Below are 57,671 nucleotides of genomic sequence, written 5' to 3' on the forward strand. Positions count from 1 at the left end.
TTTACGAACCTTGTTTGCCTTCTCTGCGATACCGATCGCGCCCTCAGCAGCAGCGAAGGATTCGTGTCCTGCGAGGAAGCAGAAGCAGTCGGTCTCTTCCTCAAGGAGCATCTTACCGAGGTTACCATGTCCCAGACCTACTTTTCGCTGGTCAGCAACGGAACCTGGGATACAGAAAGCCTGAAGACCTTCACCGATCGCAGCAGCAGCGTCTGCGGCACGGCGGCAGCCTTTCTTGATCGCGATCGCAGCGCCTACCGTGTAAGCCCAGCATGCGTTCTCAAAGCAGATCGGCTGGATCATCTTTACCTGATCATATACGTTAAGGCCAGCATCCTTTGTGATCTTCTCAGCTTCTTCGATGGATGCGATGCCATAGCTGTTTAATACGGAATTGATCTTGTCAATTCTTCTCTCATAGGATTCAAATAATGCCATTTTATTCTCCTTCTTCCATTAAACCTCACGGAAATGTCACGTCAGTTATTCTTTGTGAAAACGGGAAACGCGAACTCCGCGCTGCTCCGTTTGCGTAGCGTAAAATTTCCCACAAGGCGTGAAATTTTACTTTACTCCTGACGCGGATCAATGATCTTCACTGCATCTGCTACGCGGCCGTACTGTCCTTTTGCCTTCTCGTAAGCAGTTGTCGGATCGTCGCCTTTTTTGATGAAGTCAGTCATCTTGCCAAGATTTACGAACTGGTAGCCGATGATCTGGTCCTCAGCGTCAAGAGCGATACCGGTTACATAGCCTTCAGCCATCTCAAGATAACGCGGTCCCTTCTTTAAAGTACCGTACATGGTACCAACCTGGGAACGGAGACCTTTACCGAGGTCCTCAAGGCCTGCGCCGATCGGAAGACCTTCTTCGGAGAATGCACTCTGAGTTCTTCCGTAAACGATCTGGAGGAAGAGCTCTCTCATTGCTGTATTGATCGCATCACAGACAAGGTCGGTGTTTAATGCTTCGAGGATCGTTCTGCCCGGAAGGATCTCTGCTGCCATAGCTGCGGAGTGGGTCATACCGGAACATCCGATGGTTTCTACAAGTGCTTCCTGAATGATACCCTCTTTTACATTCAGGGTCAGCTTACAGGCACCCTGCTGCGGAGCACACCAGCCAATACCGTGTGTCAGACCGGAAATATCTTTGATTTCCTTAGACTGTACCCATTTCGCTTCCTCCGGGATCGGAGCTGCGCCATGGTTCACGCCCTGCGCAACCGTGCACATCTGTTCTACTTCATGTGAATAAATCATGTTGAGACTCCTTTCAATATATGGTTCTTAATGCTCGTTAAAAAAATCACATCATACCCGTTTCATTTTCTCACAAAAATCATGTTTCGTCCATACCTTTTTCCAAAATATTCAAATTTTGAGAAGTAATTTTAACAGAAATCGGAGTTATGACAGGACAGCAGAACCCGGGATTTCTTATAGTGGAATGAGTTTTATATCTCGGAAAATCATGTTCTAAATATGTCTTGGCACATCCATATGCCTGGCATAGATGTTCGCGGCGGCAAGCAATTTCATACTGGTGTGCATTGCAGATTACTGTACACGGGAAGGAATTTTCTGAACTGAAAATTCCGTACAGGACAGTGGTGGGAGTGGATTTTGCCGATTTGGCATGCGGCATCTTTTTGAAAGGAAAATCATTGTAAACCAGACATTTCAGCGTTATACTAAAAGGAACGTAACTTCGTCTTCCTGGATGTTCAGATCCTGGGAGCACATAAACGGAGGTGGATAAATGGATCCTCAAAAAAATGATCTGACAGAACAGGAAGAACTGAAAATTCTCGGAGAGATCCTGGAAGCGTACATCGACACACCGATCGAAAAAGACGCATTTCTGATCAGTGATCTCGGGCTTGATTCCTTCCTGATCGTATACTTTATATCGGAAGTGGATGACCGGTTCGGCGTGACGATTGAGATGCCGGAACATGTGGAATATATGACGGTCCAGGACGTGCTGGATCAGCTGAATCAGAAAAACTGACTGCCTGAAAATTGCGGACAGCATCAAATTCTAGAACAACTGCCGAAGAAAATTCTGGCTGGTGTCTATGAAAAACATAAACGGCAGCTGATTTTGGACATGCGGGGAAAACAGGCAGGAAATATACAGGAGCATACATATGGAAAAAACACTTGAAGAAAAGAAGAAACTTGCGGCAAAAGTGATTGCGGCATTAAAAAAAGAATACCCGGATGCCGACTGCACCCTGGATTACAACGAGGCGTGGAAACTTTTAGTCAGTGTCCGCCTTGCGGCTCAGTGTACCGACGCCAGAGTCAATGTGGTAGTCCAGGATCTCTACAAAAAGTTTCCGGATGTGAAGGCATTGGCGGAAGCAGATGTGGACGAGATCGAGGAGATCGTCCGCCCCTGCGGCCTTGGAAGAAGCAAGGCCCGGGACATCAGCGCCTGCATGAAGATTCTTTACGAGCAGTATCACGGAAACGTACCGGATGATTTCGATGCCCTCTTAAAGCTTCCGGGCGTTGGAAGAAAGAGTGCAAACCTTATTATGGGGGATGTATTCGGGAAACCGGCGATCGTCACTGATACCCACTGTATCCGCCTGACGAACCGGATCGGTCTTGTGGATGGGATCAAGGAGCCGAAAAAAGTGGAGATGGCTCTCTGGAAGATCATCCCGCCGGAAGAGGGCAATGATTTCTGCCACAGACTTGTAGAACATGGCCGGGCTGTCTGTACAGCGCGGACGAAACCGTACTGTGACAAATGCTGTCTGGCAGAATTTTGTGAGAAGAACGGAGTGGAGTAAAGAGACATGGAGATAAAGACAGGAATTTCATTGCAGACAAAGCAGCAGCTTTCGCAGCTTCAGGTAGAGTCTCTGAATATTCTGGCAATGTCCATGACGGAGTTAAAGGATTTTCTGCAGAATGAGGAGATCGAAAATCCGCTGGTGGAATATACATCGGGAAAAGAAGAAGCAGCGCCGATTACCTATAAAGAGACGGAACGGTTTTACAATGGTACAGACCGGGATGAGAGAAGGGAAAATGAGCTGTATGAGATTGAGGACAGTGAGAAATCACTGGAAGACCTTGTGAATACGCAGCTCCAGTGGGAGCAGATCGGGGAGACGGAACGAAAGATCGTGGACTTCTGCATCCAGTCCCTGGAACAGAGTGGATATCTGATGATTCCGCCTAAAGATATTGCGAAAGATCTTGGAGTTGCGGAAGAACAGGTGGAGGAAGTTCTCTCTATGTTGAAGGAGCTGGAGCCGCAGGGACTCTTTGCGTCAGGACTTGAAGAATGTCTTCTGATGCAGGTTCGTGGGATGGACGAGGAAGAACTCCTGTCCGACATAATAAGGAACCATCTCCAAGACATCGCGGAAGGAAAGATCAGCACGATCTCGCGAGGCCTGAAAATCTCTTCAGCAGAGGTGAGAAAACTGATCCATGTGATCAAGAACTTAAATCCGCGCCCATTAAATGGGATCGGCGGTGAGAAAGCCCAATATATTCTACCGGATGTGATCCTGGAGTTTCAGGATGGGCAGTGGAACATCGAACTGAATGATAAATGGACTGGAAATCTCCAGGTCAGCGATTTCTACATTCATATGATGGAGACCGCCCAGGATGAGGAATTAAAATCATATTTTGAGAATAAACTGCGCAGAGCCCGCTTTATTATGAACGCGGTGAAGCAGCGCAGAACAACAATTTTGGGAATCACACGGGAAATCCTGAAACGACAGGAAGATTATTTCCTCGGAAAAGGTCAGCTGAAACCGATGACACTGGAGGATATCGGCGATGTACTGGAGATCCACAAATCCACGGTCAGCCGAGCGATCCGTGACAAATATCTGAGAGTGCCGTCGGGATGTGTCCTGTTCCGCAGCTTATTTACGACTGGAATCGTCTCATCGGACGGAAACGGCGATGTGAGCAGAAATACAGTAAAGACAAAGCTGAAAGAACTGGTTGCGGCGGAGGATAAGAAAAAGCCCTGGAGCGATGAACAGCTCGCAGGTCTTTTACAGGATGCAGGAATGCCGATATCGAGAAGAACCGTTGCCAAGTACCGGATGGAGCTTGGAATTGGAGGCGTGTTCCAGAGAAAAGATGGATAAGGGTAACTGTTCAGTAGGTCTGCGCACTTGCTGCGCTGACCGTAAGAAAACTTGGGCTGGAAGGTAAAAATCCCATCGGCGCAGCCGATCTGGAATGGATTTTTGTATGTAACTGTGAGGGTACTGAACAGTTACGGATAAAAATGGGGGCTGCCGTCTCAGTGATATGTGAATATCGCTGAGCGGCAGCCCCTGATCATTTACATGGTCTCATTTTCAAATTTTTCCGTATACTTCTTCTGGATCAGATCCACTAACTCCGGTGCCTTTCCTCCGATCGGAGTGCCATTCATCTCGCAGGCCGGGGAGCAGAATTTTGTGGAGCTGGAGACAATGATCTCGTCGGCATCCATGAGTTCTGCCATGGTAAATGGTGTCTCGTCGACGATGATTCCGTTATCCTTGCAGATCTGGATGATGTGCATTCTTGTGATTCCCGGTAAAATATAGTGGTCTGTCGGGTGGGTCTTAAATACGCCGTCCTTGATGATGGAGACGTTGCTGTGGGCGCACTCAGTGACGATATCGCCGCGGTGGAAGACACATTCGCCGCATCCGAGGGACTCCGCTTTCTCTGCAGCCATGACGTTGACAAGAAGGTTCAGAGTCTTGATATTGCAGTGCAGGAAACGCGTATCCTCCATATCAGTGAGCTTTAAGCGTTTGCCGGAGTCGGCCGGTTTTCCAGGTTTCATGAAGATCCAGAGATTCGGCTTTGTTCCTTTTTCCGGGAACTGGTGCTGACGGATACCGGTTCCCCGGGTCATCTGCCAGTAGATGAAGATATCCTTATCGTCCATCTTTGCCAGCATATCATAGAGAATTGCTGCCAGCTCGTCTTTAGTGTAGGGAATATCGATCTTGATCAGACCTGCGCTGTTGAAAAAACGGTCCAGATGATCTTTCAGGGCGAAGATCTTTCCATTTCTTGCCAGCGTTGCCTCGTATACTCCGTCTCCGAAGTAACATGCGCGGTCGTTCATCGGAACGGTCATCTCTTCCAGAGGCCCGAATTTGCCGTTGTAGTAGCCAAGTGTTTTCATTTACATTTCCTCCTGAATTCACGAAAAATTTTTCGGATATAACTGAAATTATTCTATTGCTATCATAGCATGGAACAGGAGGAAAGTAAAGGAAAGAGGAAGAATTTCAGCCAATGTTTTTGGACGTATTGTATAAAACGCCCTATATTTTCCCATTGTCATATGTGAGAATTTCCTGTATAATATAGAATAATTGTAACTGTTCAGTAGGTCTGCGCATTTACTGCGCTGACCGTAAGAAAAATTAGGCTGGAAGGCAAAAATCCTATCGGCGCAGCCGATTTGGAATGGATTTTTGCGCGTAACTGTGAGGGTACTGAACGGTTACGCGTAATTATGAAAATCTTGCAGGGCGGAAGCAAAGCAGCTTTTCGCGGCATGGCGGCAGATATCTGGAAAAGATCTGTCGCATAAATAAAATCAGGAAAGTGCAGGGAGTTACCAATGAACATCAGTATGAACCCAAACGGCGAACTGTACCAGTCTGCTGTCAACGCGCCGGGAACGATCGAGATCCCGGAGAGTTTTTTAAATGAGGCACGTCAGTTCCGGGAATTGAATATGCGTTACACATGTGCGATCCGGGAAGTGAAGACGAAATTAGAGGTATTGAACGATGATCTGGCGATTCGGAATCAGAGAAACCCGATCCAGATGATCAAATCCAGGGTGAAGAAGCCGGAGAGTATTATTGAGAAGCTTCACCGCCGCGGTTTCCCGATCTCCGTAAAATCGGTACGGGAGAACCTTTACGATGTGGCGGGGATCCGCGTGATCTGTTCCTTCGTGGACGATATCTATACGGTGGCTGAGATGTTAGCACGCCAGGATGATATCAATGTCCTTATGGTAAAGGATTATATCCGATGCCCGAAGGTCAACGGATACCGCAGTTACCATATGATCATCGAGGTTCCGGTATTCTTTTCCGACCGGAAAGAAAATATGCGCGTGGAGGTCCAGATCCGGACCATCGCGATGGATTTCTGGGCTAGTCTTGACCACCAGATGAAGTATAAGAAAGATGTGGAAGATGCAAGTGAGATCAGTGAAGAGCTGAAGGAATGCGCTGAGGTGATCGCGCAGACAGATCTAAAGATGCTGTCGCTCCGCCGGAAGATCGAGGACCGGGAGAGTAAGGAAAATCTGCTCCAGTTCGATAAGGATCCGATGTAAGGAGCGGTTCGGGGACTGCGGAAGCGTAAAGTCCACAGCAGTCCCGATAAGGTATAACTTAATAGAGATAGCAGCACAGGGTTTCGGTGATACGGAACCCTGTTTTTTTGTACAGGGTGAGAGCCGGGGCGTTGCCGCCGGATACCTGGAGAAGGACCGGGCGTGGGGCAGTATTGTCAGCAGCGGCACCTGCGCTTCTCACGTCTGAAATATGGTACGAAGTTTCCGGCGAAAGTGGTGAATGCTCGATGGCGGCTGCGTTACCGTTCAGCAACTGTGCAAGTACTGTACTTAAAAACTTTGTCCCATATCCCTTACCGCGGAAGGGTTTTTCCACTTCAAAGCCATAGAGGTAGTAGTGGGAAGGGAAGACGGAGAAGTTGATAACGGCGTGGTCAGAGTGAAAGCGGAGAGTCAGAGTGCCGTCAAGATTCAGACATTCAGAGTGAATATCAGCAATTAAATCAAGGGCACTGACATCGGATCCTGTCTGGCTGGAGTGGCAGTCAATGATGGAAAAGTTTTCTGGCAGCAGCTTCATCATATGTTCTTCGGAATTCATTTCTGCTCCGATCGCCTCCAGAACGGCAGCAGCGGCAGAATTTCTCTTATCCGCATAAAAAATCAACTCCGAATCTTCCGGAAGTTCATCGATTCCCGCATCCAGAAGCCCAGAAAAGTGTCCATGACCGCGAAACTCCGGATCCGTGAAGGCAGAGCATTCATAGAGCAGGCCCTCTATAGGGATAAAAGCGATGGCGGAGACGATGGAACCGTCGTGTTCAAAATAGAGAAAGAGATCAGCCTCATCAAACGGGAACGAAAGTCTGGTTCCGTCAGAATCGGTGCATTTATTTACCATGGTTTGGAGCTGTCTGATCTGGGAAGAATCAAGGGAATGGACCCTGTGTAATTTCATAAAAAAATCCTCCTGAAAAAGCCGGAAAATTTCCGAAAGTCATTTACTGGAATACCATACTGATTCCGGGCAGTGGAATGCTTTGCGGATTGCCAGAGCACGCAGTGCGGAGTGATCCTGTATCGGAGAGAGTAAAAGCTTTTTGTCTCCAATATCATGAACATAAGTATATACAGAAAAATCGACCAATTCAAGAAAAATTCCGTGCTTTTTTCTATTGCCGTTCCGCATAAGCGGTGCTAAAATGGTTGCTAGTCTTTGCGTGAGACAACAAAATGAGGAGGAAACATTATGAAGTACGTGAAGGAAATTGTGATCATCTTCGGGATCACAATGGTCGGAGAACTCTTAAATAAGTTCATTCCGCTTCCGGTACCTGCCGGAGTATATGGTCTGTTCATTCTTCTTGGCGGTCTGTGCAGCGGAATCATTAAGCTCTCTGACGTGGAAGTTACGGGAAACCTGCTTCTGGATCTGATGCCGGTGATGTTTATCCCGGCGGCTGTGGGAATTATTGATAAGATCGAAGAGCTGAAGGCTGTCATGATCCCGATGCTCATCATTACCTTCGTGACCACATTCATCGTCATGTCCATCACCGGAGTGACGGCAGAGTGGATCATCAAGAGACAGAAGAAAGGGGAGAAATAGAGATGCCGTTATATTTTGGAGTATTTGTCAGTCTTTTCGCATACCTGATCGGTATGGAATTAAAGAAGAAATTCGGCTGGCCGGTGTTAAATCCGCTGCTTGTGGCGATCATTCTCGTAATCGCGTTTTTAAAGGCCACGGGGATCACCTACACGGATTATAATGAGGGAGCGTCCTATATCAGCTATTTTCTGACCCCGGCGACGGTATGCCTTGCGATCCCGCTTTACAAGCAGCTGGAACTGTTGAAGAGAAACTTGACGGCTGTTGCGACGGCGATCACCGCGGGTGTCATCGGAAGCGTTGTCAGCGTCTATGTGATGTCCATGATCTTTAAGCTGGAACATGTGCACTATGTATCCCTGCTTCCGAAGTCCATCACCACAGCGATCGGAATGGGCGTATCTGAGGAAGCAGGTGGGATCGTGACCATGACCATCGTGAGCATCATCATCACAGGAATTCTTGGAAATATCGTTGCGGACGGCTGGTTCAAGCTCATCGGAATCAAGGAGCCGATCGCGAAAGGCCTGGCACTGGGAACATCCGCCCATGCTATTGGAACAGCAAAGGCCCTGGAGCTTGGTGAAGTGGAAGGTGCCATGAGCAGCCTGTCTATCGCGGTAGCAGGACTTATGACGGTTGTGAGCGTGCCGATCATGTCGGGATTGATCTGATCGTTAGACGTATTTTTATAGCTGTATTGGTCCGACCAATAAATGGGGAAATGTGTCCTGAATGCATGAACCTGCGCAAATGTGTAAGCTGCTGTATGTGGCTGTGCGGGGCAAATCAATGTATCAGGGCACATTCTTTTACATACGAAATATACCAACATTGAATTCTGTCACTGGTGAACATTCATGACCTTTGCTTCGTGATGAACGGAGTGGGGGGCCACGCAATAATTTGAGAAAAAATTAAAAATGGGATGGATTTTTGCGCGGGATTGTGCAAAAATTAGATCATGAAAAAGATCTGATTTAAGAAGGAGAGAAAGCCATGGCTGAGAGTGTAAAGAAACGTTCAGAGATCGAAGAACAGGATACCTGGAAACTGGAGGACATGATCGAATCACTGGAAAAGTTCGAGGAACTCATGGACGGTGTGGAGGAGCGGATCCAGGAGTATGAGGCATACCGGAAAAAACTTGGAAACTCCGCGGAATACCTGAAGAACTATCTGACATATGATGAGTCTGTGGACGAGACACTTTCTCTCCTTTATGCGTATGCGATGCAGAGGCGGGACCAGGATACCTCCGTCAGCGAGAACCAGGCGCTGGTGTCGAGAGTCCAGTCCCTGGCTGTGAAAGCGATGGCGGCATCTTCCTTCGCGGATCCGGAGATTTTAAGTATCCCGGATGAGAAGATGGCAGAATTTCTTGCATCTCCGGAGCTTGCCCACTATAAGAAACAGCTGGAACGGCTGCTGGCGAAAAAGGCTCACAGGTTATCGGAGAAGGAGGAGGCGATCTTAGCTGCCGCCTCCGAGATCTCGGGAACTCCATCATCGGTGTTTGCCCTGTTCAACAACGCGGATCTGAAATTTGAGCCGGTGAAGGATGAAAACGGGGAGCTGGTGGATGTGACCCACGCGAGATACGGAAAGCTCATCGAGAGCAGGGACAGGAGTGTCCGCGAGGCAGCGTTCCATTCCCTGTACGCCTCCTACCGTCAGTTCGCAAATACCGTTGCCGCAAACTATGAGGGAAATGTCAAACAAGGAAATTTCTATGCGAGAATGAGAAAATATCCGTCCGCAAGAGCCATGTACCTGGCGGGGAATGAGATCCCGGAAAAGGTTTACGACAACCTGATCGAGTCCGTCCATAACGCTCTGCCGCTGATGCACCGGTACATGAAATTCAGAAAGAGCTATATGAATGTCTCTGAGCTCCACATGTATGATCTCTATGTGCCGCTGACGGAAGATTATGAGAAGACCTACACCTACAAGGAGGCGCAGGAGCTGATCTTAAAGGCGCTGAAGCCGTTAGGAGAGGAGTATCTGAATCTCTTGAGAACAGGATTTGAGAACCGCTGGATCGACGTCTATGAGAATGAGGGAAAAAGAAGCGGAGCCTACTCCAACAGCGCTTACGGCGTTCACCCGTATGTGCTGATGAGCTTTGATGGGACATTGAATTCTGTCCTCACGCTGGCCCATGAGATGGGGCATTCCATTCACTCCTGGTATTCCAACGCGAACCAGAGCTACACCTACGCAGGATACAGGATCTTTGTGGCTGAGGTGGCCTCCACCTGCAATGAGATCCTGCTCTTAAACTACATGATCAACGAGGCAAAGGACAGAAAAGAGAAGTTTTATCTGGTGAACCAGCTTGCGGAACGGTTCCGCACGACACTTTTCCGTCAGGCCCTGTTCGCGGAGTTCGAGTGGGAGACTTATAAGCTTTCCTGGAATGGAACCCCGCTCACAAAAGATTTGCTCTGTGGTCTTTACCATGAGCTGAATTCGGAGTATTATGGGAAAGAGACCGTGATCGACTCCGACATCGACCACGAGTGGGAGCGGATCCCGCACTTTTACATGCAGTTTTATGTGTACCAGTACGCCACCGGATTTTCGGCGGCGATGGCCATCGCGAGACGGATCCTGGCAGGCGACCCGGAGACGAAGGAAGGCTATTTCCGCTTCTTAAAAGGCGGTTGTTCCAGGACACCGGTGGAATTACTGAAGCTTGTAGGTCTTGACATGGAAGAGCCGGAGGTTGTGAATGAGGCTGTGAAGGTGTTTAAAGATCTGCTGGATGAGATGGAAGAGCTGGCGTAAAAAGAAATTTTTTGTCAGGGATTTCTGGTTCGTACCGACGCAGTATGGACTGAAAGGTATCAAAATGTAAATCATTGCAGCAAGTATGCAGGCTTGCTGAGCAGTTGCAGTTTATCAATTATGAAATCAGGATGCAGTGTTTGCCGGGAAAAGTGATAATATCCGGCATGAGGGGAAGAGGCGAGCAGTTATGAGTATTTATGAGGCGATTTTTAACCGATACTCCGTCAGAGAATACCGGATGGAAAAGATTGAGCCGGAGAGATTGGAAGCGTTGAAACGGTATTTGAAAACCGTAGCGCTTTTAGATGAGGAAAAGCCGGTAGAATTTGAGATCGTGGACAACACCGACAAAAAGCTGAAGGTCCACGGACTCTGGAAGACGGAAGCGCCGTACTACCTTGCGGTATATTGCGGTGACGACCGCCTTTCCATGCGAAATGCCGGGTACACAGCAGAGCAGGCAGTCCTCTACCTTACATCGAAGGAACTCGGAACCTGCTATCTCGGAGCGACAAAAGCAGGGGAGGACAAAAAAGACGGACTGAAGCGCTTTCTCGTCATCGCCTTCGGCAAGGCATCCGCAAAGCCGTTCCGCGATTCGTCCATGGCACACAGAAACTCCCTGGCAGCTCTCTGTGCCTTCAAGGATGAACCGGGAGAACAGGTAAAGTCGATCCTCCGCGCCGCCCGCCTCGCCCCGTCCTCCTTCAACTCCCAGCCCTGGCGCTTCGTCGTTTACTCCGACCGCCTCTACATCTTCATGAAAAAAGCCGCCCCATTCTCCGGAAAAGGAGCGAAGGCCTTCAAGGAGTTCAACATGGGAATCATGCTGTCACATATCATGCTGGCAGCAGAGGAATACTGGATGAACATGGAGACGCTGGTGGAGGAGCAGTTTGCTAAGAAGGATTATAAGAATGGGGAGTATGTCTGTACGATCGTGTTTCATAGTTGAGGGAAGAAAATAGAAAATAACAGGATGCGGCATCTGGTGTAAATACTGGGTGCCGCTTTTATGTATACTTATTTCGGAAAGTCATATACGGCAAATCGTCCTCAACTTGAGGACGATTTGTACGGATGTAAACGCTGCTTTATTTTTCTTTATTTCTGAAATAAATCACTACAAGTTTCCATACATGCAAGTGTTGGTAAAAGTAAATCATTTTCGAGATAATAGATCAACAACCAGTTTGGTTGAATATGAAAATTCAAGTGGCTATTTTTAACTCGTGGTCGTTGAAAAACTCACGATGTCGTGATAATATTTACATATACCTGCTAACAAAATAATGGAGGATGTGGTATGGCAGTCAGTTATAAAAAATTATTCCATTTGTTAATAGAAAAAGATATGACGAATGCGCAGCTTCAACAGGAGGCTGGCTTTTCGGCTAATATTATCACACGTTTGAAACGAAACGGATATATTTCTTTGGAAAGCGTGGAAAGCATGTGCCGTGTTTTAAATTGTGGAGTGGATGATATTTTGGAATTTGTACCAGAGGATAATGGAGGAAGAGGGAATGATTGATACAAAAAAAGAACAGGAACGTGATGAACTGCATCGTGCAATATGGGCAATCGCGGATGAACTGCGCGGAGCAGTTGATGGATGGGACTTCAAAAATTATGTTCTGGGTACGATGTTTTATCGTTATATTTCAGAGAATCTGTGTAATTATGTAAATAGCGGTGAGATCGATGCAGGCAATACCGATTTTGACTTTGCAAAAATGGCAGATGAAAATGCGGAGGAAGCAAGAGAGGGACTTGTAGAAGAAAAAGGATTTTTCATTCTGCCGAGTGAACTGTTCTGCAATGTTCGGTCCAATGCCGCAGATGACGAGAATTTAAATGAAACATTGGAACGGGTATTCCGTCATATCGAGGAATCTGCGAAAGGCAGTGAGGCGGAGAGTGATTTTGCCGGACTGTTTGATGACTATGATGTGAACAGCAATAAATTGGGTTCTACGGTTGCAAAACGTAATGAAAAGCTTGTGAAATTACTGAATGGTGTGGGCGAAATGAAGCTGGGAGATGTGAAAGACCACTCCATCGATGCGTTTGGTGATGCATATGAGTATTTGATGATGATGTATGCGTCAAATGCCGGAAAATCTGGCGGAGAGTTCTTCACTCCAGCGGATGTGTCAGAATTGCTTACACGGCTTGGAACGGTAGGAAAAACAGAAATTAATAAAGTATATGATCCGGCATGTGGCTCGGGTTCGCTGCTTCTGAAAGCAGAGAAAGTTCTTGGCAAAGATGCGATCCGCAACGGATTTTACGGTCAGGAGATCAATATTACAACCTATAACCTGTGCCGCATTAATATGTTCCTGCATGATGTAGGATTCGATAAATTCAACATTGCATGTGAAGACACTTTGATTAGTCCGCAACACTGGGATGATGAGCCATTTGAGCTGATCGTGTCCAATCCGCCATATTCGATCAAATGGGCGGGGGATGAAAATCCACTGCTGATCAACGACCCACGTTTTGCTCCGGCAGGAGTTTTAGCACCGAAAAGTAAAGCAGATATGGCGTTTATTATGCATAGTCTGTCATGGCTTGCATCCAACGGAACAGCCGCTATTGTATGTTTCCCGGGAATTATGTACCGTGGAGGTGCAGAGCAGAAAATCCGTAAGTACTTAGTTGATAACAACTATGTGGATTGTATCATTCAGCTGCCGAGTAATCTGTTTTTTGGTACTTCAATTGCAACCTGTATCATGGTCATGAAGAAGAATAAGGCAGATAATAAGACATTATTTATTGATGCCACAAATGAGTGTGTGAAGGTTACCAACAATAATAAACTGACACCAGAGCATATTGAGCATATTGTGGATGCGTTTACAAAGAGGGAAGAAGTAAAACATTTTGCACATCTGGCAAGTTATGAGGAAGTATCCAGCAATGATTATAATCTGTCTGTATCTACATATGTTGAAGTTGAGGATACCAGAGAGAAAATTGATATTGTGAAGTTAAATGCGGAAATAAAAGAAATTGTTGCTCGTGAACAGGTGCTTCGTGACGAGATTGACAAGATTATCGCAGATATTGAGGTGGGGTATGAGTAGAGAATTCCAATTTTTAATGTACCAGTCTGTTGATGAGGATATTTCAGTAAATGCTGTCATCCATGATGAAACAATTTGGCTGACACAAAAATCAATGGCAAAACTCTTTGATGTGGATGTTCCGGCTATATCCAAACACTTGTCTAATATTTATGGCGACGGAGAATTGACGCAGGATTCAACTGTTTCCAAAATGGAAATAGTTCAGCAAGAGGGAAATCGTCAGGTAAAAAGAACACAAAATTTTTATAATCTGGATGCAATTATTTCTGTAGGTTATCGTGTAAATTCTCGCAGAGCGACCCAGTTCAGGATTTGGGCAACAAGTGTTCTGAAAGAATATATGATTAAGGGCTTTGCTATGGACGATGAGCGTTTAAAGCAAGGAAAAACCGTTTTTGGAAAAGATTACTTCCGTGAATTACTGGAAAGAGTTCGTTCCATCCGTGCGAGTGAGCGTCGTATTTGGCAGCAGATTACTGATATTTTTGCGGAATGCAGTATCGACTATGACAAGGACGCGCAGGTTACCCATGAATTTTATGCGATGGTGCAGAATAAATTTCATTATGCAATTACGGGACAAACGGCGGCAGAAATTGTTTATACGAAAGCAGACAGACTGAAGGAACATATGGGACTAACCACTTGGAAAAATGCTCCAGAAGGTCGTATCTTGAAATCGGATGTGTTGATTGCTAAAAATTATTTGGAAGAAAAACAAATTCGGCAACTGGAACGGGCAGTAACAGGATATTTTGATTATATAGAAGATTTGATAGAAAGAGAAAATACGTTTACCATGGAGGAATTTGCTGCCAGCGTAAATGAATTCCTCGCTTTCCGTAGATATGATATTCTGCGTGACAAGGGGAAAATTTCCGGAAGAATGGCAAAAGAAAAAGCTGCCACTGAATATGCAGAGTTTAATAAAACGCAAAAGATAACTTCTGATTTTGATAAGGAAGTGAAAAAGATGTTGGAAAAAGGCGGTGAGTAAACTTAATGAGTAGATTAGATGAGTTGATAAAGGAACTTTGCCCGAATGGAGTGGAATTTCAAAGAATCAAAGATGTATGTGATGATGTTATTGTGCCAATGCGGGATAGACCAAAAACCTTTGATGGAAATATACCATGGTGCCGTATTGAAGATAAAGAGGGACAATATTTTAATAAATCATTATCTGGTCTTGGAGTAAGTGAAGATGTTATCAAAAAAATGAATCTAAAAGTATTTCCGACAGGAACGGTAATATGTTCGTGTTCTGCTTCATTAGGAACATATGCAATAAATACTCAACCGCTTATAACAAATCAAACTTTTATTGGTTTAGTTTGTGGAAAAAGACTGTTTAATAAGTATCTTCTTTATTATATGGAAACACAAACAAAATATTTAAAATCTCAAGCATCGACAGGAACGATTCCATATATTTCGAGAAAAAAATTTGAAGAAATGTTGATTCCGGTACCTCCTCTGGAGGTACAACGTGAAATAGTCCGCGTGCTGGACTCTTTTACGTTACTTACAGCCGAGCTTACAGCCGAGCTTACAGCTCGGAAGAAACAATACGAATTTTATAGAGATAAATTACTCTCTCATGATGGAAACTATCTGGTGAAGTCACTTGCTGAACTAGGAGAGTGGTCTGGTGGAAAAACTCCATCTATGTCAGAAAAAAGTTTTTGGGAGCAAGGTACAATTCCCTGGATTTCGTCAAAAGACATGAAATCATCAACCTTGATAGAGACGAAAGATCACATTACAGAAAAAGCGGTAAAGGAAGCATCTATGACAGTATATCCAGCAAATAGTATTGCTATAGTAACAAGGTCTGGAATATTAAAACACACTTTTCCGGTCGCCTATGTACCTTTTGAAACTACCATTAATCAAGATATAAAAATGCTTGTTGTTAATGAAGGCATTCTTCCCAGATACGCATTTCATGTAATACAAGGAAAAGGAAATGACATTTTGATAAAAACCAAAAAGCAAGGTGGAACAGTAGATTCTTTGGATTTTCAAAAGGTACTTGCATATAAAGTCCCAGTTCCGTCTAAGGACATACAAAGTAGGGTGGTAGAGTTACTTGATAATTTTGAATCCATCTGTACCGACCTAAATATCGGTCTGCCAGCCGAAATTGAAGCACGCCAAAAACAATATGAATATTATCGAGAATTACTCTTGACATTTGCTGAAACGGGCAGCACGATTATGACAGACAGACAGACAGACAGACAGACAGACAGACAGACAGACAGAACTGAATGTAATTAAGCTCATTCAATATGTGTTTGCTTATATAATGTTACCTTTAAATAAGGTGGCAAACGTGTTCAGAGGGGAATATATTACAAAGAAAAACACCAAAAGTGGCGATATTCCAGTAATTCTTGGTGGACAAGAACCTGCTTATTATATTGATAAATATAATCATGATGGAGAAGTTGTGGTAATTGCCAGAAGCGGTGCATCAGCGGGATTTGTCTCTTATTGGAATCAGAAAATTTTTATCACAGATGGATTTGGTTATGAAGAAAAAAGTGAATTGATTACCACAAAGTATTTATATTATGTTTTAAAGAATATGGAGTCAGAACTAAATGCTATGAAACGTGGCGCAGGAGTTCCTCATGTAAGTGGAGAGGCACTTAATAATATTGAATTACCGATTCCGTCTTTACGTGAACAAAAGCGGATTACAGATATTCTTGAACGTTTCGACAGATTATGTAATGACTTATCTGCAGGTCTTCCTGCTGAAATCGAAGCACGTCAAAAGCAATATGAATATTACAGAAACAAGCTGTTATCTTTCAAAGAATTACAAAAATAAGGAGGCGATCATGTGCCATACTTTAATATCGTAGCGGAGACATCGGAAAATACTGTTGTCACAGAATATGAACCAGTCAAGAAGCGCTCTGACAGTTATCAGAGTGAAGCGGAATTGGAACAGGGGTTTATTCGTTTGTTGTGTGAGCAGGGCTATGAATATCTGCCTATTCACACGGAGAAAGATTTGATTGCAAATCTCCGTAAAAAGTTAGAAGAACTGAATAATTATCGATTTTCTGACACAGAATGGGAAGATTTTTTCAAAAATGCTGTTGCTAATCCAAATGAGCATATCGTGGAAAAGACCCGAAAGATACAGGAGGATAATGTTCAGGTACTGACTCGTGATGATGGTTCTTCCAAGAACATCACGCTCATAGATAAAAAGAATATTCATAACAACAGACTGCAGGTCATCAATCAATATGTGATCGGTACAGAAGATGGTGCAAAGCATGACAACCGCTATGATGTTACGGTACTGGTGAATGGCCTGCCGCTCGTACATATCGAACTGAAACGCAGAGGTGTTGCCATTCGAGAGGCGTTTAACCAAATCAATCGATATCAGAGGGATTCTTTCTGGGCGGGCTGTGGATTATACGAGTATATTCAGATTTTCGTAATTTCAAATGGAACAAATACAAAGTATTATTCCAATAGTACCAGACGAAATGCAGAAAAGGAACATGAAAAACGTGGTGCCAGTAAGACAAAGACGAGCAACAGTTTTGAATTTACTTGTTTCTGGGCCGATGCTAATAATCGAGTGATCCCTGATCTCATTGATTTTACCAAGACATTTTTTGCGAAACATACGATTCTCAATATCCTCGCAAAGTATTGTATTTTTACGTCTGAGGATATGCTGATGGTTATGCGTCCATACCAGATTACGGCTACAGAAAGAATTCTCAATCGCATTGAAATTGCTAATAATTATAAAAAGTATGGCAGTGTTGAAGGTGGAGGTTATATCTGGCATACCACAGGATCAGGAAAAACACTCACTTCTTTTAAGACAGCAAGACTGGCGTCAAAATTGTCGTATATTGATAAAGTATTGTTCGTGGTTGATCGTAAGGATCTGGATTACCAGACCATGAAGGAATATGACCGTTTTGAAAAAGGAGCTGCAAACAGCAATACTTCAACCGTTGTATTAAAACGTCAGCTTGAAGATCCGGATGCCCATATTATTATTACTACAATCCAGAAATTAGCTACATTCATAAAGAAAAATCCGGGGCATGAAGTATACACGAAGCATATTGTCATCATTTTTGATGAGTGCCATCGCAGTCAGTTTGGTGACATGCATACTGCCATTGTAAAGAATTTCAAGAAATATCATTTATTTGGATTTACAGGAACGCCAATATTCTCGGTCAATTCCGGCAGAGCGAAGAATCCAGAATTTTTTACAACAGGACAGACTTTTGGCGATCAGCTTCACAGCTATACAATTGTGGATGCAATTAATGATAAAAATGTTCTCCCGTTTCGTGTCGATTATATTAAAACAATGGATGCGGATGAAGAAATCACAGATGAGATGGTCTGGGACATCAATAGGGAAAAGGTTATGATGGCTCCTGAGCGAATTCATATTGTGACGCAGTATATACTGGAACATTTTGACCAGAAGACATATCGTGGAGATAAAACATACATATACAATACACTTACGAATATTGCAGAGGTTGCCTCGGCTAAAAGGGACGAGGTAGAGGAAATCAAGCAGAAACAGAGAATCAGTGGCTTTAATTCTATTTTTGCTGTATCAAGTGTGCAGATGGCAAAGCTGTATTATCAGGAATTCAAAAAGCAGATGTCAGCAGATCCGACTAAGAAATTGCGTGTTGCGACTATTTTCAGCTATGGCGCAAATGAGGAAGAATCGGATGGCATTCTGGATGAGGAAAACTCCGAAGATACTTCTGCACTTGATCAGCCGTCCAGAGATTTTTTGGAAGAGGCAATAGAAGATTATAATCAGATGTTCCATACAAATTATGACACTTCAAGTGATAAATTCCAGAATTACTATAAAGATGTGTCTCTTCGTATGAAGAATAAGGAATTGGATATTCTGATTGTAGTAAATATGTTTCTTACTGGTTTTGATGCGACAACCATGAATACTTTATGGGTGGATAAGAATCTGAAAATGCATGGATTAATACAGGCATTCTCGCGCACAAACCGCATTTTGAATTCTATAAAAACCTTTGGAAATATTGTATGTTTTCGCAATCTGCAAAAGCGGGTGGACAGTGCCATTTCCCTGTTTGGGGACAAGAATGCAGGAGGCATTGTTCTTCTGCAGAGCTTTAAGGATTATTATTATGGATATGAATCGGTAGATGGCAAACCGATGCCGGGATATGTGGATATGGTGGAAGAACTGAATGATAAGTTTCCACTGTCAGAATCCCAGATCATCGGGGAACAAAATCAAAAAGAGTTTATTGCCTTGTTTGGGGCAATTCTCCGAATGAGAAATCTTTTGATTTCATTTGATGAATTTAAAGAGAAAGAATTGATTACTGAGCGTGATCTGCAGGATTATCTTGGTCGTTATCAGGATCTGCGCGATGAGTGGAAACACAAGCGGCAGGAAAGTACGGATATTACAGATGATGTGGTATTTGAGATTGAACTGATTCGTCAGATAGAAATCAATATTGATTATATTCTGATACTTGTGAAGAAGTATCATGATACCCATTGTGAGGATAAAGAAGTATTGATAACCATCAACAAGGCAATTGACGCCAGTCCGGAACTGCGCAGCAAGAAACAGCTCATTGAAACCTTTATAGCGGGAATCAATGATGTGGATGATGTTATGAATGAGTGGCATAGCTATGTGGTAGAGCAGCGAGATCATGACCTCGATAATATTATTGCAGAAGAACGGCTGAAACCGGAAGATACCAGAAAATTTATGGAGAATGCATTCCGGGATGGAGAGATCAAGACGGCGGGAACGGATATAGATAGGCTTATGCCGCCAATCTCTCGTTTCGGCGGCGGTGGAAGAGCAAAGAAGAAGCAGGGCGTTATTGACAAACTGAAACAATTCTTTGAAAAATATTTTGGAATCGGTGGTTCATCTACATTTACCGATGCGGAACAAAAGATAGTAACTTACGATTTTAATAGTCGGGATACATTATCGATGGTTGCGGAAACGAAGACACCATATGGAAATGGAAAATAATTGCGAAATATAGTAGAAACTGAGTGGAGGTGAATTTATTGACTATTGGAGAAATCTTAGCAGGTGAATCAAAAAATGTAGAGTTTAAAGTCCAGAGACCGAAGGATAGTATAAAATACATGAAAACAGTTATTGCCTTCTCAAATGGAGAGGGCGGACGCATTGTATTTGGCGTTGATGATGATACTCGTGAGGTAGTCGGTATTCCTAAGGAAAATGTCTTTTCGGAGATTGATGCGATTACTACAGCAATATCGGACAGCTGTGAACCGGTCGTTATTCCAGATGTTTACTTACAGACGATTGAGGATAAGACGATCATTATTGCTGAGATCAGCCCGGGAAAACAGAGACCGTATTATATCAAGTCCATGGGAATTAAGGATGGCACTTATATCCGGGTTTCGGGGACATCCCGTCCTGCTGGACGTGACCTAACAGCTGAAATGTATTATGAGGATGAGGGACGATCCTATGACAAGGTTATTCGCAGAGATTTGACAGTTACAGATGAAGAGATTGCAGAACTATGCAGGCAGATGAAAGAAGTAGCTATTGCGAATGGAAAGTCAAAGACGCAGAAAGAAGCGGTTAAGGATATAACAAAGAATGTACTGCTCAGTTGGGGACTACTGGCAGAAGCAGAAGATGGAAGTATACATCCTACAAATGGATATGTTTTCCTGTTGGGAAAGGATGAATTCTTGTCACATATCCAATGTGGAATGTTCAAAGGAAAAACGCGTGCTGTATTTGTGGACAAGCGTGAGTATAGCGGTCCATTATGGCAGCAGATCGATGATTCGTTCCAGTTTGTATTGAGAAATATTCATTTAGGCGCAAAACTTGAGGGAATTTATCGGAAAGATATTTATGAATTACCGCCGGACAGTATTCGTGAGTTGATTATTAATGCTGTGATGAACTGTAGCTATTTACAAAGTTCACATATCCAGGTGGCGATTTATGATGATCGGTTGGAGATCACCTCTCCGGGCGGTTTGATGCCAGGTGTGACATTGGATAAAATGAGAGAGGGATACTCTAAAATTCGAAATCGTGCATTGGCACATGCTTTTTCATACATGAATCTGATTGAAGCATGGGGCAGTGGGATTCCGAAATTGTTGGAGGCGATGAAAGAGTATGGACTGCGGGAGCCAGAGTTTCAGGATTTAGAGATCGGGTTCCGTATTAATCTTTATCGGAATACGGAAGATACAGTGATAAGATGTGCGGAAGAAAATATCCAAAGTGGCACCCAAGCTACCCAAGGTAATACCCAAGCCACCCAAAGTACCACCCAAACTGTGCAGGACACCACCCAAACTGTGCATGACACCACCCAAACTGCGCGGGATACCACCCAAACCACCAAAGATACCACCCAAACTACCACCCAAACGAAACTAAGCCAAGAGGCCAAAACTATTTTGCAGATAATAAGCCAGAATCCAGACATGACTCAGAAAGAGATTGCAGAAAAATTAGGTTGGAAAATCAACAGGGTAAAATATCATGTAAATAGGATGAGGCAACAGAACATTATCAAACGTGTCGGTACCAGCCATAAAGGACATTGGGAAGTAGTATAAGAGGGGAGGCCAGCTCCCCATCTGTCACAATATTCCCCGATTCTCCTCAAATTGCAGAAATTTTCCCAACCTCTATATTTCTACTTGAAACCGGAAACACCATATGCTAAAATTGGAAAGAATAAGGTGTTGTAGAAACACAACTACATCGGAGGAGGAAACTATGATCAGTCAGCTCATACAGAAGATTCAGAAGACAAAGGCACCGATCTGCGTCGGTCTTGACCCTATGTTAGGTTATATTCCGAACCATATTGTCCAGAGAGCATTTAAGGACTTCGGCGAGACCATGGAAGGAGCTGCCGAGGCTGTATGGCAGTTTAACAAAGAAATTATTGATAACACTTATGATTTGATTCCCTCAGTGAAACCGCAGATTGCAATGTATGAGCAGTTTGGCATTGAGGGTCTTAAAATATATGCCCGCACCATCGAGTACTGCCAGAACAAGGGACTCCTTGTGATCGGAGATGTAAAGAGAGGCGATATCGGATCCACTTCCTCCGCATATGCAGTTGGACATATCGGAAGTGTAAAAGTCGGAAGCAATGTATGCCGCGGCTTCAATACAGATTTTATCACCGTAAACCCGTACCTCGGAACAGACGGAATCAAACCGTTCGTCAATGTCTGCAACGATGAGGACAGAGGCCTTTTCGTTCTCGTTAAGACATCCAACCCGTCCAGCGGTGAGTTCCAGGACCGCCTTGTAGACGGAAGACCGCTCTACGAGTTAGTCGCAGAGAAGGTCGTTGAGTGGGGCGAAGCAAGCATGGACGGCGATTACAGCAACGTAGGCGCTGTTGTGGGCGCTACATATCCGGAGATGAGCAAGATCTTAAGAAAGCTCATGCCGAAGACATACTTCCTTGTACCGGGCTACGGCGCACAGGGCGGTACCGCGAAAGACTTAATGCACTGTTTCAACGAGGATGGTCTCGGGGCTGTCGTAAACTCCTCCAGAGGAATCATCGCTGCGTATAAGCAGGAGAAATACGCAAAGTTCGGTCCGGAACATTTCGCAGAGGCATCCAGACAGGCCGTTGTGGATATGATCGCGGATATCAACTCCGTATTATAATAGTACATTGAAAATTTATCAGCCATGGCGTATGTCCGTGGCTGATGTGTTGTAACCATATAAAAACAGTGTTCCGGAAAGCTGGAAAAGCACCGGAATACTGATAGTAAACCACCAGGAGGAAACCATGGCACAGAAAAAAGTAAACGCTGTGATCCACAGCCAGGAAAAACTGGCGGAGGGAATCTACAGCATGTGGCTTGACGCGCCGGAGATGGCAGCGGCAGCCGTTCCGGGACAGTTTATCGCTGTTTACACCAATGACCAGTCAAAGCTTCTGCCGCGTCCGATCAGTATCTGTGAGGCGGACAAGGAGAATGGAAGACTTCGGATCGTTTACCGTATCGCGGGAGCCGGAACAAAGGAATTTTCCGCGTATAAGGAAGGCGATACCCTCGATATTATGGGACCGTTGGGAAATGGATTCCCCTTAAAGAAGAAAAAAGCATTCCTGATCGGCGGCGGAATCGGAATCCCGCCGATGTTAGAGCTTGCTAAGAACCTTGACTGCGAGAAGACAGCAGTCATCGGTTACAGAGATAAAGAGACTTTCCTCGCGGACGAGCTTCGCAAATACGCCGATGTCGTGATCGCGACAGAGGATGGAAGTGTCGGAACAAAGGGAAATGTCATCGACGCGATCCGCGCGGAGAAGCTTACCGCGGATATTATCTACGCATGCGGACCAACTCCGATGTTGAAGGCATTAAAGACCTACGCAATGGAGAACGGGATCGAGTGTTATATCTCTCTGGAAGAAAAGATGGCATGCGGAATCGGTGCCTGTCTTGGCTGTGTATGCCACAGCAAGGACATTGATGAGCACAGTAACGTGAGAAACAAGAGAATCTGCAAGGATGGTCCGGTATTCCGCGCTGAAGAGGTAGAACTTCTGACTCCGGATGAGCAGCGCGAGCGCATCGCCTCCGGCATCATGATCAAGAAGGAGGGGCAGGCATGAATACAAAAGTAACACTTGCCGGTGTAGAGTTAAAGAACCCGGTGATGACCTGTTCCGGTACCTTTGGTTCCGGTATGGAATACGGCGAGATGATCGATCTTGACCGTCTCGGCGCTGTTGTAACAAAAGGAATTGCAAACGTGCCGTGGCCGGGAAATCCGACCCCGCGAGTGACGGAAGTTTACGGCGGAATGTTAAATGCTATCGGTCTTCAGGGACCGGGCGTCGACGTGTTCATGAAGCGCGACGTTCCGTTCTTAAGACAGCATGACACAAAGATCATCGTTAATGTCTGCGGAAAGTCCGAGAGCGACTATGTGGATGTTGTGGAGCGTCTCGCTGACGCTGACGTGGATATGCTCGAGATCAATATCTCCTGCCCGAACGTAAAAGAGGGCGGAATCGCATTCGGCCAGGATCCGAAATGCGCGGAACAGATCACAAAGGCGGTAAAGAAGGTCGCAAAGCAGCCGGTGATCATGAAGCTCTCCCCGAATGTTACGGATATCGCTGAGATGGCGAGAGCCGTTGAGGCAGGCGGTGCGGATGTGGTATCTCTGATCAACACCATCACGGGAATGAAGATCGATATCAACAAGCGTACATTCGCCCTGGCAAACAAGACCGGCGGTATGTCCGGCCCGGCGATCAAACCGGTGGCTGTCCGCATGGTATATCAGGTCGCAAACGCTGTGAAGATCCCGGTGATCGGAATGGGCGGCATTATGACGGCTGAGGACGCGCTGGAGTTCATCCTCGCAGGTGCGACAGCAGTGTCCATCGGAACCGCGAATTTCATCAACCCGGATACGACGATCCAGGTGATCGAGGGCATCGAGGCGTACATGAAGAAGTACGGTGTGGAAGATATCCACGAGTTAATTGGTGCTGTGCACTAAGAATATTATTTTGAAAGGAAGTTTTTAGGTCATGGAAAAGTACAAGCAGGAATTTATTGAATTCATGGTTGATTGCGGCGTATTAAAATTTGGAGATTTCGTAACAAAGAGCGGAAGAAAGACACCGTTTTTCGTAAACACAGGCTTCTACCGCACAGGCGCCCAGCTCAGAAAGCTCGGCGAGTACTACGCGAAGGCAATCAATGATACATTCGGAACAGACTTCGATGTTCTCTTTGGACCGGCTTACAAGGGAATCCCGCTGACCGTTGCAACAAGCATGGCGATCAGCGAGCACTTCGGCGCGGACATCAAGTACTGCTCCAACAGAAAAGAAGTAAAAGACCACGGTGACAAGGGAATCCTTCTCGGCAGCCCGATCGCTGACGGTGACAAGGTCGTTATCATCGAGGACGTGACAACAGCGGGTACATCCATCGAGGAGACACTTCCGATCATCAAGGCGCAGGGCGATGTCGATGTTCTCGGCCTTGTTGTATCCGTAGACCGCTGCGAGAGAGGTAAAGGCGAGAAGTCCGCTCTTACCGAGATCCAGGAGAAATACGGTTTCCGCACAACAGCGATCGTAACCATGAAGGAAGTAGTTGAACACCTTTACAACAAAGAGTACAAGGGAAAAGTTATCATCGACGACACATTAAAAGCAGCGATCGACGCATACTATGAGCAGTATGGCGTAAAATAAGAAGGAGCGGTTTTATGGAAAAAATTTATAAGACCATGAGAAACACAGGGGCAGCGAGCATCGCGGTTGGAGTTATCGTTGCCTCTGTTGGACTTGCTGCCGGAATCATCGCGATCGTGAACGGGGCACTGCTTCTTAAGAGAAAATCTGAGATTACGTTTTAATCGGATCAGGGCGGTTTTAACGCGGCTGTGAAAACAAAAAGAGCGGTGAAGCATGCCTGAAAAGTGAAATGAACGGAGTGGGAGATGTGGCCTTTATGGCGGCATCTCCTTTCCTGCTTAAAAATTCGGAGAGTATCCGGAGAGAAGGACCACGAAACAGGCCCCCCTGTTTTGGTGGGAATGGAGAATTTTGAAAATGAAAAAACACAGACATCGGATTCTCGGGGCGGTTCTTTTCGTCCTGTATCTGGTTCTGCTGACATATTTCCTGTTTTTCGCCGAAGAAATGGGGCGCAGCCCCGACGCGAGGGCCGAATATTCCTACAACCTGACCCTTTTTAAAGAGATTCGGCGCTTTCTTTTATACAGGAACATTCTTGGCTGGCGCGCGGTGTTCTTGAATATTTTCGGCAACGTGCTGGCATTTATGCCCTTTGGCTTTTTTCTGCCGGTCATCTGGGTGCGGACGAGACACTGGTATATCACAGTACTCTTAAGCTTTGCCATGAGTCTTCTTGTGGAGACGATGCAGCTTGTCGGCAAAGTCGGAAGCTTTGATGTGGATGACCTGCTCTTAAATACCATCGGTGGTTTTGCCGGGTATATTATTTTTGTCCTTGCGAGAGGCGTTTGGGAGAGATACAGTGGAACGAATCGGAAATAAAGTATCGTATATAAAAAAGCCGTTTGCAAAGAATAGTTTTGTGGCGGCAGGGCTCGCAGCGGCGGCACTTGTCTTTTATGCCGCCGCCATCAGCTTTTCGTACTATACCCAGGGGAATGCACCGCTTGCGGCTGCGGCTCTGGGTTTTTGCAGTATTATCATTGCGGTGTCATCGGTGGTCTATGGTGTATTTGCCATGATGGAGAAAGAGAAGAATTATCTTCTGGCGAAGATCAGCCTTGCGGCGGCGGGGATCCTGCTGCTGGTGTGGGTACTGATGATCGTGTTTGCGCTGTAAAGATGACAGGGCGGAACCGGGAACAGCGGTCCGGAGCGCATCTTTTTCAGGTGCGGAAAATGAACGTGAAATGGAGGCATGACACATGGAACAAGATCTGATCAGAGAGCGCTATGACCTTTCCATGGCGCGGATCCAGGAAATTCTGACGGAAGAGACGGTACCAGAAAACTACCGGGATTATTTTAGAAAAGTGACAGAGTTCATTATCCAGTGCGGCGAGGTCTTAAAGGCGAAAGAGGACGGAAGCCTGGATCAGATGACACTGGAAGAGGGAAGAACGTTAAACCATAAGCTTTATGCGGATGTTCTTCCTGAAAACTATGAGACAAGCTATACGAATCCGGCTTACGCGGTGAAGACACTGGGGGAGGAGTACGGAAAGCTTCTTTCCTATCTCTATGCGGAGATCCGCGGGGATATCATTTACGCGTTTGAGGGACGTGTTCTGGATCTCGTGATCGGAAACGAGGCACTGATCGAGATCTACAATCTCTTTGAGGGCGAGACACTTCCGGCAGCGAAGGAGATCAAGGACGTGCTCTACTGGAGCGCCAGCGACTACTGTGATGTGACTCTGACTTACCGTGTACAGGAAGGCGTGGATCCAAAGCTTGACTTCGCGAAAAAGATCATCATGGAGAGTGACCTTTCCGATCTCTCGTATCTCTACCGGTTCGGTGCGTATATTTCCCCGGAAGAGGAGAAGACAGCGGCGTTCTTAAACAGCCTGCCGGAGGAAGAGATCAGGAAGATGGCAGATACCTATACTGACGGATATATCCGTGGATTTGAGGTCATGGGCCGGGATCTTTCGAAGAAGAAGACGGTGTCAGTGCGTTATCCGATCGGTTTTGAACGCATGGTACGTCAGGCAGTAAAAAATTTCGAGGCAGCGGGGCTTTCGGTGATCTTTTGCAGAAGTGCTGTGGGCAGCATCAACCGGAATCCGGCAGGACACGGCGGATACGCATCCTCTTCCCCGAACAGACAGTATGATTATGACCATCGTTATGACAGCGCAGTCTATATGGATAAGGCGTTCCGTGACCGGAAGATTGGTGTCTTAAAGACGGCCTACGAGCAGTATAAAGAGGACGCAGCCGCTTACGCGGGACCGGCGGTCATCGAGACCTTCGGCGAGCCGGGCTTTGAGCCAGTGAATAAGCCGGAGGCATGGGCGTTTACGGAGAAACAGCAGAACCTTTATCTGGAGTACAGGAATCTCTCTATGCCGGTGGTGAACGAATATATTCCGGGGGATGAGACGAGCTTTACGATCATCGCGTTCCCGGTTCCGGCAATCGGGGAACTGTTCCCGGAGATCTTTAAGGAGACGATCCGGATCAACACCCTGGATTACGAACTTTACCGTGACATGCAGCAGAAGATTATCGATGTTCTCGATACGGCGGAGTATGTGGAGATCACCGGAAAAGGGGAGAACCAGACGAACATGCAGGTCCAGCTGGCTGCGATTTCCAACCCGGAAAAGCAGACGAAGTTTGAGAACTGTGTGGCGGACGTAAATATTCCGCTTGGCGAGGTGTTCACTTCCCCGAAGCTTGCGGGAACGAACGGAATCTTAAATGTGGGAACGGTTTATATCGGAGATATCCAGTACCGGAATCTCCGCATGGAATTCAAGGACGGCCGTGTGGTTTCAGCGGTATGCGATAACTTCGTGGAAAATGGAGTGATCGATCAGGAAGCCGGACACCGTCTCATCGTGCAGGGAATCATGAACGGTCATGAGATGCTGCCCCTCGGCGAGTTTGCCATCGGAACGAACACGACGGCCTACGCCATGGCGGAGAAGTTTGGAATTCTGGACCGTCTGCCGATCCTTATCGTCGAGAAGATGGGACCGCACTTTGCAGTTGGCGACACCTGCTACAGCTGGTCTGAGGACAGCCCGATGTACAATCCGGACGGCAAGGAGATGATCGCGAGAGACAACGAAGTTTCTATATTAAGGAAGGAAGATGTCTCGAAGGCGTACTTCGGCGTCCACACGGATATCACGATCCCATATAAGGAGCTGGAGAGAATTTCCGCAGTCCATACAGACGGAACGAAGACAGATATCATTCTGGACGGAAGGTTTGTTCTGGCGGGGCTGGATGAATTGAATAGGCCGCTGGATGAAAAATAAGAAAAAGTTGTAACTGTGAAGATACAGAATCGTTACAAAAAGTTTTATCAGACTGCAAAACCGGAATAGCATAGAGAAAATTATGAACACAGTGGTTATGCAGCTGATGACAGGACACCCTGAAATATGTAATTCATTTATGTATTTCAGGGTGTTTTTACATAATTACACTGAGTGTGGACACTTGTGATCCCAGGAAAAGCCGCTGACAGACCGATGGATGGGAAGAATATTATATTTTGCAGTATCACATCACTGCATGAAGTTGGCAGAATCTACGGATTCCTACTTGACGCGCATAAAAAAACCTTGTATTATGATTGATAAGGAAATATTGTTACTAAAAAGCTATTTATTAGAATGACTTATCAATAATCGTTACACTCATAAGGAGAAAAAACAATGGCAAAAGTTGGAATTGTAATGGGCAGTGACTCTGATATGCCGATCATGGCACAGGCTGCCGAGGTACTGGAACAGTTTGGTATTGATTTTGAAATGACGATCATTTCCGCTCACAGAGAGCCGGATACATTTTTCGAGTACGCGAAGAGCGCCGAGAGCAAAGGCATGAAGGTCATTATCGCCGGTGCAGGCAAGGCAGCTCACCTTCCGGGTATGTGCGCAGCGATCTTCCCGCTTCCGGTCATCGGAATCCCGATGAAGACTTCTGACTTAGGCGGCGTGGATTCCCTCTATTCTATCGTACAGATGCCGTCCGGAATCCCGGTAGCGACCGTAGCTATCAACGGAGGAAAGAACGCCGGAATCCTTGCGGCAAAGATCCTTGCGGCATCCGATCCGGAACTCCTTGAAAAATTAAAAGCTTATTCCGAGAAGATGAAGACGGAAGTTGAGAGCAAGGCTGAGAAGCTCGACAAGATCGGATACAAAGAGTATCTTGCTTCCATGAAAAAATGACAAGTAACAGAGATATTAAAAACAGAGTTCCCGCAGACAGAAAGGTGAGTAGCTGCCGGGCATTGTGTTTCCAGCAGGGTCTGATGAAGACACAGTGTAAACTCATATAAGCATAAAAAATATAGAAATCGGGACATGATTGCGCATGCAACATGCAGAATGCACAGAGAATGTCCGAGAACATAAGATTCTCCAGGAGGAAATACATATGGATTACAAGAAAGCCGGAGTTGATATCGAGGCTGGTTACAAGTCTGTAGAACTGATGAAAGAGCATGTTAAGAAGACCATGCGTGAGGAAGTTTTAGGAGGTCTTGGCGGATTTTCCGGTGCATTCTCCCTCGCAAAGATCAAAGATATGGAGGAGCCGGTCCTTCTTTCCGGTACTGACGGATGTGGAACAAAGGTGAAACTTGCGATGATCATGGACAAGCATGACACCATCGGTATCGACGCAGTTGCCATGTGTGTCAACGATATCGCGTGTGCAGGCGGTGAGCCGTTATTCTTCTTAGACTATATTGCATGCGGCAAGAACTATCCGGAAAAGATCGCGGATATCGTAAAAGGTGTTGCGGAAGGCTGTCTCCAGTCTGAAGCTGCCCTGATCGGCGGTGAGACCGCAGAGCATCCGGGTCTTATGGCAGAGGATGAGTATGACCTTGCAGGTTTCTCCGTTGGCGTCTGCGATAAAAAGGATATGATCACAGGCGAGAATCTTCAGCCGGGTGATGTGCTGATCGGAATGGCTTCCACAGGCGTTCACTCCAACGGTTTCTCTCTTGTCCGCAGGGTATTTGAGAAAGAGATGACTGCGGAGGGCTTAAATACATATTACGACGAGCTTGGGAAGACTCTTGGTGAGACACTTCTCGCTCCGACAAGAATCTATGTGAAAGCTTTAAAGAACGTGAAAAAAGCAGGCGTTACCGTAAAGGCATGCAGCCATATCACAGGCGGCGGCTTCTACGAGAATGTTCCGCGTATGTTAAAGGATGGCGTCCGCGCTGTGATTCATAAAGACAGCTACCAGATCCCGCCGATCTTCCCGCTGATGCAGAAAAAGGGCGAGATCGATGAGAAGATCATGTACAATACCTTCAACATGGGAATCGGCATGGTCGCTGCAGTCGCTGAGGAAGATGTCCGCACAACGATGGCAGCCATGAAGGCAGCAGGAGATATCCCGTACATCATCGGATCCATCGAGGCAGGAGAAAAGGGAGTGACCTTATGTTAAGAGTCGGCGTTCTTGTTTCCGGCGGAGGAACGAATCTTCAGGCGATCTTGGATGCCATCGACGCGGGAACGATCCGCAATGCGAAGGTAGAGGTCGTCATCAGCAACAACGCAGGCGCGTTTGCTTTGGAGCGCGCGAAAAAGCATGGGATTCCGGCTGAGTGTCTTTCCCCGAAGGATTTTGCGTCCAGGGAGGAGTTCAATGAGGCACTGGTTGCTAAAATCGATTCCTATGAGCTGGACCTCATCGTGCTGGCAGGATATCTCGTGAAGATCCCGGCAGCCATGATCGAAAAATACAGAGATAAGATCATCAATATCCACCCGTCTTTGATTCCGTCCTTCTGCGGTGTCGGCTTCTACGGATTGAAGGTCCATGAGGCTGCTCTTCGGAGAGGTGTAAAGATCACCGGTGCGACGGTACATTTTGTGGACGAGGGAATGGATTCCGGTCCGATCATCTTACAGAAGGCTGTTGAAGTGGAAAAAGGTGACACGCCGGAGGTCCTTCAGCGCCGCGTCATGGAACAGGCAGAGTGGAAGATCCTGCCGAAGGCCATCGACATGATCGCAAACGGAGAGATCTAATACAGGATAGAAGACAGCCGTTCCTGGCTGCGCGGGGCGTATACAGGAACGGCTTCACTGATAAGCAGGAGGAAAAACGAATGAAGGTTTTAATCGTTGGCAGCGGCGGAAGAGAGCATGCGATCGCATGGAAGGTCGCACAGAGCAAGAAGGTCGATAAGATCTACTGTGCACCGGGCAATGCAGGTATTTCTGAAGTAGCGGAGTGCGTGCCGATCGGTGCCATGGAATTTGATAAATTAGTTGCTTTCGCGAAAGAAAAAGAGATCGATCTTACCGTGATCGGTATGGACGATCCGCTTGTAGGCGGAATCGTTGATGTCTTCGAGAAAGAGGGACTCCGTGTATTCGGACCGAGAAAGAACGCGGCGATCCTCGAGGGTTCCAAGGCATTCTCCAAGGACCTTATGAAGAAGTACAATATCCCGACAGCGGCTTATGAGACATTTACAGACCCGGAAAAGGCGCTGGAGTATCTTGAGACCGCAAAGATGCCGATCGTACTGAAGGCAGACGGTCTTGCGCTTGGAAAGGGCGTTCTGATCTGCCAGACATTGGAAGAGGCAAAAGAGGGCGTTAAGACCCTGATGATGGATAAGAAGTTCGGCTCCGCGGGTGATGAGATCGTCATCGAGGAGTTTATGACAGGCCGTGAGGTATCCGTACTGTCCTTCGTGGACGGAAATATTGTGAAGATCATGAGCTCCGCCCAGGATCACAAGCGTGCGAAGGACGGCGACCAGGGCTTAAATACCGGCGGTATGGGCAACTTCTCTCCGAGCCCGTTCTACACGAAGGAAGTCGACGAGTTCTGTAAGAAATATATCTACCAGCCGACCGTTGACGCCATGAAGGCAGAGGGAAGACCGTTCAAGGGAGTTATCTTCTTCGGTCTCATGCTGACCCCGGACGGCCCGAAGGTCCTGGAGTACAACGCGAGATTCGGCGACCCGGAGGCGCAGGTCGTTCTCCCAAGACTGGAAAACGATATTGTGGACGTCTTCGAGGCATGTATCGACGGAACGCTCGATCAGGTCGACTTAAAGTTCGACAATGACCGCGCGACAGTATGTGTGATCTTAGCGTCCGACGGCTACCCGGTAGAGTATAAAAAAGGATTCCCGATCGAGGGACTTGAGAAGTTCAAGGGAAAAGACGATTACTATGTCTTCCACTCCGGCACAAAATTCAACGAAAACGGTCAGATCGTCACCAACGGCGGCCGTGTCCTCGGTGTGACCGCCACCGGAAAAGATCTGAAGGAAGCCAGAAAGAAGGCTTATGAGGCTACGGAATGGATATCATTTGAGAATAAGTATATGAGACATGATATTGGTAAGGCGATCGAAGAGGCGTAAGCCGATTGTGATGTGTGAAAAAGTATAGGAGGAAGACCTTTTGTGGAGAGATTCGTGAAGGGTCTTCCTTTTTAATATCCGGATTTTTACTGCGAATTTATGGCACGTATGTTATAATTTTATAATTGAAAGATCGTGGAAAGGGGATTCTTATGGCAAAGAAATTAGAAGAGGAATGCGGAACAAAAGTTTTGATGAATGTACCGGAAGTGGATCAGGTGGATCTTTCGGCGTTTTCTGAGGGAAAGGCGAAGGAGACGAGGAGATTTCATGAGAGTATTCCGGCGTATAACCGGACACCTCTGGTGCAACTGCGGGGGCTTGGCGGCAAGCTTGGTGTAAAAGGAATCTTTGTGAAGAACGAGGCGGAGCGGTTCGGGATGAAGGCGTTTAAGGGACTGGGCGGAACGTATGCGATGTTTCGGATCCTGTGCCGGGAGCTGGGGCTTGATCCAGGAAAGGTGGATTTTTCGGAATTTCAGAAAGCGGATGTGCGGGAAAAGACTGCGAAGTACACGTTTGTGACGGCGACGGATGGAAACCACGGAAAGGGCGTTTCCTGGGCTTCCGGGCTCTTTGGGGCACATGCTTACGTCTATATGCCGAAAGGCACCGTAAAGGCCCGTGAGGAGGCTGTACGGCAGGCTGGTCCGGCGGAGGTGACAGTCACAGACTGGAATTACGATGATACGGTAAAATACGCGAAGAAGATGAGTGAGGAGCACGGATGGTTTCTGATCCAGGATACTTCCTGGGACGGATATGAGGAGATCCCAGGCTGGATTATGGACGGGTATCTTACCATGGCGTCGGAGGCGGCGGAGCAGACCGAGGCAGCGGGAGAGATTCCGACCCATGTGTTTTTGCAGGCAGGCGTCGGCTCCATGGCGGGGGCTGTCGCGGGATATCTTGTAAACCATTACGGGGAGAAGGCACCGAAGATCATGATCGTGGAACCGGACGTGGCGGATTGTATTTTCAGATCCGGGGAAGCGGGGGAACTTTGCTCGGTGGACGGAGCGCCGGAGACCATCATGGCGGGATTAAACTGCGGAACACCGTGTAAATCTATCTGGCCAGTGTTAAAATCGGTTCCTGCGGCTTACGTTACCTGTAAAGACTATGCGGCTGCCCATGCCATGCGGGCATACGCAAAGCCGGCGGGGGATGATCCGGTGATCGTATCCGGCGAATCCGGGGCATCGACTATGGGAGCTGTACTGATGCTGTTGGAACGCCCGGAACTTGAGGCTGCGAGAAAGGCGCTGGGACTTGGAGCGGATTCCGTGATCCTGCTGATCAACACGGAAGGTGATACGGATCCGGTGTCCTATCGGAATATTGTGGAGTGCGGGGCGTATCCGTTGCCGTAAGTCTAACAACAGAGTGATCGAGGGTACGGTACACGTGCAATGTCAGTAACTGATCGAGTGGTGAAATCGCGAAATAATGAAGCACTCTCTTTACACATATCAAACTAGTGGGTATAATGGTATCTGGTCAATTGAAGTACAGACAGGATTGGAGTTAGATATGTTAAATCAGTTCTCGAGAACACAGCTCCTTTTAGGAGCGGAAAATATGGACCGTCTCGCGAAGGCAAAGGTGGCGATCTTTGGCATAGGCGGAGTCGGCGGATATGTGGCTGAAGCGCTGGCGAGAAGCGGAGTCGGCTCTTTTGTGCTGGTGGATGACGATAAGGTCTGCCTCACGAACATCAACCGACAGATCATCGCGACGAGAAAGACCATCGGACAGTACAAGGCGGAGGTCATGCGTGACCGGATCCTGGAAATCAACCCGGACGCTCAGGTGGAGGTCAGAAAGTGCTTTTACCTTCCGGAAAACGCCGACGAATTTGATTTCACGGAGTATTCCTATGTGGTGGATGCTGTGGACACCGTGACAGCAAAGCTTGAGATCATCATGAGAGCCATCAGCTGTGAGATTCCGGTCATCAGCAGCATGGGGGCAGGAAACAAGCTGGACCCGACACAGTTCCATGTGGCAGATATCTATAAGACCAGCATGTGTCCGCTTGCGAAGGTCATGCGCCGCGAGTTAAAGAAGCGCGGAGTGAAGAAATTAAAGGTGGTTTATTCCACAGAGCCGCCGGTAGAGCAGCAGGAAGACATGAGCATCAGCTGCCGGAAAAACTGTATCTGCCCGCCGGGCGCAAAGCATAAATGCACCGAGCGCCGCGCAATTCCTGGAAGTATCGCGTTTGTTCCGTCTGTTGCGGGACTGATCCTGGCGGGGGAGGTCGTGAAGGATCTCTGTGTGATGCCGCCGAAGAAAGCGGAGCAGCAGGAGAACGCGTAGTTTTCTTTGGGCCAGCATGAATTTAAACTGCATTTAGAAAGATGAAAAAGGATACCAAAGAGGTGTCCTTTTTTATTTACGCGAGCAACGAGCCAAAGTCCATGATTGAATGAGACCTTGGAGACTGCCGCAATAACTTGAGAAGCTCGCTAATATAACTGATAATTCATTCCCACATACGAGCTATTCATAAGGATTATTTGACAGCACACATTATAAACGTGTATAATAAAAACTTGTACATGCCAATTTAACAGACTGGCGCGTTTTAGTATTGAAGCTTGAAATGTACGCTTTGGGGGAGCGGGTGCCTGTCTGTCATGTTATATCGAAAAGGAGAAAATTTACTTATGGTAACAGCAGTTGTCGAAGCGGTGTACCGCTTCTTATGGGGAGACCTGTTTACGATTCCGCTGGGGAATGGAAATGGGATCGGGATCCCGCTTCTTGTTTTGCTTTTGATCCCGACGGGAGTCTATTTTACGATTCGGACAAGATTTCTTCCGATCCGCCTGTTTCCGGACATGATCCGGGCTTTGAACGGAAAGAAACAGGAGGAAGGCGGCCTGTCGCCGATCCAGACTTTGTTTGTATCCACAGCGACCCGCGTGGGAATGGGAAACCTCGTGGGAGTCGTTGCGGCGATCTCGGCAGGCGGTGCCGGTGCTGTGTTCTGGATGTGGCTGTCGGCGGCGCTTGGGGCCTCCACAGCGTTTGTGGAGGCGGCTTTAGCGCAGCTTTATAAGGAAAAGGACCCGCTCTACGGCGGTTACCACGGTGGTCCGGCTTACTATATCCACAGCTATGCGGAGAGGGTGAGAAAGAAGAAACTGAAATGTTCCGTGATCGCGGTCCTGTTTGCGCTGTCTGGTCTGATCTGCTGGGGCGGAATCAGCCAGGTCATCAGCAACTCTGTGGCGTCGGCGTTTGAGAATGCCTTCGGAATTTCGCCGCTCGTGACGACGGTAGTCCTCGTCGTGATCTCTGCGGTGATCGTTATGAGAAAGAACGCTACGGTCCGCGCCCTTGATGTGATCGTCCCGATTATGGCGGGCTGCTATTTTGTGATCACCCTGTTTATCATCGCGACACATTTGAGCAGCGTTCCTGGCGTGTTTGCGAGGATCTTTGCGGAAGCCTTCGGACTCCGCCAGATCGCGGCGGGCGGCTTTGGCGCGGTGCTCATGAACGGCGTGAAGCGCGGCCTGTTCTCCAATGAGGCTGGTTCCGGTTCCGCACCATGCGCGGCGGCTGCGGCGGATGAGAGCGATCCGGTAAAGGTCGGCCTCGTGCAGGCGCTTGGCGTATTTATCGACACCATCGTGATCTGCAGCTGCACGGCGATGATCATGCTGCTCGTCCCGGAAGAACTGACGACGGGGCTTGCGGGAATGGATCTTTTACAGAAAGTCATGAGCTACTATATGGGTGAGTTCGGTGTGGTATTTATCGCGGTGACGCTGGCGTTATTCAGCTTCTCAACGTTTCTCGGTATCCTGTTCTACGCTAGATCCAACGTTGCGTATCTGTTCGGAAATCGTTGGATTTATCAGACACTCTACAAGATCTTTGCTTTGATCATGCTGTTCGTCGGCGGACTGCAGGCGTACACGGTGGTGTGGGATCTCGGAGACGTGGGCGTTGGTCTTATGACGGTGTTTAACCTGATAGTGCTGTTTCCGCTGTCAGGGGAGGCACTGCGGGCGCTGAAGGAGTATGAGGAGAAAAAGACAAATAAGTAAGAAATAAAGTAACTGTTCTGTAGGTCTGCGCACTTGCCGCGTTGACTGTATGAGATACAGGGAGAAGGCGCTGAACAGTTACGAAATAAAGAAAAAAGATCTGTCAGGATACCGAAGATAGTTTCGTACGGTATGCTGGCGGATCTTTTTTATGGACTTTTCCTGGGAAAAACTAACCGCGGATTCTTGCATGGACTCCGGAAGTGAGATCCGGATGGCGCAGACCGCAGATCCGCTTTTCGGTTCCGCCGCCGATAAATACACGCTTCCAGACGTCCTGGTTTAATTCATCATCGTGGACATACACTTCGATATCGCTCATCGTCGGAAGAGGATCGCCGCCGAGCGTGAAGTTTCCGGCCGCATCCTGGAGCAGAATTCCTTCCTTCACGATATTCTTCTGCATGTAGGAAGAGACGAACTGCGCGGAGGAGAGGTGGGTGACAAGTTCTAACATCAGGTCTATTTTCAAGCTGTCCTCAGCGGACATTTTCGTCTTATTCAGTGCGTCCGTGAGCTGTGATTCATATTTTCCGAGAAAACTGCTGCACGCAGATTCCAGCTCGGAGAGATCCTGTTTTAATTCTTTTGTGATTTCCATAAATAAATCCTCCTTTGAAAAGTTGTATATTTAAGAGATCTGCTCCTGTGGTGCGGCAGCAGGATCATATTATTTTGGTTTGATAATGCATACCAATAAAATCTTCTTGTGACATCCAGTGAATGTCATGACTGTTTCAATAATAACATATATTGTTTGGAGTGACAATTAGTGAATGCCAAACAAGGAGTGTTATTATATGTACAAAAACAAGTCAATATCCGGCAGGAACAATATCTGCGGGATCAAGATCCGTGAACTTCGCAGCAGGATGAACGATGTTTCACAGAAACGACTGGCGGATATGCTTCAGCTTCTCGGTCTGGACCTTGATAAGAACGCGATCCAGAGGATTGAGAGCGGAAAGAGGTTTGTGACCGATATTGAACTGAGATACTTCGCAAAAGTCTTAAATGTCAGTTATGAGGAGCTTTTGAGTGAGGACACTCCTGAGGCAGATTAAAGATTCCTGAGTAACAGGTTCCCGCGAAGGTATCTGCCCGTGCCACATGCCGCCTTTTTGCGGAAAAGTCATCTTTGTCCTGGACCAGATAGGCAATCTCGTAAGGAAGGCTGTCATCGAAGATACGGTGGTAAGCGACACTTCCGTCCTCATGGACCAGAAGCCTTTCCAACGGAACCTTGAACAGCTCACCGAGGACCAGCATATTCGGAAGAGAGGGGAGCGATTCCCCGCGAAGCCACTTATAGATCGACTGGGGACTGTCCAGTTCCAGTGCATCCTGGAGATCGCGGACTGTCATCTTTCTTTTTAACATTTCATCCCGGATCTTTTTTCCGGTCAGCGTTTTCGATAATTCTTTCATACATCATCCTCCAAATTTCCAATCAGGGCAGACTGATGTCAGCTGTCGGCCATTAAAAAATGTTTCTGACAGCGGGTAATGTTAAGTATTCTTGTAACTGTTCAGTAGGTCTGCGCACTTGCTGCACTGACCGTAAGAAAACATAGGCTGGAAGGCAAAAATCCCATCAGCGAAGCTGATCTGGAATGGATTTTTGCACGTAGCTATGAAGGTACTGAATAGTTACGTATTCATTAATTTTCATAGGGAAACGGACGACGGATCCTTGTCGCCGGTATATGAGACTTAGAACCTCTGTTTTGTAAGTAGCTATATCATACTATAAAATTCGCGGTTTGTCTTGAACTAAAAGGTTAAAATCACATATTTTTTGAAAAAATTTTATAAGAAAATGCTGACGGACAGAAATGCAGATCATCGGAGAATGCGAAAAGACGAGGAATGATTTTGAACTTCGGAAAAGAGGTAATAACAAAAAGGCATGTAAACTTAAGTCTGGCAAAGCCGTTTCATACACGGAAATAACCGGGAAAAACGACCTGTCAGGACGTAAGCCTACATGTCTGAAAAATTCGATTCTTTAATTAAAAAACTATTTTCCCTGCTGTGCTTTCAACGGAATGATCTCCTTACGGTACACATGGACAAGGCACACACCGCTGAAGATGATCGCGAAAGCTTCGGCGATCGGGAAGGCAAACCACACGGTGTGAAGACCACCGATCCTTGCGAAGATAAATGCCACCGGCAGAAGAACGACAAGCTGACGGAACACGGAGATCCATAAACTCAGCATTCCATGTCCAAGTGCCTGGAACAGGGAAGTACAGACGATGGAGCAGCCCGCAAACAGGAAGCTGATGGAGATGATCCGGAGTGCCGGAATGCCGATGGAGAGCATCGTATCGGAGGCGCTGAAGATCATTAAAAGCTTATCCGGCATGAGCTGGAAGACAGCGAAGCCGCACAGCATGATCGTTGTAGCGTACACAGCGGCCAGCTTTATGGTTCCCATAATTCGGTCCGGTTTTCCGGCACCGTAGTTGTAGGCGATGATCGGAACGGTTCCGTTGTTTAAACCGAAGACCGGCATGAACACGAAGCTCTGGAGCTTGAAGTAGACACCGAATACAGCTGTCGCCGTGGAAGAAAAAGCGATAAGGATCTTGTTGATTCCAAAGGTCATGATACTTCCGATGGATGCCATGATGATGGACGGAACGCCCACCGCGTAAATGTGGCGGATGATCTCACCGTTGGGCTTAAAGCTCCTGAGGGAGATCGTGATCTCGTGGTTTTTCGTCTTATTTAAGTAAAAACCGAGGCCGAAGGCGATGATCTGTCCGAAAACAGTGGCGCCTGCGGCACCGGCGATCCCGAGAGCCGGTGCTCCGAAGTAACCGAAGATCAGGATCGGGTCCAGGACGATGTTGATGATGGCGCCGAGTCCCTGGGTGTACATGGAGTAAATCGTTTTTCCGGTAGACTGTAAGAGACGCTCACATGCGATCTCCATAAAGAGTCCGAAGGAAGCGATCGTGCAGACTCTCAAATAAGTAGTTCCGAGATCCACAATCTCCTCGATATCGGTCTGGAGACGGAAGAACTGTCTCGCAAAGAAGAGACCGAAGAGCGCGAATACGATGTAGCTCATAGCCGCCAGGAACAGCGCGTGGTCCGCGATCCTGTTGGCGCGATCAAAGTTCTTTTCGCCGAGATTTCTTGAGAGGGCAGCATTGACACCGACGCCGGTTCCGGTCGCCACGGCGATCATCAGGTTCTGCGCCGGGAACGCCAGGGATACGGCGGTCAGGGCATTCTCGCTTAACTGCGCGACGAACATACTGTCCACAATGTTATAGAGTGCCTGGACGAGCATCGAGACCATCATTGGTACGGACATGGAGATCAGAAGCCGGTTTAGCGGCATGACGCCCATTTTGTTTTCTGTTGCCATTTGGGTAACTCCTTTCGTAAAACATAGATAACCGTGAAGAAATTTCACGGTTACAAATAAACATACATTCTCCCTTTGTGAAGGGACACTGAATGGCATTATAAGGCAAATGAACATGTTCGTCAACCGAAACAGGGAAACATATGGCGGAGTTTCTTTGAGGGACTGTGCAGAGCGGAAGGTTTTGATGGATTGACAAAAATGAATGCCCGTCGTATCATGGAAATGATGTGAAAATTTTAAGGTTTTACCGGTCCGGCAGCAGAAACTGAGAGGTGCTGCGGGGAGGCAGAAACTTATGTCAACGAATAAGGAGTATAGGAATGATCCAGAATATCAACCCGCATAAATTTGACCTGACCTACGGACAGCCGAAGGCGCAGGATGAGGACTTTGTCCTTTATATAAAGAAGAGTAAGACACTATTAAGAAAAGTGGACGAGGAAAATCACGAGATTCCGAAGTTTTCTGATTTCCCGGAGGACAAAGAGCTGCTGAAAGAAAGCGCGTATTATCTGTTCGCCATCGATGGAAATCATTATTACTATGTGACGAAGATGCCGAGATATGATGCCGATGTCTATGAACTCTGTTCGACAGCGGCGTACAGAAAGATGCATCCGATGTATCAGGCTTTCGCGGGAATCACGGCGACACAGATTCATCGCTTTAAAGAGAGCAGAAAGTACTGCGGATGCTGTGGTCATCTGATGGAGAACAGCAAGACTGAGCGTGCGTTAGTGTGCCCGGAGTGCGGACAGACGGAGTATCCGAAGATCTCTCCGGCTGTCATCGTTGCAATCTCCGACGGGGACAGACTTTTAATGTCCAGATACCGCGTGAACAACAACCCGTACCGCGGATACGCGCTGATCGCCGGTTTCGTGGAGATCGGGGAGAGCTTTGAGGAGACGATCCACCGTGAGGTCATGGAGGAGGTCGGACTGAAGGTCAAGAACATCCGCTATTATAAGAGCCAGCCATGGGCATTCTCTGACACGGAGATGATCGGATTTTTTGCGGAGTTAGACGGACCGGATAAGATCAAGCTTCAGGAGGATGAACTCTCTGAGGCGGGATGGTACCACCGCGACGAGATCCCGGATGAGACGATGATGAACAGCATCGGAAGTGAGCTTAAGATGGTGTTTAAGTATGGAAGTCTTGAGAAGTTTTATGAGGTGACTGGGTATAAGGACCAGAATTAGGGATTTGGTTTGTAAAAACGCGTGCGGAGACTGCGCCTGGAGGAGTGGTTGAGCGTACATAAGAAAAATGAGAGTAACTGTTCAGTAGGTCTGCGCACTTGCTGCGCTGACCGTAAGAAAACCTAGGCAAAAAGGCAAAAATCCATCGGCGTAGCTGATTTGGAATGGATTTTTGCATGTAACTGTGAAGGTACTGAACAGTTACAAATGAGAAACTAAAAAGAGCCGGGAACTGGATTTTGTAATTGATCGGAATTCAGTTCCCGGCTCTTTTTTGCGGGCGATTCGTACTTATATTGTTTGTTTGCCAATTCTGGGAAGATCGGTATTAAAAATGCCCGCGATTGTCAGATCATGCTTTGTGGAATGTCCGGGAGAAATCCATGAATTCTCTCAGGGTATCCGGCATATCCTGAGGATGGCAGCAGAAGCCGATGACGCGTTTCGGGATCGGGATATCTAACGGGATCTCAATGAGTGTACCGTTTTTCAGGTCATCCTCGACGAAATCTTTGATGACGCAGCCGATTCCGAGTCCGATCCGGGAGAATTCGATGAGGAGTTCCATGTCGGTGGTCTCCAGGATCTGGTTGATCTCGATCTGGTTGTCAGCCAGGTAGGCGTCCACATGTTTCCGGCTCATATTGGAGCGGTTTAAGAGCATGATATTTCCGGTTTTAAAAATATCGGTGTCATTGCCCTCTCTCAGATGGAGGTTTTCCAGATAGGCCGGAGTACAGACGAATGCATCGCTGATTTCCATTACCGGCTGGAAGTGGAGGCCTTTTTTGCTTTTTGGTTCCGCCACGAGTCCGATATCGATCTTTCTGGCATCCAGCATGTCGAGGGTCTGGTAGGTGGACTGGCTCTCGATGGCGATGTTTACGTGCGGGTATTTTCCGATGAATCCTTTTAAGTAGGGGAGAAGGACGTATTTGCACAGGGTGTTGCTGACACCGATCTTCAAGTTCCCGATATGGAAATCATGGATCCGCTTCAGTTCGCGTTCGCCGCGGCCGATGGAGTCGAAGGCGGTGTTCACATGCTGGAAGAGGATCGCGCCTTCTCTTGTTAGTTGGACGCCGCGGGAGTTTCGGCTGAAGAGTTTGATGCCGAGGCTTTCTTCAAGTTTGCTGATGGCTTTGCTGATGGCAGGCTGGCTGATGTAGAGTTCTTTGGCGGCGCGGGAGATGTTGCCGCAGCGGGCTACTTCGTAGAAGATTTTGTATTGTGACAGGTGCTGTTCCATAAAAATACTGCCGTCCGGGTGGGACCGCAGGAGTATAACCCCCTTTCATATGTGGTATTCGTATTATTTATGTCTATTATATAGAATGGGGGTGGGGAATGTCAATATGAAATGTGCGGGGGATTGGCTAAAGGGTACGTGCTGGCCTGGGTCCGGCTCCGGGTACTCGGGATTTCGGGGACGGTTCCTCTAAGTTTGCAGAAGAATGCTAAGGGCGGAGAAAAAGTGACACAACTCGCCTGCGGCTCAAACAAGTGTCACTTTTCCTCCAACGAATTCTCCTGCGCACTAAGAGGAAACCATGCCCCCGAAATCAGGCACCCGGATCCGGACCCAGGCCAGCGCAGGGATTGGCTGCGCGAGGGTGGCCAGCCGAGTGTATTGGCGGGATCGCAGGCGCTGCGCTGTGCGATATGGAGATTACTTTATGCAATTGCACATATGTCCAGTTCTTTCTTTAAGATGTCGTTAACAGAATCCAGGATTCCAAGATGCGTCTCGAGATCCAGGCGGTCGACGGTCATTTCGTTCTTTTTGGTGCAACCGTCTACGCTGCCGGCGGCTACGGCGAGGCGGAGAGACTCGGTCTCTTCCTCGCGGGTCGGGAGGAGATTTTTTTCAGCGAAGAGGGAGCAGAGGGCGGCGATACCAATTCCCCACCAGTTGGAGACGCCGCTGGCGAGGGTGATGTCGGCGGATTCAGCGGTGCAGATCGTTCCACCGAAGGGAACGAAATGTTCGATTACGTCGCGGTAGGTGCCCATGCCCATCTCGTTGCCGCCGTCGCCGATGGAGATGGTGGTGGCTCCGGATTTTTTTGCTTCGGAGAGAAAGAGGGCGGAGTCAGTGATCATGTCATCGAGGACTTCGCCGCGCATGCTGTGGTAGTGGCCGTTGGCGGCTTTACCGGGGCGTTCTAAGGAGATGAAGTGGGTCGGGGCGAAGGTTTTGATGCAATTTCGGATGAAGTCGTCGGTGTCTGTTTTAGGGAGCATCATGAGTTTTGCTTTTGGAGCGCGGTAGCAGACAACGTCGCTTACAATGGAAAAGGCGGGCTCATCGGTGATCACGAGGACGGAGGCGCCGAGAGCGGTCAGGGCTGCTGCAATATCAGCGGTGCCTAAGGGGCCGTCGGTTTCACCAACATAAGAGCCGTCGCTGAGTCGGACCGGAAAGCCGGTTAAGAGAATGACACGGCGGGCGTCCGCGAGCGTGTTTAAGGTTTCCTGGATCGGATTGTCCGGGAGTGCTTTTAAGAGCCCGCGGTTTCCGAAATCCTGTTTCATAATGGTATCCAGATCTTTAAAAAATGTCATGGTATTTATCCTCCCAATATGTTTGATGAGGGGGAAAACTTTTTTCGCTGCCGTGTGTATGAAAAAGCCGATATGGATCGTTTTTCGGATTTCAGGCAACAAAAAAAGCCACTGATCCCCTGTTGGAAGATTCATGGCTCTTATTTACGGAGGGAACATCCGGGCAGGAGTCCAGATAAATAAAAGAATCTGTTTTCGTTGTCTCTAGTCTAGTGGAAATGCATAGAAAAGTCAATGGAAAACGAATATATTTTGTGATATACTATGTAACGGGCGCAAAAGTAAAACAAGCGGCACCGCAGATGACATTTGTTTTTCTTGCGCTGTCAGCAAAGGTTTCGTCTGCGTGAGCGGGCAGGTCGGTTACTATGAGCAATTTCTTATATCGGGGAACAAAAAGGGGTATATTATATGGAAAACAAAAACACGATCCTTGTGGTCGGCCAGGCAAAGCCGAGCAAAGAGGACGCGATCTACAATCTCCACGGGGAGTTCTATATCAGCCTGATCGTGGAGCGTGATACGGGAAAGATCCTGGAGCTGGACTGCAACACGATCCTTGAGGTGACGAAGCAGTTCGTGGCATCCATGTTTGTGGGGAAGAGCCTGAGGACAGACGTTCCGCTGATCGAGAAGGAGATCAGGGAGCGCTATTTTGCTTTGACGCAGAAGCCATTGATCGCGTGCATGAAGGATGCGTGCAACCGGTACCTCACGGCGATCGGGGAAAACCGCGGAAAATAATTGTACAGATGCGGAAACAAGAGAATAGAATTTTTAACATTATTAAGCCGGAGTTCTCCTCCGGTTGTTTTTTTCTCGTTTTTCAAGAGACCGATTGACAATCAAAAAAATCATGATAAAGTTAGGAAGGTCGTTTTTCTAATACCCCATACAAAACGGAAAAGAATCTGAAAACAATGGACCGATTCGGGAAAATACACCATTTGATTTATCAAATACAACAATACCGGATCGCAGCACCAAGAGTATGAAAAAGGAGTACCCCACTTATGAGTTCCTGGAATGATGTTACCAAAAAGGTACGTGAAATACGGAAAAATTTTGTTGTCCGCTGTGCGATTTCCTTCGTGGCAGTTCTGGCATCTGCCCTTCTGCAGTCTTATGTAATTCTGGCCTTTATTCGTCCGGCAGGCCTTCTGTCCAGCGGATTTACGGGACTTGCGATTTTGATCGACCGAATCGCTGAACTGTATGGATTTACCGTCTCGACATCTTTGGCGCTCGTTGTTTTAAACCTGCCTGTTGCCCTGATGTGCTGCCGCAGCATCAACGTGAAATTCACGGTGTTTTCGTTGCTGCAGGTATTTTTTGCAAGCTTTTTCTTAAAAGTCTGCCATTATACTCCGCTATTTGAGGATCTGACCCTGAATGTGATTTTCGGCGGTGTGCTTTACGGACTGTCCGTTGTCCTTTCCTTAAAAGGAAACGCATCCACAGGTGGTACCGACTTTATTGCCCTCTATGTTTCCAATAAGACCGGAAAGTCCATTTGGAACTATGTGTTCATGGGAAATGTGTGTATCCTTGTAATTTTTGGACACATGTTCGGTTGGGAGTATGCAGGATATTCCATCCTGTTCCAGTTCATCTCCACAAAGATGATCTCCACCTTCCATCACCGCTATGACCGCGTGACCTTACAGATCACCACTGAGAAAGCGGAAGAGGTCATGAAGGCGTATGTCAGCAAGTATCACCACGGTATTTCCTGCGTGGACGCCATCGGCGGCTACAGCCACAAAAAAATGTACCTGCTCCACACCGTAATTTCTTCCTATGAGATCAACGATATCGTCCAGCTGATCCAGGAAGTAGATGAAAACGTGATCATAAACGTATTCAAAACAGAAGACTTCTACGGCGGATTCTACAGAGAGTCCTTGGACTAGCTTAAAATCAAAAAATATTCCCCAGAAGACATGCCCCATTATATGGGCGGTGTTTTCTGGGGATTTTTGTTTGTGAGACTATTTCTTCCAGTCACTGATGAGAGTGGTGCATGATGTTGGTAAAAAAATTTGTTTAGAAAGATTTTATGGATTAACGGATTGTCATACATCCGAAAAACCTACCGATACCAGAAGCTGTGGATGGGATTCTACTGCCTACACCTCCGTTCCAGCACTGCCACCGCCTGATACAGGATTGCGGACAGAATACAGAGGATCACGATGGACATGATCACGAGATCCAGCTTGAAGACCTGGCTGCCGTAGATGATGAGGAAGCCAAGGCCTGCCTGGGCGGAGAGAAACTCGCCGATGATGACGCCGACGAGGCAGAGACCGATGTTGACCTTCATGTTGCTGATGATAAGTGGAACAGAGCCGGGCAGCAGGACCTTTGTGAGGACATCCTTCTGTTTTCCTCCCAGCGTGTAGATCAGACGGATCTGGTCAGGATCCATGGAGAGAAAGCCGTTGTAGAGCGTTAAGATCGAGCCAAATACCGCCACAGAGACCGCCGCCGTGATGATCGTCTTCATGTTGTTGCCCAGCCATACGATGAGCAGCGGCGCGAGAGCGGACTTCGGCAGACTGTTCAATATGACAAGGTACGGTTCCAGAATCTTTGCCAGCCGCTTGCTGGACCAGAGCGCCACCGCGCCGAAGATCCCGATCCATGTCACAAGAAAAAAGCTCAAAAGCGTCTCCAAAACCGTGACTCCCGTGTGGTAAAAGATCGTCCGGTCTGCCGCCATGGAAAGAAAACAGGAGAGCACCCGGGACGGGGAACTGAAAATAAAATCGTTCAGGATCCCGATCCGGGCGCTGATCTCCCAGGAAAAAAGAAACAGGACCAGAAATAAGATCCTGCAGATGAAGATCTGCCTCCGGATCCGCCGCTCCTGCTCCAGATACCGGCACTGGGCCGGGGAGACCGCAAGATCCGCTGCCGGGATCACAGCCCGGTGCCTGCGCAGGATAAAAGAAGCGATACTATGAAATCTCATCCGGCTCACCTCCCACATTGACAGCGGTCATGAGTCCGTTTCTGGCTGCCGGTGGATTCTCATCACCGGATTCAGTTCCATTGATAATATCTGTATCTCCAGATCCGGCCCCATCGACAGTTGACGTATCATCACCATTCCCGTTCCCAAGAATCTTCCACAATTCATTAAAATAAGAAGAAAACTCCGGATAATTCCGCCGCTTCAAAGGACTCATTTCATGGTTCGGAAACCGAATCACAAGCTCCCCCTTGATCGTCCCCGGTCTGTTCGTCAGCACCAGGATCCGGTCCGCTGTGCTCACCGCCTCCGAAAGATCATGGGTGATCAGGATAGCCGTTTTCTTTCTGCTGCGGATGATCGAACTGATATCATCACAGACCGAAAGCCTCGTCTGATAATCCAGAGCAGAAAACGGCTCATCAAGAAGCAGAAGATCCGGCTCCAAAGCAAGAGTCCGGATCAAAGCAGCCCGTTGCCGCATCCCCCCGGAAAGCTCCGACGGATGCGCATCGTAAAAATACTGAAGTCCGTAAGAATCCAGAAGCTCCTTCACCCGGCTCAAATGCTTTGAATCACACTTCCTCCGCACCTCAAGCCCCAGTGAAACATTCGAAAGGATCGTCCGCCACTCAAACAAATGATCCCTCTGCAGCATGTACCCGATCCCCGAAGCCCCCTTCCCGACAGAAACCCCGTCCAAAAGAATCTCCCCCCGCTCAGGGGCCAAAAGCCCGGCAAGCAGAGAAAGCAACGTAGACTTCCCACACCCGGACGGCCCGACAATACAAAGAAACTCGCCGGAATTCACATGAAACGATATATCAGAAAGGGCCTTCGTCTCTCCCTCCATGGTATGGTAGGAATAATCCACCCCTCTAACTTCCAATTTCGGAGTCATGGATACCTCACTCAAACGTACTTACTATAAAATATGTAAAAACCTCTCATCCGTGAGCCAACCGTCAAAACAACAGCACAGTACACAACTATTATGCAGCACTGCTTATTCCTTTCTCGTCCCTCAGCACAGCCACATCCTCAACGCACAGCGCAGCGCCTGCGCTCCCGCCAGTACACAGCACAGACCAGCTTTCAGATCCTCTGAGCCCGAATCTGAAAGCTGGTCTGTGCGTACCCCCCGCCAATTCACCTCTCCCCCAAAAAACGTAAGAAAATCGCAAGAAAACCGCCAGATAAAAGACCCAAGAAAGAAACATTTCCCTGCTATACTAAATTCCAGTGTTAAAATAATCACATTTAACATAGAAAACCTCGGAAGGAACACATGAGTATGAGCAGTGAAGAAAAAATCTCACCAGAAGAATTCGACAAAGAACTGGACTCCCTACTGGCCGGAACCACAGAAAAGAAACCCAAAAACCCAAAGAGAAAAAAGATCATAATCGCCGCCGCCATTGCCATCCTCGGAATCACCGGCATCAAACTCCTGTCCGGCGGAAAAGACATGGTCCCCGTTGTGGACACTGTGACCCCAACCCGCAAAACTATCCAAAACCGCCTCACCGTCACCGGCCCCATCTCCGGAACCGACAGCGTAGACGTCGTCTCAAACCTCCACGCTGAGATCCTCGAAATTCCCGTAAAAGAAGGCGACAAAGTCACAAAAGGCCAGCCCCTGGCAGTCCTCGACGATTCCGACGTAAAAAAAGAAGCCGACATCGCCAAAAACGACTACGACCTCGCCGTGACCACCTGCGCCGAAAAAGATAAAGAAGCAAGAAACGGCTACGCCAAAGCCATCCAGGACCTGAACACCGCCCAGGCCAACTACGACCGCACAAAAGCCCTCTTTGATGGCGGCAGCGTCCCCAAAGTTGATCTTGAGACAGCGGAAAACGGTCTCCACGACGCAGAACGGGAATGCGACTCCTACACAATAAAAAACGGATCCGCCGTCGCCGATGACTCCTACCGCCTCCAGATCGAAAAAGCAAAATTCGACTACGAAAAAGCCGTAGAGCAGTTAGATAATACGATATTAAAAGCCCCTATCGATGGCACCGTCGTCCGCGTCAACACAAAAGTAGGCCGCTTTGCCGACAAAATGGAAAACGACGCCCCACTCTTCGTGATCGAAAACCTCGATAACCTGGAACTCGAGATCAAAGTCAGCGAGTACACCATCGGAAAAGTCGCCGTCGGCCAGGAAGCCGAGATCTCCGCGGACATCTTAAACGGTGAGACCGTCCACGGCGAAGTCATCTCGATCTCCCCGACCGGCGAAGAAAAAGGCGGCGGTTCCAGCGAGCGCGTCATCCCCACAAAGATCCGCGTCACAGATCAGGACACAAAACTGATCGCTGGAATCACCGCCCGCGCGTCCATTGTCCTGGAAGAATCCGAGAACGCCCTGACAGTCCCAGTCTCCGCCGTGATGGAAAAAGACGGAACGAACTACGTACAGGAGATCAGTGACGGAACCGTATCCTGGGTTCCGGTGGACATCGGTGTGGAAGGCGATGTGGAGATGGAGATCATCCCGGTGGAAGGGAGCTCCCTGGATGAAAACTCCGTCCTGATCGCGGAGCCGGGAGAGCAGTACACAGATGGAATGGCAGTCACATCATCCGGAAAACAGGGGGAATAAACAATGTTTGAAAAACTGACAAGATCCCGCTACATGACGGAAAACGTGACAGACGAGCTGATCCGCCTGGAAAACCTCGTAAAGATCTACGACACAGGCGCGATCCGGGTCATGGGACTAAAGAAAATCAACCTGGCGATCCACCGCGGCGAGTTCGTTGCGATCATGGGACACTCCGGATCGGGAAAATCTACCCTGATGAATATTTTAGGCTGCCTGGACCGCCCGACACTGGGTCACTATTACCTCGACGGGATCGACACGGCGGCCCTGTCCCCGGACGAACTCTCCGCGGTGCGGAATAAAAAGATCGGCTTCGTGTTCCAATCCTTCAACCTGATCTCCAGGACATCGGCGTTAAAAAATGTGGAGCTCCCGATGACCTACGCGAGGATCCCGAAAAGGAAAAGGACGGAGCGGGCCATGGAACTGTTGGAGTGCGTGGGGCTGGAAAAACGCGCCGGACACATGCCCAATGAGATGTCCGGCGGACAGAGACAGCGTGTTGCCATTGCGAGAGCGCTGGCGAACGAGCCGCCGCTGATCCTGGCGGATGAACCGACGGGAAATCTCGATACAGCCGCGTCCATCGAGATCATGGAGATCTTCTCGGAACTCCACAAAGCGGGAGCCACAGTGATCGTTGTCACCCACGAGGAAAATATCGCCGCCTTTACGGACCGGATCATCCACTTCTCAGATGGTCAGATCATCAAAGATGAGATCAACGAAAACCCGACAAAAGGAAGCGGTAAAGTCCACATGAAAGGTCTCTACAGACACTTCCAGAAAACAGCCGGAACAGAGAGTGGGGTGGTCGGATGCTAGGCGAAAATATGATCATGGCCTTCCATGCAATCATGGCGAACAAGATGCGCTCATTCCTGACCATGCTGGGCATTATCATCGGAATCGGTTCTGTCATATCCATCGTTTCCATCGGCGATACGATGCGCGGACTGTTCGCGGACCTCTATAAGGACGCGGGGGCCACCCAGGCGGTGGTATCCATCGGATACAATGTGGAGGATGTGCGGGACAGCGATTACTTTACCCTGGATGAACTTGATAAGATCAAGGAAGTCTTCGGGGATGAGATATCCTATATCGACAGTTACGCCAGCGTAAATTCAGAAGTCCTTGCAGGACGGACAAACATGAAATTTGACTTCCAGGGGATCGACTGGAATTTTAGCGATGTCCAGCCGGTGACCATGATTTCCGGACGTTATTTAAACGAAGGAGATATCCTTGGACGAAAGAAAAATGTGGTGATAGAGGAGGAGAGTGCCAGAAAACTTTTCGGAACGGAAAACGCGGTGGGAAAGACCTTCCGGACCACCGTCTACGGGGATACAGACATGTATACGGTAGTCGGTGTCTACAAAAAAGAGATGAGCGCCTTCCAGAAGCTTTTGTCCGGAGGTTCCGGCGATACGGGATCCGCGTATATCCCGTATACACTGCTCACGTGGCCGAATGACCAGTTCTATTACTGCCGTCTGTACGCGAAAGAGGGAACGGACATGGTAAATTTCATGTCCAGACTGACGGTGTATCTCGGGAAAATCAAGAATAGAAACGCGGGAGATTTCTATACGAGTACGGTGGCGGATGAGATGGGATCCATCGACAGCCTCATGGGCGGACTTTCCATGGCTGTGGGCGGGATCGCTGCGATCTCTCTCCTGGTGGGCGGCATCGGGATCATGAACATCATGCTGGTGTCCGTCACGGAGAGGACCCGTGAGATCGGTATCAGAAAGGCGCTCGGTGCAAGGACCCGGGATGTCCTGATTCAGTTCCTGACAGAGTCCGCGATCCTGTCCGCTCTGGGCGGAATCATCGGCGTTCTTCTCGCTGTGAGTCTCGTGACAGCGGGCGGCGCGGCGCTTGGACTCCCTGTTGTGATCAAACCTGGGATCATCCTTCTTGCGGTATCCTTTTCGGCCGTAGTCGGCATCTTCTTTGGGATTTACCCGGCGTCGAAAGCCGCAAAGGCGGATCCGATCGATGCTCTGAGATATGAATAAAGAGGAACTGCCGATCAATGGGACATATGCAAGAAACGTATTATTGGAACGGATGCTATATGGACCGGCAAAAAATCCCCGCAGGATGCGGAAAAACGATCCTGCGGGGATTTTTAAAATTTATGCCAGTGACTATTCTACAAGCGCACCATTCACGTCAACGGTGTATCCGTCCGGAGTCTCACAGTTTACCATGAGAGTGCCCTTGAAGCCATCGCCTTCCTCGTGGAAGTAGTACCACTTGCCGCTTATCTCGTGCCAGCCGGTGAAGAGAGCGCCGGTCTTAAGGTCCATGTAGTACCAGTTGCCGTCATCCTTTACCCATCCGGTCTGCATGATATTGTCATGACCGAAATAGTACCAGGTTCCATCGATCTCCAGCCAGTAATCGGTAGCTTCGAGACCTTCCGCAAAGTGATATTTGTAGGTACCGTCAGAAAGCCTCTCCCAGGCACCGCCTGCCGGGGACTTTAAACCGCGGCGGCGTCCACCGTTTGTGCTGCGTTTGTATGTGCCGGATACAACAGTTTCATCTGTTGTATCAGCAGCCTGAGCTGTGATCATGGTTCCGAGAGCCAGTGTTGCAGCGAGAGCTGCGATGCAAAATTTTTTCATAAACGTACCTCCTGGGATTTCGTCTTTTGGTACAAAAATGCACATAAAATATATGTAGATTTGTCCTTTTCATATAGATATATCCTAATATGGAAACTGGAAAGAGTCAATGGGATTTAAAGGAAATTTTCGGAGCCCTATATATGCGCAGAAAGGTATTGTCATTTTTTTTTTAGTGTGATAAAATGAGTGGCACAGTTTTTGATTCGTTTTTGCTTTATATGGAGGCAGATATGAAATATAAGTGTCTGATCTTTGATCTGGATGGAACGCTGGTAAACTCGATCCATGCGCTGACATACTGTACGAACCTTTCCCTGGAGAAGTTTGGGCTCGGTCCTTTGACAGAGGAACAGATGATGACCATCGTCGGCGATGGATATAAAATGCAGATGAAACGTTCCCTCGCGGCCTGCGGGGATACGGATGAGGCGCACTACGAGGCGATCCTCCCTGTATATATGGAGATATTCGGAAAATACTGTAACTATGAGATGCATCCTTACGATGGAATCGTGGAGCTCACATCGAAGGCGAAAGAGCTGGGTTTAAAGATTGCTGTTGTATCCAACAAGCCTGATGCCCAGGCGAAGAAGACCGTAGAATATGTATTCGGCGCGGGATATTTTGACACGGTGATCGGGGAGCAGGAGGGCGTTCCGAAGAAGCCGGATCCGTCGGGAGCATTGAAGGCGGCGAAGATCTGTGGCGCGGATCCGTCAGAGTGCCTGTATTTTGGAGATACGAATACGGACATGAAGACTGGAAAGAACGCGAAGATGACGACGGTGGGAGTTCTCTGGGGATTCAGGGGCCGTGAGGAGCTTGCGGCATTCCAGCCGGAATTTCTGCTTGAGAAACCGCTTGATATCTTAACGGAGATTGAAAAGTAGCTGTTTGGCAGACCTGTGCAGATGCGGCATGACTTATCAATGTGCCATAAAAGGTGACAGCAGTAAGCGGATTTATTTATATATAGTGATGACTGCAGGAAAAACTGCGCAGGAAAACAAAGAGCTGCTATTAAAAATAAAAGACAGTAACATGAAAATTCGGACCTTGCGTAAACTATGCTTAAAACATCAGCCCGCGCGTTAGATACCGGAGGAAATGGATTGAAGTATTTTAGAAAAACAAGACGAAAACGGATAGAAGCATGGCTCACCGCAGCGATGTTTCTTTTTGGTACCCTGACAGGCTGTGGCTCTGTTAGTGACACACACGGAGATGTGGGAACTCCGAATGATGGAAAGCTGAAAGTTGTAACGACCCTGTTCCCGTACTACGATTTCACGAGACAGATCGCGGGGGATGCCGTAGATCTTTCCATGGTGATCCCGGCGGGACAGGACAGCCATTCCTTTGAGCCGACACCGGCAGATATCCGCCTGATCCAGAACGCGGACCTTCTGATCTGCAACGGTGGTGCCATGGAGCAGTGGGTGAGCCAGGTTGTGGCATCCCTGGATTCGGAGAGCTTAAAGGTCATCACGATGATGGACTATGTGGATACCGTGGAGGAAGAGATCGTGGAAGGCATGGAGGACGCAGGTGAGGAACATCACCACAGCCATGCGTCGGCAGACGATACCCACGATGACCACGACCATGATGAGGCGGTCCATGCTGATGACGATGATCACGATCACGATGCGGAAGATCATGACCACACGGATGATGAACACGATCATGATGCGGAAGATCACACACACACGCACGATGATGACGACGCAGACTACGAGATCGAATACGACGAGCACATCTGGACTTCCCCGGTGAATGCCATGAAGATCACCCAGGTGATCGCGGACACGCTTCAGGAGATGGACTCGGCGGACGCGGACACCTTTGCGGCAAACGCAGAGGATTATCTCGGAAAACTTAAAAATCTCGATCAGGAATTCCGCAATGTGGCAGACGGCGCGGACTTAGACCTCATTGTCATGGCGGACAAGTTTCCGCTCCGCTATTTTGCGGACACTTACGGACTCCGATACCGGGCAGCGTTTTCCGGCTGCGCCTCCGACACGGAGCCAAGTGCCAAGACCATCGCCTATCTGATCGACAAGGTGCGGGAGGAACAGATCCCGGCGGTCTATTACCTGGAACTCTCCAGCCACCGGGTGGCGGAGATCATCAGCGAGGAGACCGGTGCGAAGCCGCTGTTATTTCACTCCTGTCATAACGTGACGAGAAGAGAGTTTGATAACGGCGTCACCTATCTGGAACTGATGGAACAGAATGTTGTCAATTTACGGGAAGGACTTTATCGATGAACCAGCCATTATTAAAATGTGAACATGTGGACTTTGGATATGAAAATTATGACGTGGTGAAGGACGTGTCCATGGAGATCAATCCTGGGGACTACCTCTGCATCGTCGGCGAGAACGGATCCGGAAAGAGCACCCTGATGAAAGGACTCCTGGGACTTATAAAGCCCACCGGCGGTGTCCTGACGCTGGCGGACGAGTTGAGACGGTCCGGAATCGGATATCTCCCGCAGCAGACCCCCGCCCAGAAGGATTTCCCTGCGACGGTACAGGAGGTCGTGATCTCCGGCTGCCTTGGAAAGCGTGGGAACCGACCGTTTTACTCGATGGAAGAGCGGAAGCTTGCGGCAGTCAATATGGAAAAGCTCGGAATCACGGATCTCAAAAAGAGCTGCTACCGGGATCTCTCCGGCGGACAGAAACAGCGTACCCTGATCGCGAGGGCCCTCTGCGCTACGGATAAGCTCCTGATCCTGGACGAGCCGATCACGGGACTTGACCCGGCATCCACCCAGGATTTCTACGCGGTGATCCGCCATCTAAACAGGGACGAGAAGGTGGCTGTCCTCATGGTCTCCCACGATATCGGAAATATCGTGACCCAGGCCAACAAGATCTTACAGTTGAAACAGACGGTCCAGTTTTACGGGACCGTGGATGAGTATAAGAAATCGGAATTCGGAAGAGAATTCCTCGGAGGTGAGAACTAAATGGGACTTTTACAGGAAATGTTTTCCTATCCGTTTCTCGTGCGGGCGATGATCGGCGGTATCTGTATCTCGCTCTGCGCATCGCTCCTGGGAGTCAGCCTTGTGCTGAAACGGTATTCAATGATCGGTGACGGACTGTCCCATGTTTCCTTTGGGGCACTCTCCATCGCGGTGGCCTTTAACTGGGCGCCTCTCGCGGTATCGATCCCGGTGGTGGCAGCGGCGGCGGTCCTGCTTCTTCGGATCACGGGAAACGGAAAGATCAAGAGTGACGCGGCGATCGCGATGATTTCCGCAGGATCTCTCGCCATCGGTATCATCGTCACATCCCTGACGACGGGAATGACGACGGATGTCAGCAGCTATATGTTCGGAAGTATTTTAGCAATGAGCCGCGAGGACATGTACTTAAGCGTAGTCCTGTCCCTGGTGGTCCTCGGCATGTTTGTGATCTGCTACAACAAGGTCTTTGCCGTGACCTTCGATGAGAGCTTCGCGAAGGCGACGGGTGTGCGGGTCTCCGCCTATAACCTTCTGATCGCGGTCCTGACTGCCATTACGATCGTTCTCGGTATGAGAATGATGGGTGCCATGCTGATCTCGAGCCTTGTGATCTTCCCGGCACTGACATCCATGCGGGTATTTAAGAGTTTCCTCGGCGTTGTGGTATCTTCGGGCGTTGTGTCTGTGGTGTGCTTCTTTATCGGGCTCATTCTTTCCTATGTATATTCAATTCCGGCGGGAGCCAGCGTTGTCGTGGTGAACCTGGCGATGTTCGGGGGGTTCAGTGTCGTTCAGATGGTGAAGCAGTCGAGATAGGGGAGAAACAGCAGGATGCCAGCAGATACGTAATCGCAAGCGCTCAATGAGGCTGGATTTTGCCAGATCCTGAAGACTGTACAAGAAAACAATATTATATGAGAAAATTTCTCGTATTTCTGCCGCTTTCCAGACATCCGCTGGAAGCGGCAGTACTTGACTTTGTTAGAAAATGTGTTAAAGTTAGTAATTGGTAATGAAAAATGAAAGTGCGGCAGTGGATCTGGTCTGTATACAGTATAAAATTAAGGCGGACAGATAAAAATACAGGAATGCCGCGCGGATGGCAAGAAAGAGGTGTCATTATGACAAAAATTGATATTATCTCCGGTTTCCTCGGAGCCGGAAAAACAACATTTATAAAGAAGCTTCTGAAAGAAGCAATTGCGGGCGAGAAAGTAGTCCTGATCGAGAATGAATTTGGTGAGATCGGTATCGACGGCGGCTTCTTAAAGGATTCCGGCATCGAGATCCGTGAGATGAACTCCGGATGCATCTGCTGTTCCTTAGTCGGTGATTTCGGACGTTCCTTAAATGAAGTCCTTACAAAGTATACACCGGACCGTGTAATTATCGAGCCGTCAGGTGTCGGCAAGCTTTCCGACGTCATGAAGGCAGTCTGCGACGTTGCGGGCGAGATCGACGTTGTATTAAACGGTTCCGTGACAGTCGTTGACGCTCAGAAGTGTAAGATGTACATGAAGAACTTTGGTGAGTTCTTCAATAACCAGATCGAGAGCGCAGGAACGATCGTGTTAAGCCGTACCGATGTCGCTGACGCAGACAAGGTCGCTCAGTGTGTAGAGATGATCCGCGAGAAGAACCCGAAGGCAGCTATCGTTACAACTCCGATCGACAAGCTCACAGGCGAGCAGCTTCTTGAGATCATTGAGAAGCCGACAGATGATATGGCTGAGAAGCTCCTTGAGGAGGTAAAAGAGGGCCATCACCATCATCATGACGATGACGACGAGGAGTGCTGCTGTGGCCACCACCATCACCACCACGATGACGATGATGACGACGAAGATGAGCATGAGCACCATCATCACCACCATGACGATGACGAAGAGTGCGGATGCGGCCATCACCATCACCACGATGATGACGATGATGAGCACGAGCATCACCATCATCATGACGGCGAGTGTGGATGCGGCCACCACCATCACCACCACGATCATGACGCCGACGAGGTATTCACAAGCTGGGGTCTTGAGACAAACCGTACCATCACAAAGGAGAAACTCGAGTCCCTGTTACAGGAACTCGCACATTCCGAGAAGTACGGCCAGGTTCTCCGCGCAAAGGGAATGCTGCCGGATGCGGACGGAACATGGTACTACTTCGATCTTGTACCGGAAGAGACCGAGATCCGCACAGGCGCTCCGATCTACACAGGAAAAGTGTGCGTGATCGGTTCCAACCTGAAGGAAGACGAGTTAAAGGCTGCGTTTGAGGCTTAATGAACGTATTCTGCCAGGGTCAGGCTGCCAGATCTGCAGAACCTGTTCAGTGGCAGTTCCTGTCTGCGCAAGACGTGGGCAGGAACCATTTTATATAATTAGGAGAATAAGACAGTGAAACAGCAGGAAAAAATGCCGGTATTTGTCATCAACGGCTTTCTGGAAGCGGGAAAGACCCAGTTCATCACAAGTACTTTACAGCAGGACTATTTCCAGGCCGACGGTACGACCGTTCTGATCCTCTGCGAGGAAGGCGATACGGAGTACGATAAGGAAATCTTAAAGAAAACAAGAACAAAGATCGTTACCGTGGAAGATATCTCCGAGATGGACGAGGATTTCTACGGACGGATCGAGGCATTATATGACCCGGCCCGCGTGCTCATCGAGTGGAACGGAATGTGGCCGCAGGATCAGCTGCA

54 protein-coding genes and 1 pseudogene (2 of these 55 cut by a window edge) are annotated in these 57,671 nt (G+C 48.1%); 43 read left to right on the top strand and 12 right to left on the bottom strand.

Annotated elements, in window-relative coordinates:
- Together DWY93_RS07345 and DWY93_RS07350 are read right to left on the bottom strand one after the other, a co-directional pair.
- On the bottom strand, positions 1-438 hold the 5' end (the start) of the coding sequence (locus DWY93_RS07345) for a GGGtGRT protein (protein ID WP_117470723.1). 582 nt of this gene lie to the left of the window's left edge; the window shows 438 of its 1,020 coding nt (coding positions 1-438); the start codon lies at positions 436-438; the stop codon falls past the left edge of the window.
- Positions 439-569: 131 nt separating this feature from the next.
- Positions 570-1,262 (bottom strand): hypothetical protein, encoded by a 693-nt coding sequence (locus tag DWY93_RS07350; RefSeq protein WP_015553561.1) that lies wholly within the window; start codon positions 1,260-1,262, stop codon positions 570-572.
- A gap of 499 nt (positions 1,263-1,761) precedes the next feature.
- Here DWY93_RS07350 and DWY93_RS07355 point away from each other — a divergent pair, with 499 nt between their 5' ends.
- The 3 genes from DWY93_RS07355 (at position 1,762) to rpoN (ending at position 4,135) form a co-directional block, all read left to right on the top strand.
- Positions 1,762-2,013, top strand: coding sequence for an acyl carrier protein (locus DWY93_RS07355; protein ID WP_015553560.1), 252 nt, complete (start codon positions 1,762-1,764; stop codon positions 2,011-2,013).
- Positions 2,014-2,152: 139 nt separating this feature from the next.
- Positions 2,153-2,806 carry an endonuclease III gene (nth, locus tag DWY93_RS07360; RefSeq protein ID WP_117470722.1) on the top strand — a complete coding sequence of 218 codons (654 nt, stop codon included), beginning with the start codon at positions 2,153-2,155 and terminating at the stop codon, positions 2,804-2,806.
- A 6-nt stretch (positions 2,807-2,812) separates the two neighbouring features.
- Entirely contained in the window at positions 2,813-4,135 is a 1,323-nt protein-coding gene (rpoN, locus tag DWY93_RS07365) for an RNA polymerase factor sigma-54 (RefSeq protein WP_117470721.1), read from the top strand.
- 200 nt (positions 4,136-4,335) lie between these two features.
- Here the strand turns inward: rpoN and DWY93_RS07370 are convergent, their stop codons facing one another.
- Positions 4,336-5,178, bottom strand: coding sequence for a D-amino acid aminotransferase (locus tag DWY93_RS07370; protein ID WP_117470720.1), 843 nt, complete (start codon positions 5,176-5,178; stop codon positions 4,336-4,338).
- Positions 5,179-5,622: 444 nt separating this feature from the next.
- On the opposite strand from DWY93_RS07370, the gene DWY93_RS07375 reads away from it, so the two are divergent.
- Positions 5,623-6,354: a GTP pyrophosphokinase family protein gene (locus DWY93_RS07375; protein ID WP_015553556.1), complete on the top strand. Its 732-nt coding sequence runs from the start codon at positions 5,623-5,625 to the stop codon at positions 6,352-6,354.
- A 58-nt stretch (positions 6,355-6,412) separates the two neighbouring features.
- On the opposite strand, the gene DWY93_RS17465 is transcribed toward DWY93_RS07375, so the two are convergent.
- Positions 6,413-7,273, bottom strand: a complete 861-nt coding sequence (locus DWY93_RS17465; protein ID WP_242990557.1) for a GNAT family N-acetyltransferase — start codon at positions 7,271-7,273, stop codon at positions 6,413-6,415.
- 291 nt (positions 7,274-7,564) lie between these two features.
- Here DWY93_RS17465 and DWY93_RS07385 point away from each other — a divergent pair, with 291 nt between their 5' ends.
- From DWY93_RS07385 to DWY93_RS07505, 26 genes are all read left to right on the top strand, one after another.
- Entirely contained in the window at positions 7,565-7,924 is a 360-nt protein-coding gene (locus tag DWY93_RS07385) for a CidA/LrgA family protein (RefSeq protein WP_015553554.1), read from the top strand.
- Between the two features lie 2 nt (positions 7,925-7,926).
- Positions 7,927-8,601: an LrgB family protein gene (locus tag DWY93_RS07390; RefSeq protein ID WP_015553553.1), complete on the top strand. Its 675-nt coding sequence runs from the start codon at positions 7,927-7,929 to the stop codon at positions 8,599-8,601.
- A gap of 325 nt (positions 8,602-8,926) precedes the next feature.
- On the top strand, positions 8,927-10,720 hold the full coding sequence (gene pepF / locus DWY93_RS07395; RefSeq protein ID WP_117470719.1) for an oligoendopeptidase F: 1,794 nt from the start codon (positions 8,927-8,929) through the stop codon (positions 10,718-10,720).
- Between the two features lie 190 nt (positions 10,721-10,910).
- On the top strand, positions 10,911-11,678 hold the full coding sequence (locus DWY93_RS07400) for a nitroreductase family protein (protein ID WP_117470718.1): 768 nt from the start codon (positions 10,911-10,913) through the stop codon (positions 11,676-11,678).
- A 351-nt stretch (positions 11,679-12,029) separates the two neighbouring features.
- The gene (locus DWY93_RS07405) at positions 12,030-12,257 is read left to right on the top strand and encodes a helix-turn-helix transcriptional regulator (RefSeq protein ID WP_015553550.1); all 228 of its coding nucleotides are present in this window, start codon (positions 12,030-12,032) and stop codon (positions 12,255-12,257) included.
- Positions 12,250-13,821, top strand: coding sequence for a type I restriction-modification system subunit M (locus DWY93_RS07410; protein ID WP_015553549.1), 1,572 nt, complete (start codon positions 12,250-12,252; stop codon positions 13,819-13,821). The genes DWY93_RS07405 and DWY93_RS07410 overlap by 8 nt, the downstream gene beginning before the upstream one ends.
- On the top strand, positions 13,814-14,821 hold the full coding sequence (locus tag DWY93_RS07415; RefSeq protein WP_015553548.1) for a virulence RhuM family protein: 1,008 nt from the start codon (positions 13,814-13,816) through the stop codon (positions 14,819-14,821). The genes DWY93_RS07410 and DWY93_RS07415 overlap by 8 nt, the downstream gene beginning before the upstream one ends.
- A 5-nt stretch (positions 14,822-14,826) precedes the next feature.
- Entirely contained in the window at positions 14,827-16,107 is a 1,281-nt protein-coding gene (locus DWY93_RS07420) for a restriction endonuclease subunit S (protein WP_117472106.1), read from the top strand.
- Between the two features lie 28 nt (positions 16,108-16,135).
- Entirely contained in the window at positions 16,136-16,666 is a 531-nt protein-coding gene (locus DWY93_RS07425) for a restriction endonuclease subunit S (RefSeq protein ID WP_117470717.1), read from the top strand.
- A gap of 12 nt (positions 16,667-16,678) precedes the next feature.
- Entirely contained in the window at positions 16,679-19,894 is a 3,216-nt protein-coding gene (locus tag DWY93_RS07430; RefSeq protein WP_117470716.1) for a type I restriction endonuclease subunit R, read from the top strand.
- 38 nt (positions 19,895-19,932) lie between these two features.
- Positions 19,933-21,489 carry an ATP-binding protein gene (locus tag DWY93_RS07435; protein WP_117470715.1) on the top strand — a complete coding sequence of 519 codons (1,557 nt, stop codon included), beginning with the start codon at positions 19,933-19,935 and terminating at the stop codon, positions 21,487-21,489.
- A gap of 163 nt (positions 21,490-21,652) precedes the next feature.
- Positions 21,653-22,570, top strand: coding sequence for an orotidine-5'-phosphate decarboxylase (gene pyrF / locus DWY93_RS07440; protein WP_021904817.1), 918 nt, complete (start codon positions 21,653-21,655; stop codon positions 22,568-22,570).
- 127 nt (positions 22,571-22,697) lie between these two features.
- The gene (locus DWY93_RS07445; RefSeq protein WP_117470714.1) at positions 22,698-23,531 is read left to right on the top strand and encodes a dihydroorotate dehydrogenase electron transfer subunit; all 834 of its coding nucleotides are present in this window, start codon (positions 22,698-22,700) and stop codon (positions 23,529-23,531) included.
- Positions 23,528-24,430 (top strand): dihydroorotate dehydrogenase, encoded by a 903-nt coding sequence (locus DWY93_RS07450; RefSeq protein ID WP_015553545.1) that lies wholly within the window; start codon positions 23,528-23,530, stop codon positions 24,428-24,430. Before DWY93_RS07445 ends, DWY93_RS07450 begins: the two co-directional genes overlap by 4 nt.
- 31 nt (positions 24,431-24,461) lie before the next feature.
- Positions 24,462-25,136: an orotate phosphoribosyltransferase gene (gene pyrE, locus DWY93_RS07455; RefSeq protein ID WP_015553544.1), complete on the top strand. Its 675-nt coding sequence runs from the start codon at positions 24,462-24,464 to the stop codon at positions 25,134-25,136.
- Positions 25,137-25,150: 14 nt separating this feature from the next.
- Entirely contained in the window at positions 25,151-25,300 is a 150-nt protein-coding gene (locus DWY93_RS17145) for a hypothetical protein (RefSeq protein WP_015553543.1), read from the top strand.
- Between the two features lie 196 nt (positions 25,301-25,496).
- Positions 25,497-25,964, top strand: a complete 468-nt coding sequence (locus DWY93_RS07460; RefSeq protein ID WP_181968511.1) for a VanZ family protein — start codon at positions 25,497-25,499, stop codon at positions 25,962-25,964.
- A complete protein-coding gene (locus DWY93_RS07465; RefSeq protein ID WP_021904813.1) occupies positions 25,945-26,262 on the top strand; it encodes a DUF6142 family protein in 318 nt (105 codons plus the stop codon). The genes DWY93_RS07460 and DWY93_RS07465 overlap by 20 nt, the downstream gene beginning before the upstream one ends.
- Before the next feature lie 85 nt (positions 26,263-26,347).
- Positions 26,348-28,417 carry an aminopeptidase gene (locus DWY93_RS07470; protein WP_117472108.1) on the top strand — a complete coding sequence of 690 codons (2,070 nt, stop codon included), beginning with the start codon at positions 26,348-26,350 and terminating at the stop codon, positions 28,415-28,417.
- A gap of 402 nt (positions 28,418-28,819) precedes the next feature.
- Entirely contained in the window at positions 28,820-29,338 is a 519-nt protein-coding gene (gene purE / locus DWY93_RS07475) for a 5-(carboxyamino)imidazole ribonucleotide mutase (RefSeq protein WP_015553540.1), read from the top strand.
- A gap of 208 nt (positions 29,339-29,546) precedes the next feature.
- Positions 29,547-30,578 (top strand): phosphoribosylformylglycinamidine cyclo-ligase, encoded by a 1,032-nt coding sequence (gene purM, locus DWY93_RS07480; protein WP_117472110.1) that lies wholly within the window; start codon positions 29,547-29,549, stop codon positions 30,576-30,578.
- Positions 30,572-31,165, top strand: coding sequence for a phosphoribosylglycinamide formyltransferase (gene purN, locus DWY93_RS07485; RefSeq protein WP_015553538.1), 594 nt, complete (start codon positions 30,572-30,574; stop codon positions 31,163-31,165). Before purM ends, purN begins: the two co-directional genes overlap by 7 nt.
- Positions 31,166-31,245: 80 nt before the next feature.
- On the top strand, positions 31,246-32,523 hold the full coding sequence (purD, locus tag DWY93_RS07490; protein WP_015553537.1) for a phosphoribosylamine--glycine ligase: 1,278 nt from the start codon (positions 31,246-31,248) through the stop codon (positions 32,521-32,523).
- Positions 32,524-32,675: 152 nt separating this feature from the next.
- Positions 32,676-33,896, top strand: coding sequence for a diaminopropionate ammonia-lyase (locus DWY93_RS07495; RefSeq protein WP_117472112.1), 1,221 nt, complete (start codon positions 32,676-32,678; stop codon positions 33,894-33,896).
- Between the two features lie 160 nt (positions 33,897-34,056).
- On the top strand, positions 34,057-34,845 hold the full coding sequence (locus tag DWY93_RS07500; protein ID WP_015553535.1) for a tRNA threonylcarbamoyladenosine dehydratase: 789 nt from the start codon (positions 34,057-34,059) through the stop codon (positions 34,843-34,845).
- 350 nt (positions 34,846-35,195) lie between these two features.
- Positions 35,196-36,587 (top strand): alanine/glycine:cation symporter family protein, encoded by a 1,392-nt coding sequence (locus tag DWY93_RS07505; RefSeq protein ID WP_117470707.1) that lies wholly within the window; start codon positions 35,196-35,198, stop codon positions 36,585-36,587.
- Between the two features lie 172 nt (positions 36,588-36,759).
- Here DWY93_RS07505 and DWY93_RS07510 read toward each other — a convergent pair whose 3' ends face one another.
- Positions 36,760-37,188: a hypothetical protein gene (locus DWY93_RS07510; RefSeq protein WP_117470706.1), complete on the bottom strand. Its 429-nt coding sequence runs from the start codon at positions 37,186-37,188 to the stop codon at positions 36,760-36,762.
- A gap of 199 nt (positions 37,189-37,387) precedes the next feature.
- Here DWY93_RS07510 and DWY93_RS07515 point away from each other — a divergent pair, with 199 nt between their 5' ends.
- Positions 37,388-37,651: a helix-turn-helix transcriptional regulator gene (locus tag DWY93_RS07515; RefSeq protein WP_015553524.1), complete on the top strand. Its 264-nt coding sequence runs from the start codon at positions 37,388-37,390 to the stop codon at positions 37,649-37,651.
- Here the strand turns inward: DWY93_RS07515 and DWY93_RS07520 are convergent.
- The gene (locus tag DWY93_RS07520; RefSeq protein WP_117470705.1) at positions 37,605-38,015 is read right to left on the bottom strand and encodes a helix-turn-helix transcriptional regulator; all 411 of its coding nucleotides are present in this window, start codon (positions 38,013-38,015) and stop codon (positions 37,605-37,607) included. The two genes, DWY93_RS07515 and DWY93_RS07520, sit on opposite strands and share 47 nt — an antisense overlap.
- Positions 38,016-38,607: 592 nt before the next feature.
- Positions 38,608-39,972 (bottom strand): MATE family efflux transporter, encoded by a 1,365-nt coding sequence (locus DWY93_RS07525; protein WP_117472114.1) that lies wholly within the window; start codon positions 39,970-39,972, stop codon positions 38,608-38,610.
- Between the two features lie 323 nt (positions 39,973-40,295).
- Here DWY93_RS07525 and nudC point away from each other — a divergent pair, with 323 nt between their 5' ends.
- The gene (gene nudC, locus DWY93_RS07530; RefSeq protein WP_117472116.1) at positions 40,296-41,180 is read left to right on the top strand and encodes an NAD(+) diphosphatase; all 885 of its coding nucleotides are present in this window, start codon (positions 40,296-40,298) and stop codon (positions 41,178-41,180) included.
- 352 nt (positions 41,181-41,532) lie between these two features.
- Here nudC and DWY93_RS07535 read toward each other — a convergent pair whose 3' ends face one another.
- Both DWY93_RS07535 and DWY93_RS07540 read right to left on the bottom strand, forming a co-directional pair.
- Entirely contained in the window at positions 41,533-42,429 is an 897-nt protein-coding gene (locus tag DWY93_RS07535; RefSeq protein WP_117472118.1) for a LysR family transcriptional regulator, read from the bottom strand.
- Positions 42,430-42,854: 425 nt separating this feature from the next.
- Complete coding sequence (locus tag DWY93_RS07540) at positions 42,855-43,745, bottom strand: DUF4392 domain-containing protein (protein ID WP_117472120.1); 891 nt, start codon at positions 43,743-43,745, stop codon at positions 42,855-42,857.
- A 411-nt stretch (positions 43,746-44,156) separates the two neighbouring features.
- Here DWY93_RS07540 and DWY93_RS07545 point away from each other — a divergent pair, with 411 nt between their 5' ends.
- Together DWY93_RS07545 and DWY93_RS07550 are read left to right on the top strand one after the other, a co-directional pair.
- Entirely contained in the window at positions 44,157-44,489 is a 333-nt protein-coding gene (locus DWY93_RS07545) for a DUF3870 domain-containing protein (RefSeq protein WP_015553518.1), read from the top strand.
- 269 nt (positions 44,490-44,758) lie between these two features.
- Entirely contained in the window at positions 44,759-45,658 is a 900-nt protein-coding gene (locus DWY93_RS07550; protein ID WP_117472122.1) for a YitT family protein, read from the top strand.
- A 209-nt stretch (positions 45,659-45,867) separates the two neighbouring features.
- Here DWY93_RS07550 and DWY93_RS07555 read toward each other — a convergent pair whose 3' ends face one another.
- Complete coding sequence (locus DWY93_RS07555) at positions 45,868-46,722, bottom strand: ABC transporter permease (protein WP_181968512.1); 855 nt, start codon at positions 46,720-46,722, stop codon at positions 45,868-45,870.
- A gap of 148 nt (positions 46,723-46,870) precedes the next feature.
- Positions 46,871-47,623, bottom strand: a pseudogene (locus DWY93_RS07560) (ATP-binding cassette domain-containing protein); the annotation flags it as partial.
- A gap of 393 nt (positions 47,624-48,016) precedes the next feature.
- Here DWY93_RS07560 and DWY93_RS07570 point away from each other — a divergent pair.
- The 3 genes from DWY93_RS07570 to DWY93_RS07580 are packed head-to-tail and all read left to right on the top strand — an operon-like array spanning position 48,017 to position 51,366.
- Positions 48,017-49,333 carry an efflux RND transporter periplasmic adaptor subunit gene (locus tag DWY93_RS07570; protein ID WP_242990559.1) on the top strand — a complete coding sequence of 439 codons (1,317 nt, stop codon included), beginning with the start codon at positions 48,017-48,019 and terminating at the stop codon, positions 49,331-49,333.
- Between the two features lie 3 nt (positions 49,334-49,336).
- Positions 49,337-50,161, top strand: a complete 825-nt coding sequence (locus DWY93_RS07575; protein WP_117472130.1) for an ABC transporter ATP-binding protein — start codon at positions 49,337-49,339, stop codon at positions 50,159-50,161.
- Positions 50,155-51,366 carry an ABC transporter permease gene (locus DWY93_RS07580; RefSeq protein ID WP_117472132.1) on the top strand — a complete coding sequence of 404 codons (1,212 nt, stop codon included), beginning with the start codon at positions 50,155-50,157 and terminating at the stop codon, positions 51,364-51,366. The genes DWY93_RS07575 and DWY93_RS07580 overlap by 7 nt, the downstream gene beginning before the upstream one ends.
- 132 nt (positions 51,367-51,498) lie before the next feature.
- On the opposite strand, the gene DWY93_RS07585 is transcribed toward DWY93_RS07580, so the two are convergent.
- Entirely contained in the window at positions 51,499-51,981 is a 483-nt protein-coding gene (locus DWY93_RS07585) for a hypothetical protein (protein ID WP_181968513.1), read from the bottom strand.
- A gap of 233 nt (positions 51,982-52,214) precedes the next feature.
- Between DWY93_RS07585 and DWY93_RS07590 the strand changes: the two genes are divergently transcribed.
- The 6 genes from DWY93_RS07590 to DWY93_RS07615 form a co-directional block, all read left to right on the top strand.
- A complete protein-coding gene (locus tag DWY93_RS07590; RefSeq protein WP_015553508.1) occupies positions 52,215-52,874 on the top strand; it encodes an HAD family hydrolase in 660 nt (219 codons plus the stop codon).
- A gap of 222 nt (positions 52,875-53,096) precedes the next feature.
- On the top strand, positions 53,097-54,257 hold the full coding sequence (locus tag DWY93_RS07595) for a metal ABC transporter substrate-binding protein (RefSeq protein ID WP_242990560.1): 1,161 nt from the start codon (positions 53,097-53,099) through the stop codon (positions 54,255-54,257).
- Complete coding sequence (locus tag DWY93_RS07600) at positions 54,254-54,964, top strand: ABC transporter ATP-binding protein (RefSeq protein WP_117470694.1); 711 nt, start codon at positions 54,254-54,256, stop codon at positions 54,962-54,964. Before DWY93_RS07595 ends, DWY93_RS07600 begins: the two co-directional genes overlap by 4 nt.
- The gene (locus tag DWY93_RS07605) at positions 54,965-55,783 is read left to right on the top strand and encodes a metal ABC transporter permease (protein ID WP_117470693.1); all 819 of its coding nucleotides are present in this window, start codon (positions 54,965-54,967) and stop codon (positions 55,781-55,783) included. It abuts the gene before it with no gap.
- A gap of 305 nt (positions 55,784-56,088) precedes the next feature.
- Positions 56,089-57,249: a CobW family GTP-binding protein gene (locus tag DWY93_RS07610; RefSeq protein ID WP_117472134.1), complete on the top strand. Its 1,161-nt coding sequence runs from the start codon at positions 56,089-56,091 to the stop codon at positions 57,247-57,249.
- A gap of 114 nt (positions 57,250-57,363) precedes the next feature.
- Positions 57,364-57,671: the start of a GTP-binding protein gene (locus DWY93_RS07615; protein ID WP_347465828.1), read on the top strand. It continues 640 nt past the right edge of the window; 308 of the gene's 948 nt are visible here — the first part of the coding sequence; it begins with the start codon at positions 57,364-57,366; its stop codon lies beyond the right edge, outside the window.

It is taken from the genome of Clostridium sp. AF28-12 (genome assembly GCF_003435225.1).
In the GTDB taxonomy this organism is placed as follows: Bacteria; Bacillota; Clostridia; order Lachnospirales; family Lachnospiraceae; genus Pilosibacter; species Pilosibacter fragilis.

Bases quoted from the DNA above. Each gene is read 5' to 3' on its own strand.
- DWY93_RS07350 (WP_015553561.1), bottom strand. From the start codon at position 1,262: ATGATTTATTCACATGAAGTAGAACAGATGTGCACGGTTGCGCAGGGC.
- DWY93_RS07355 (WP_015553560.1), top strand. From the start codon at position 1,762: ATGGATCCTCAAAAAAATGATCTGACAGAACAGGAAGAACTGAAAATT.
- nth (WP_117470722.1), top strand. From the start codon at position 2,153: ATGGAAAAAACACTTGAAGAAAAGAAGAAACTTGCGGCAAAAGTGATT.
- rpoN (WP_117470721.1), top strand. From the start codon at position 2,813: ATGGAGATAAAGACAGGAATTTCATTGCAGACAAAGCAGCAGCTTTCG.
- DWY93_RS07370 (WP_117470720.1), bottom strand. From the start codon at position 5,178: ATGAAAACACTTGGCTACTACAACGGCAAATTCGGGCCTCTGGAAGAG.
- DWY93_RS07375 (WP_015553556.1), top strand. From the start codon at position 5,623: ATGAACATCAGTATGAACCCAAACGGCGAACTGTACCAGTCTGCTGTC.
- DWY93_RS17465 (WP_242990557.1), bottom strand. From the start codon at position 7,273: ATGAAATTACACAGGGTCCATTCCCTTGATTCTTCCCAGATCAGACAG.
- DWY93_RS07385 (WP_015553554.1), top strand. From the start codon at position 7,565: ATGAAGTACGTGAAGGAAATTGTGATCATCTTCGGGATCACAATGGTC.
- DWY93_RS07390 (WP_015553553.1), top strand. From the start codon at position 7,927: ATGCCGTTATATTTTGGAGTATTTGTCAGTCTTTTCGCATACCTGATC.
- pepF (WP_117470719.1), top strand. From the start codon at position 8,927: ATGGCTGAGAGTGTAAAGAAACGTTCAGAGATCGAAGAACAGGATACC.
- DWY93_RS07400 (WP_117470718.1), top strand. From the start codon at position 10,911: ATGAGTATTTATGAGGCGATTTTTAACCGATACTCCGTCAGAGAATAC.
- DWY93_RS07405 (WP_015553550.1), top strand. From the start codon at position 12,030: ATGGCAGTCAGTTATAAAAAATTATTCCATTTGTTAATAGAAAAAGAT.
- DWY93_RS07410 (WP_015553549.1), top strand. From the start codon at position 12,250: ATGATTGATACAAAAAAAGAACAGGAACGTGATGAACTGCATCGTGCA.
- DWY93_RS07415 (WP_015553548.1), top strand. From the start codon at position 13,814: ATGAGTAGAGAATTCCAATTTTTAATGTACCAGTCTGTTGATGAGGAT.
- DWY93_RS07420 (WP_117472106.1), top strand. From the start codon at position 14,827: ATGAGTAGATTAGATGAGTTGATAAAGGAACTTTGCCCGAATGGAGTG.
- DWY93_RS07425 (WP_117470717.1), top strand. From the start codon at position 16,136: ATGTTACCTTTAAATAAGGTGGCAAACGTGTTCAGAGGGGAATATATT.
- pyrF (WP_021904817.1), top strand. From the start codon at position 21,653: ATGATCAGTCAGCTCATACAGAAGATTCAGAAGACAAAGGCACCGATC.
- DWY93_RS07445 (WP_117470714.1), top strand. From the start codon at position 22,698: ATGGCACAGAAAAAAGTAAACGCTGTGATCCACAGCCAGGAAAAACTG.
- DWY93_RS07450 (WP_015553545.1), top strand. From the start codon at position 23,528: ATGAATACAAAAGTAACACTTGCCGGTGTAGAGTTAAAGAACCCGGTG.
- pyrE (WP_015553544.1), top strand. From the start codon at position 24,462: ATGGAAAAGTACAAGCAGGAATTTATTGAATTCATGGTTGATTGCGGC.
- DWY93_RS17145 (WP_015553543.1), top strand. From the start codon at position 25,151: ATGGAAAAAATTTATAAGACCATGAGAAACACAGGGGCAGCGAGCATC.
- DWY93_RS07460 (WP_181968511.1), top strand. From the start codon at position 25,497: ATGAAAAAACACAGACATCGGATTCTCGGGGCGGTTCTTTTCGTCCTG.
- DWY93_RS07470 (WP_117472108.1), top strand. From the start codon at position 26,348: ATGGAACAAGATCTGATCAGAGAGCGCTATGACCTTTCCATGGCGCGG.
- purE (WP_015553540.1), top strand. From the start codon at position 28,820: ATGGCAAAAGTTGGAATTGTAATGGGCAGTGACTCTGATATGCCGATC.
- purM (WP_117472110.1), top strand. From the start codon at position 29,547: ATGGATTACAAGAAAGCCGGAGTTGATATCGAGGCTGGTTACAAGTCT.
- purN (WP_015553538.1), top strand. From the start codon at position 30,572: ATGTTAAGAGTCGGCGTTCTTGTTTCCGGCGGAGGAACGAATCTTCAG.
- purD (WP_015553537.1), top strand. From the start codon at position 31,246: ATGAAGGTTTTAATCGTTGGCAGCGGCGGAAGAGAGCATGCGATCGCA.
- DWY93_RS07495 (WP_117472112.1), top strand. From the start codon at position 32,676: ATGGCAAAGAAATTAGAAGAGGAATGCGGAACAAAAGTTTTGATGAAT.
- DWY93_RS07500 (WP_015553535.1), top strand. From the start codon at position 34,057: ATGTTAAATCAGTTCTCGAGAACACAGCTCCTTTTAGGAGCGGAAAAT.
- DWY93_RS07505 (WP_117470707.1), top strand. From the start codon at position 35,196: ATGGTAACAGCAGTTGTCGAAGCGGTGTACCGCTTCTTATGGGGAGAC.
- DWY93_RS07510 (WP_117470706.1), bottom strand. From the start codon at position 37,188: ATGGAAATCACAAAAGAATTAAAACAGGATCTCTCCGAGCTGGAATCT.
- DWY93_RS07515 (WP_015553524.1), top strand. From the start codon at position 37,388: ATGTACAAAAACAAGTCAATATCCGGCAGGAACAATATCTGCGGGATC.
- DWY93_RS07520 (WP_117470705.1), bottom strand. From the start codon at position 38,015: ATGAAAGAATTATCGAAAACGCTGACCGGAAAAAAGATCCGGGATGAA.
- DWY93_RS07525 (WP_117472114.1), bottom strand. From the start codon at position 39,972: ATGGCAACAGAAAACAAAATGGGCGTCATGCCGCTAAACCGGCTTCTG.
- nudC (WP_117472116.1), top strand. From the start codon at position 40,296: ATGATCCAGAATATCAACCCGCATAAATTTGACCTGACCTACGGACAG.
- DWY93_RS07535 (WP_117472118.1), bottom strand. From the start codon at position 42,429: ATGGAACAGCACCTGTCACAATACAAAATCTTCTACGAAGTAGCCCGC.
- DWY93_RS07540 (WP_117472120.1), bottom strand. From the start codon at position 43,745: ATGACATTTTTTAAAGATCTGGATACCATTATGAAACAGGATTTCGGA.
- DWY93_RS07545 (WP_015553518.1), top strand. From the start codon at position 44,157: ATGGAAAACAAAAACACGATCCTTGTGGTCGGCCAGGCAAAGCCGAGC.
- DWY93_RS07550 (WP_117472122.1), top strand. From the start codon at position 44,759: ATGAGTTCCTGGAATGATGTTACCAAAAAGGTACGTGAAATACGGAAA.
- DWY93_RS07555 (WP_181968512.1), bottom strand. From the start codon at position 46,722: ATGAGATTTCATAGTATCGCTTCTTTTATCCTGCGCAGGCACCGGGCT.
- DWY93_RS07570 (WP_242990559.1), top strand. From the start codon at position 48,017: ATGAGCAGTGAAGAAAAAATCTCACCAGAAGAATTCGACAAAGAACTG.
- DWY93_RS07575 (WP_117472130.1), top strand. From the start codon at position 49,337: ATGTTTGAAAAACTGACAAGATCCCGCTACATGACGGAAAACGTGACA.
- DWY93_RS07580 (WP_117472132.1), top strand. From the start codon at position 50,155: ATGCTAGGCGAAAATATGATCATGGCCTTCCATGCAATCATGGCGAAC.
- DWY93_RS07585 (WP_181968513.1), bottom strand. From the start codon at position 51,981: ATGAAAAAATTTTGCATCGCAGCTCTCGCTGCAACACTGGCTCTCGGA.
- DWY93_RS07590 (WP_015553508.1), top strand. From the start codon at position 52,215: ATGAAATATAAGTGTCTGATCTTTGATCTGGATGGAACGCTGGTAAAC.
- DWY93_RS07600 (WP_117470694.1), top strand. From the start codon at position 54,254: ATGAACCAGCCATTATTAAAATGTGAACATGTGGACTTTGGATATGAA.
- DWY93_RS07605 (WP_117470693.1), top strand. From the start codon at position 54,965: ATGGGACTTTTACAGGAAATGTTTTCCTATCCGTTTCTCGTGCGGGCG.
- DWY93_RS07610 (WP_117472134.1), top strand. From the start codon at position 56,089: ATGACAAAAATTGATATTATCTCCGGTTTCCTCGGAGCCGGAAAAACA.